Source organism: Blastomonas aquatica, assembly GCF_014639875.1.
GTDB lineage: Bacteria > Pseudomonadota > Alphaproteobacteria > Sphingomonadales > Sphingomonadaceae > Blastomonas > Blastomonas aquatica.
Genome location: NZ_BMGD01000006.1, coordinates 115344 through 170065 on the forward strand (window position 1 = coordinate 115344; position 54722 = coordinate 170065).

General features: G+C 62.3%; 65 protein-coding genes, 1 tRNA gene and 1 other RNA gene (2 of these 67 cut by a window edge). 17 read left to right on the forward strand and 50 right to left on the reverse strand.

Annotation, left to right across the window (positions count from 1 at the left end; all coding sequences use genetic code 11):
* From IEW00_RS15490 to IEW00_RS15505, 4 genes are all read left to right on the forward strand, one after another.
* Positions 1-431 carry the final stretch of a hydrolase gene (locus IEW00_RS15490; protein ID WP_229737082.1) on the forward strand. The gene continues 790 nt to the left of window position 1, outside the view, so the window shows 431 of its 1221 coding nt (coding positions 791-1221); its start codon lies off the left edge, out of view; its stop codon occupies positions 429-431.
* Complete coding sequence (gene astA / locus IEW00_RS15495; RefSeq protein WP_188515332.1) at positions 428-1438, forward strand: arginine N-succinyltransferase; 1011 nt, start codon at positions 428-430, stop codon at positions 1436-1438. The genes IEW00_RS15490 and astA overlap by 4 nt, the downstream gene beginning before the upstream one ends.
* Positions 1439-1650: 212 nt before the next feature.
* Positions 1651-2901 (forward strand): N-succinylarginine dihydrolase, encoded by a 1251-nt coding sequence (locus IEW00_RS15500; protein WP_188515333.1) that lies wholly within the window; start codon positions 1651-1653, stop codon positions 2899-2901.
* Between the two features lie 93 nt (positions 2902-2994).
* Positions 2995-3222 (forward strand): hypothetical protein, encoded by a 228-nt coding sequence (locus IEW00_RS15505; protein ID WP_188515334.1) that lies wholly within the window; start codon positions 2995-2997, stop codon positions 3220-3222.
* A gap of 58 nt (positions 3223-3280) precedes the next feature.
* Here IEW00_RS15505 and ssrA read toward each other — a convergent pair.
* Together ssrA and mscL are read right to left on the reverse strand one after the other, a co-directional pair.
* Positions 3281-3624: a transfer-messenger RNA gene (gene ssrA / locus IEW00_RS15510) on the reverse strand.
* A gap of 14 nt (positions 3625-3638) precedes the next feature.
* Positions 3639-4067 (reverse strand): large conductance mechanosensitive channel protein MscL, encoded by a 429-nt coding sequence (gene mscL / locus IEW00_RS15515; RefSeq protein ID WP_188515335.1) that lies wholly within the window; start codon positions 4065-4067, stop codon positions 3639-3641.
* A 163-nt stretch (positions 4068-4230) separates the two neighbouring features.
* On the opposite strand from mscL, the gene IEW00_RS15520 reads away from it, so the two are divergent.
* The 4 genes from IEW00_RS15520 to IEW00_RS15535 all read left to right on the forward strand — a co-directional run bounded on the left by IEW00_RS15520 (position 4231) and on the right by IEW00_RS15535 (position 7024).
* Positions 4231-4821: a LemA family protein gene (locus IEW00_RS15520; protein ID WP_188515336.1), complete on the forward strand. Its 591-nt coding sequence runs from the start codon at positions 4231-4233 to the stop codon at positions 4819-4821.
* Between the two features lie 56 nt (positions 4822-4877).
* Complete coding sequence (locus tag IEW00_RS15525; RefSeq protein WP_188515337.1) at positions 4878-5708, forward strand: TPM domain-containing protein; 831 nt, start codon at positions 4878-4880, stop codon at positions 5706-5708.
* Positions 5709-5714: 6 nt separating this feature from the next.
* Positions 5715-6398, forward strand: coding sequence for a TPM domain-containing protein (locus IEW00_RS15530; protein ID WP_188515338.1), 684 nt, complete (start codon positions 5715-5717; stop codon positions 6396-6398).
* Between the two features lie 110 nt (positions 6399-6508).
* Positions 6509-7024, forward strand: coding sequence for an NUDIX hydrolase (locus IEW00_RS15535; RefSeq protein ID WP_188515339.1), 516 nt, complete (start codon positions 6509-6511; stop codon positions 7022-7024).
* A 20-nt stretch (positions 7025-7044) separates the two neighbouring features.
* On the opposite strand, the gene rimK is transcribed toward IEW00_RS15535, so the two are convergent.
* From rimK to gatC, 35 genes are all read right to left on the reverse strand, one after another.
* Positions 7045-7950 (reverse strand): 30S ribosomal protein S6--L-glutamate ligase, encoded by a 906-nt coding sequence (gene rimK / locus IEW00_RS15540; protein ID WP_188515340.1) that lies wholly within the window; start codon positions 7948-7950, stop codon positions 7045-7047.
* A 25-nt stretch (positions 7951-7975) separates the two neighbouring features.
* Positions 7976-8446 carry an ATP-dependent zinc protease family protein gene (locus IEW00_RS15545; protein ID WP_188515341.1) on the reverse strand — a complete coding sequence of 157 codons (471 nt, stop codon included), beginning with the start codon at positions 8444-8446 and terminating at the stop codon, positions 7976-7978.
* A gap of 84 nt (positions 8447-8530) precedes the next feature.
* Positions 8531-9886, reverse strand: a complete 1356-nt coding sequence (gene gdhA / locus IEW00_RS15550) for an NADP-specific glutamate dehydrogenase (RefSeq protein ID WP_188515342.1) — start codon at positions 9884-9886, stop codon at positions 8531-8533.
* 193 nt (positions 9887-10079) lie between these two features.
* Positions 10080-10916 (reverse strand): SRPBCC family protein, encoded by an 837-nt coding sequence (locus tag IEW00_RS15555; protein WP_188515343.1) that lies wholly within the window; start codon positions 10914-10916, stop codon positions 10080-10082.
* A gap of 65 nt (positions 10917-10981) precedes the next feature.
* Positions 10982-11629 carry an adenylate kinase gene (locus tag IEW00_RS15560; RefSeq protein WP_188515344.1) on the reverse strand — a complete coding sequence of 216 codons (648 nt, stop codon included), beginning with the start codon at positions 11627-11629 and terminating at the stop codon, positions 10982-10984.
* Between the two features lie 59 nt (positions 11630-11688).
* Positions 11689-13056 (reverse strand): preprotein translocase subunit SecY, encoded by a 1368-nt coding sequence (gene secY, locus IEW00_RS15565; protein WP_188515345.1) that lies wholly within the window; start codon positions 13054-13056, stop codon positions 11689-11691.
* Between the two features lie 199 nt (positions 13057-13255).
* On the reverse strand, positions 13256-13756 hold the full coding sequence (rplO, locus tag IEW00_RS15570; protein ID WP_188515346.1) for a 50S ribosomal protein L15: 501 nt from the start codon (positions 13754-13756) through the stop codon (positions 13256-13258).
* Between the two features lie 174 nt (positions 13757-13930).
* On the reverse strand, positions 13931-14107 hold the full coding sequence (rpmD, locus tag IEW00_RS15575) for a 50S ribosomal protein L30 (protein ID WP_188515347.1): 177 nt from the start codon (positions 14105-14107) through the stop codon (positions 13931-13933).
* Positions 14108-14113: 6 nt separating this feature from the next.
* Complete coding sequence (gene rpsE, locus IEW00_RS15580; RefSeq protein ID WP_229737083.1) at positions 14114-14827, reverse strand: 30S ribosomal protein S5; 714 nt, start codon at positions 14825-14827, stop codon at positions 14114-14116.
* 3 nt (positions 14828-14830) lie between these two features.
* On the reverse strand, positions 14831-15181 hold the full coding sequence (gene rplR / locus IEW00_RS15585; RefSeq protein ID WP_017670460.1) for a 50S ribosomal protein L18: 351 nt from the start codon (positions 15179-15181) through the stop codon (positions 14831-14833).
* 3 nt (positions 15182-15184) lie between these two features.
* Complete coding sequence (gene rplF / locus IEW00_RS15590) at positions 15185-15718, reverse strand: 50S ribosomal protein L6 (protein WP_188515348.1); 534 nt, start codon at positions 15716-15718, stop codon at positions 15185-15187.
* Position 15719: 1 nt separating this feature from the next.
* Positions 15720-16115 (reverse strand): 30S ribosomal protein S8, encoded by a 396-nt coding sequence (gene rpsH, locus IEW00_RS15595; protein ID WP_023837775.1) that lies wholly within the window; start codon positions 16113-16115, stop codon positions 15720-15722.
* Positions 16116-16127: 12 nt separating this feature from the next.
* Entirely contained in the window at positions 16128-16433 is a 306-nt protein-coding gene (gene rpsN / locus IEW00_RS15600) for a 30S ribosomal protein S14 (protein WP_188515349.1), read from the reverse strand.
* 40 nt (positions 16434-16473) lie between these two features.
* A complete protein-coding gene (gene rplE / locus IEW00_RS15605; RefSeq protein WP_188515350.1) occupies positions 16474-17055 on the reverse strand; it encodes a 50S ribosomal protein L5 in 582 nt (193 codons plus the stop codon).
* On the reverse strand, positions 17048-17368 hold the full coding sequence (rplX, locus tag IEW00_RS15610; protein ID WP_188515351.1) for a 50S ribosomal protein L24: 321 nt from the start codon (positions 17366-17368) through the stop codon (positions 17048-17050). The genes rplE and rplX overlap by 8 nt, the downstream gene beginning before the upstream one ends.
* A 2-nt stretch (positions 17369-17370) precedes the next feature.
* Positions 17371-17739: a 50S ribosomal protein L14 gene (rplN, locus tag IEW00_RS15615; RefSeq protein ID WP_188515352.1), complete on the reverse strand. Its 369-nt coding sequence runs from the start codon at positions 17737-17739 to the stop codon at positions 17371-17373.
* A gap of 63 nt (positions 17740-17802) precedes the next feature.
* Entirely contained in the window at positions 17803-18081 is a 279-nt protein-coding gene (rpsQ, locus tag IEW00_RS15620; RefSeq protein WP_188515353.1) for a 30S ribosomal protein S17, read from the reverse strand.
* Between the two features lie 10 nt (positions 18082-18091).
* Positions 18092-18301: a 50S ribosomal protein L29 gene (rpmC, locus tag IEW00_RS15625; RefSeq protein WP_188515354.1), complete on the reverse strand. Its 210-nt coding sequence runs from the start codon at positions 18299-18301 to the stop codon at positions 18092-18094.
* Positions 18301-18735, reverse strand: a complete 435-nt coding sequence (rplP, locus tag IEW00_RS15630) for a 50S ribosomal protein L16 (RefSeq protein ID WP_188515355.1) — start codon at positions 18733-18735, stop codon at positions 18301-18303. The genes rpmC and rplP overlap by 1 nt, the downstream gene beginning before the upstream one ends.
* 29 nt (positions 18736-18764) lie before the next feature.
* A complete protein-coding gene (rpsC, locus tag IEW00_RS15635; RefSeq protein ID WP_188515356.1) occupies positions 18765-19463 on the reverse strand; it encodes a 30S ribosomal protein S3 in 699 nt (232 codons plus the stop codon).
* A gap of 3 nt (positions 19464-19466) precedes the next feature.
* Positions 19467-19844 (reverse strand): 50S ribosomal protein L22, encoded by a 378-nt coding sequence (rplV, locus tag IEW00_RS15640; RefSeq protein ID WP_188515357.1) that lies wholly within the window; start codon positions 19842-19844, stop codon positions 19467-19469.
* Positions 19844-20119, reverse strand: coding sequence for a 30S ribosomal protein S19 (rpsS, locus tag IEW00_RS15645; RefSeq protein ID WP_017670448.1), 276 nt, complete (start codon positions 20117-20119; stop codon positions 19844-19846). Before rpsS ends, rplV begins: the two co-directional genes overlap by 1 nt.
* 3 nt (positions 20120-20122) lie before the next feature.
* A complete protein-coding gene (gene rplB / locus IEW00_RS15650) occupies positions 20123-20959 on the reverse strand; it encodes a 50S ribosomal protein L2 (RefSeq protein ID WP_188515358.1) in 837 nt (278 codons plus the stop codon).
* Between the two features lie 29 nt (positions 20960-20988).
* Positions 20989-21300, reverse strand: a complete 312-nt coding sequence (locus IEW00_RS15655) for a 50S ribosomal protein L23 (RefSeq protein WP_188515359.1) — start codon at positions 21298-21300, stop codon at positions 20989-20991.
* Complete coding sequence (rplD, locus tag IEW00_RS15660; protein WP_188515360.1) at positions 21293-21919, reverse strand: 50S ribosomal protein L4; 627 nt, start codon at positions 21917-21919, stop codon at positions 21293-21295. The genes IEW00_RS15655 and rplD overlap by 8 nt, the downstream gene beginning before the upstream one ends.
* 3 nt (positions 21920-21922) lie before the next feature.
* On the reverse strand, positions 21923-22777 hold the full coding sequence (rplC, locus tag IEW00_RS15665) for a 50S ribosomal protein L3 (RefSeq protein ID WP_188515361.1): 855 nt from the start codon (positions 22775-22777) through the stop codon (positions 21923-21925).
* A 277-nt stretch (positions 22778-23054) separates the two neighbouring features.
* Positions 23055-23366, reverse strand: coding sequence for a 30S ribosomal protein S10 (rpsJ, locus tag IEW00_RS15670; RefSeq protein WP_017670443.1), 312 nt, complete (start codon positions 23364-23366; stop codon positions 23055-23057).
* Between the two features lie 143 nt (positions 23367-23509).
* Positions 23510-24700: an elongation factor Tu gene (gene tuf / locus IEW00_RS15675; protein ID WP_188515362.1), complete on the reverse strand. Its 1191-nt coding sequence runs from the start codon at positions 24698-24700 to the stop codon at positions 23510-23512.
* A gap of 154 nt (positions 24701-24854) precedes the next feature.
* Positions 24855-26951 (reverse strand): elongation factor G, encoded by a 2097-nt coding sequence (gene fusA, locus IEW00_RS15680; protein ID WP_188515484.1) that lies wholly within the window; start codon positions 26949-26951, stop codon positions 24855-24857.
* Positions 26952-27214: 263 nt separating this feature from the next.
* Positions 27215-27685 carry a 30S ribosomal protein S7 gene (gene rpsG, locus IEW00_RS15685; RefSeq protein WP_054134238.1) on the reverse strand — a complete coding sequence of 157 codons (471 nt, stop codon included), beginning with the start codon at positions 27683-27685 and terminating at the stop codon, positions 27215-27217.
* A gap of 60 nt (positions 27686-27745) precedes the next feature.
* Positions 27746-28117, reverse strand: coding sequence for a 30S ribosomal protein S12 (gene rpsL / locus IEW00_RS15690; RefSeq protein ID WP_017670439.1), 372 nt, complete (start codon positions 28115-28117; stop codon positions 27746-27748).
* Positions 28118-28322: 205 nt separating this feature from the next.
* Complete coding sequence (locus IEW00_RS15695) at positions 28323-29576, reverse strand: HD-GYP domain-containing protein (protein ID WP_188515363.1); 1254 nt, start codon at positions 29574-29576, stop codon at positions 28323-28325.
* A gap of 193 nt (positions 29577-29769) precedes the next feature.
* The gene (gene gatB, locus IEW00_RS15700; protein WP_188515364.1) at positions 29770-31272 is read right to left on the reverse strand and encodes an Asp-tRNA(Asn)/Glu-tRNA(Gln) amidotransferase subunit GatB; all 1503 of its coding nucleotides are present in this window, start codon (positions 31270-31272) and stop codon (positions 29770-29772) included.
* Between the two features lie 2 nt (positions 31273-31274).
* Positions 31275-32759 (reverse strand): Asp-tRNA(Asn)/Glu-tRNA(Gln) amidotransferase subunit GatA, encoded by a 1485-nt coding sequence (gene gatA, locus IEW00_RS15705; protein ID WP_188515365.1) that lies wholly within the window; start codon positions 32757-32759, stop codon positions 31275-31277.
* Between the two features lie 119 nt (positions 32760-32878).
* The gene (gene gatC / locus IEW00_RS15710; protein ID WP_188515366.1) at positions 32879-33166 is read right to left on the reverse strand and encodes an Asp-tRNA(Asn)/Glu-tRNA(Gln) amidotransferase subunit GatC; all 288 of its coding nucleotides are present in this window, start codon (positions 33164-33166) and stop codon (positions 32879-32881) included.
* 168 nt (positions 33167-33334) lie between these two features.
* On the opposite strand from gatC, the gene IEW00_RS15715 reads away from it, so the two are divergent.
* Positions 33335-34447: a DUF3089 domain-containing protein gene (locus IEW00_RS15715; RefSeq protein WP_188515367.1), complete on the forward strand. Its 1113-nt coding sequence runs from the start codon at positions 33335-33337 to the stop codon at positions 34445-34447.
* Positions 34444-34902 carry a Holliday junction resolvase RuvX gene (gene ruvX, locus IEW00_RS15720; RefSeq protein WP_188515485.1) on the forward strand — a complete coding sequence of 153 codons (459 nt, stop codon included), beginning with the start codon at positions 34444-34446 and terminating at the stop codon, positions 34900-34902. Before IEW00_RS15715 ends, ruvX begins: the two co-directional genes overlap by 4 nt.
* Positions 34903-34939: 37 nt before the next feature.
* Here the strand turns inward: ruvX and IEW00_RS15725 are convergent, their stop codons facing one another.
* The 4 genes from IEW00_RS15725 to IEW00_RS15740 form a co-directional block, all read right to left on the reverse strand.
* Positions 34940-35218: an NADH dehydrogenase ubiquinone Fe-S protein 4 gene (locus IEW00_RS15725; RefSeq protein WP_188515368.1), complete on the reverse strand. Its 279-nt coding sequence runs from the start codon at positions 35216-35218 to the stop codon at positions 34940-34942.
* 207 nt (positions 35219-35425) lie between these two features.
* Complete coding sequence (gene hrpB, locus IEW00_RS15730) at positions 35426-37867, reverse strand: ATP-dependent helicase HrpB (protein WP_188515369.1); 2442 nt, start codon at positions 37865-37867, stop codon at positions 35426-35428.
* Positions 37868-38027: 160 nt separating this feature from the next.
* Positions 38028-39434: an MATE family efflux transporter gene (locus IEW00_RS15735; protein WP_188515370.1), complete on the reverse strand. Its 1407-nt coding sequence runs from the start codon at positions 39432-39434 to the stop codon at positions 38028-38030.
* A gap of 52 nt (positions 39435-39486) precedes the next feature.
* Positions 39487-40515, reverse strand: coding sequence for a polyprenyl synthetase family protein (locus tag IEW00_RS15740; protein WP_188515371.1), 1029 nt, complete (start codon positions 40513-40515; stop codon positions 39487-39489).
* Positions 40516-40632: 117 nt separating this feature from the next.
* On the opposite strand from IEW00_RS15740, the gene IEW00_RS15745 reads away from it, so the two are divergent.
* Complete coding sequence (locus IEW00_RS15745) at positions 40633-40920, forward strand: chorismate mutase (RefSeq protein ID WP_188515372.1); 288 nt, start codon at positions 40633-40635, stop codon at positions 40918-40920.
* A gap of 160 nt (positions 40921-41080) precedes the next feature.
* Here IEW00_RS15745 and IEW00_RS15750 read toward each other — a convergent pair whose 3' ends face one another.
* From IEW00_RS15750 to IEW00_RS15770, 5 genes are all read right to left on the reverse strand, one after another.
* Positions 41081-42400 (reverse strand): sensor histidine kinase, encoded by a 1320-nt coding sequence (locus IEW00_RS15750; protein ID WP_188515486.1) that lies wholly within the window; start codon positions 42398-42400, stop codon positions 41081-41083.
* A 70-nt stretch (positions 42401-42470) separates the two neighbouring features.
* Complete coding sequence (locus IEW00_RS15755; RefSeq protein ID WP_188515373.1) at positions 42471-43148, reverse strand: response regulator transcription factor; 678 nt, start codon at positions 43146-43148, stop codon at positions 42471-42473.
* Positions 43149-43272: 124 nt separating this feature from the next.
* On the reverse strand, positions 43273-43539 hold the full coding sequence (locus tag IEW00_RS15760) for a PepSY domain-containing protein (RefSeq protein WP_373282661.1): 267 nt from the start codon (positions 43537-43539) through the stop codon (positions 43273-43275).
* Positions 43540-43790: 251 nt separating this feature from the next.
* Positions 43791-44522 carry an SIMPL domain-containing protein gene (locus IEW00_RS15765; protein WP_188515375.1) on the reverse strand — a complete coding sequence of 244 codons (732 nt, stop codon included), beginning with the start codon at positions 44520-44522 and terminating at the stop codon, positions 43791-43793.
* A 173-nt stretch (positions 44523-44695) separates the two neighbouring features.
* Entirely contained in the window at positions 44696-45547 is an 852-nt protein-coding gene (locus IEW00_RS15770; protein ID WP_188515376.1) for a D-amino-acid transaminase, read from the reverse strand.
* 136 nt (positions 45548-45683) lie between these two features.
* Here IEW00_RS15770 and IEW00_RS15775 point away from each other — a divergent pair, with 136 nt between their 5' ends.
* Complete coding sequence (locus IEW00_RS15775; RefSeq protein WP_188515377.1) at positions 45684-47504, forward strand: ABC-F family ATP-binding cassette domain-containing protein; 1821 nt, start codon at positions 45684-45686, stop codon at positions 47502-47504.
* Between the two features lie 292 nt (positions 47505-47796).
* Here the strand turns inward: IEW00_RS15775 and IEW00_RS15780 are convergent, their stop codons facing one another.
* Positions 47797-48321: a DUF6456 domain-containing protein gene (locus IEW00_RS15780; RefSeq protein WP_188515378.1), complete on the reverse strand. Its 525-nt coding sequence runs from the start codon at positions 48319-48321 to the stop codon at positions 47797-47799.
* A gap of 100 nt (positions 48322-48421) precedes the next feature.
* Between IEW00_RS15780 and IEW00_RS15785 the strand changes: the two genes are divergently transcribed.
* Together IEW00_RS15785 and IEW00_RS15790 are read left to right on the forward strand one after the other, a co-directional pair.
* Positions 48422-48985, forward strand: coding sequence for a helix-turn-helix domain-containing protein (locus IEW00_RS15785; RefSeq protein ID WP_188515379.1), 564 nt, complete (start codon positions 48422-48424; stop codon positions 48983-48985).
* Positions 48986-48998: 13 nt separating this feature from the next.
* Entirely contained in the window at positions 48999-50162 is a 1164-nt protein-coding gene (locus IEW00_RS15790; protein WP_188515380.1) for a glycosyltransferase, read from the forward strand.
* Here the strand turns inward: IEW00_RS15790 and IEW00_RS15795 are convergent.
* Positions 50159-50506: a PilZ domain-containing protein gene (locus IEW00_RS15795; RefSeq protein ID WP_229737084.1), complete on the reverse strand. Its 348-nt coding sequence runs from the start codon at positions 50504-50506 to the stop codon at positions 50159-50161. The two genes, IEW00_RS15790 and IEW00_RS15795, sit on opposite strands and share 4 nt — an antisense overlap.
* 280 nt (positions 50507-50786) lie before the next feature.
* Complete coding sequence (locus IEW00_RS17530) at positions 50787-51065, reverse strand: hypothetical protein (RefSeq protein ID WP_229737085.1); 279 nt, start codon at positions 51063-51065, stop codon at positions 50787-50789.
* Between the two features lie 574 nt (positions 51066-51639).
* On the opposite strand from IEW00_RS17530, the gene IEW00_RS15800 reads away from it, so the two are divergent.
* Positions 51640-52647, forward strand: a complete 1008-nt coding sequence (locus IEW00_RS15800; protein WP_188515382.1) for an aldo/keto reductase — start codon at positions 51640-51642, stop codon at positions 52645-52647.
* 38 nt (positions 52648-52685) lie between these two features.
* Here the strand turns inward: IEW00_RS15800 and IEW00_RS15805 are convergent.
* Positions 52686-52762 (reverse strand) — tRNA-Pro (locus tag IEW00_RS15805).
* Between the two features lie 216 nt (positions 52763-52978).
* Here IEW00_RS15805 and yajC point away from each other — a divergent pair.
* Both yajC and secD read left to right on the forward strand, forming a co-directional pair.
* The gene (yajC, locus tag IEW00_RS15810) at positions 52979-53305 is read left to right on the forward strand and encodes a preprotein translocase subunit YajC (RefSeq protein WP_188515383.1); all 327 of its coding nucleotides are present in this window, start codon (positions 52979-52981) and stop codon (positions 53303-53305) included.
* Between the two features lie 116 nt (positions 53306-53421).
* Positions 53422-54722, forward strand: partial view of a protein translocase subunit SecD gene (secD, locus tag IEW00_RS15815; protein ID WP_188515384.1) — the 5' portion only. 304 nt of this gene lie beyond the right edge of the window; only the first 1301 of its 1605 coding nucleotides appear in the window; its start codon is at positions 53422-53424; its stop codon lies beyond the right edge, outside the window.

Here is a 54722-nt window from a genome sequence, read left to right on the forward strand (position 1 = left end):
ACAACATCGTGCCCGATCACGCAATTCTACGCGTCAACTTCCGCCCGCAAAGCCTTGAGATGCAGGCGTTTGCCGATGCCGAGTTACAACGGCTGTGTGATGTCGTCGCCCGCGAGCACGATGTTTCGCTGCACCGTCACGGCAGCTTTGGTCGCCCACCCAAGCCGATCGACACCGGTGCGCACAAATTGTTCGGGCTGGTCAAGGCCTGCGGCGCAGCATTGGGGCTCGAGATCAGCTGGCGCGGCACCGGCGGGGTGTGCGATGGCAACAACATCGCGGCCTGCGGCATTCCGGTGGTCGATACCATGGGGGTACGCGGCGGCGCGATCCACAGCACAGACGAATTCCTGATCACCGACAGCTTGGCCGAACGTGCGCAGCTCTCGGCGCTCACCATATTGCGGCTGGCCGAAAAGAGGGGTTTATGAGCTTTGTCATCCGGGCGGCGAAACCCGACGATCTGCAGCCGATCTATGAGATGGCCAAGCTCACCGGGGGTGGATTCACCAATCTGCCAGCCGACCGCACGTCGCTCGAATCGAAGATTGTCCGTTCGACCGAGGCCTTTGCGCGTACCGAGGACAGCCTACAGGACGAACTGTTCGTGCTGGTGCTCGAGAATACCGAGACGCGAGAAATCCGCGGCACCTGCCAATTGCTCACCCGGGTCGGTCAGAAATGGCCGTTCTATTCCTATCGCCTCAGCACGCTGACCCAGCACAGCTCCGAGCTTGGCCAGACATTCCGCGCTGAAATCCTGAGCCTGGTGACCGATCTGGAAGGATCGTGTGAAGTTGGCGGGCTGTTCCTCCATCCCGGCGAGCGCGCCGGAGGGCTGGGCCTGCTGCTTGCACGCAGCCGCTATCTGTTCATCGCGATGCACCGTGCACGGTTCACCGACCGGATCATCGCCGAACTGCGCGGGGTGATCGACGAGGCAGGCGATTCGCCGTTCTGGGACAGCATCGCTGGGCGCTTCTTCGGGATGAGCTTCGATGAGGCCGACACCTTCAATGCGCTGCGCGGCAACCAGTTCATCGCCGATCTGATGCCCAAGCATCCGGTGTATGTCGCGATGCTTTCCGATGCCGCGCGGCATGTGCTGGGACGCCCCAATGTCAGCGGCAGAGCGGCGATGCGAATGCTGGAAAACGAAGGCTTCGGGTACGAGAACTACGTCGATATCTTCGATGGCGGCCCGACGATGACCGCGCGTACCAACCAGGTCCACACCATCCGCAACTCGCGCGATGCGGTGCTGGGCGGAACGACTGACGGCGGAACGCTCTCGCTGGTGGCGACAGGCCGGCTGGCGGACTTCCGCTGCGCGTACGGACATGTGGGGGATGAGGGCGACACAATAGCGCTCGACGCCAAGGCTGTGGGGCTGTTGGGTGTACAATCGGGCAATGCGGTTCGTTGGATTGCGCGGTGATTTCTCCCTCTCCCTCGATGGGAGAGGGTTGCGCAGACTTATGAGCGCAGCGAATTAGTCGGAGCTGGGTGAGGGTGATGCGCAAGCCAAGCGACAACTCGCCGCCATCACCCTCATCCAACTGCGCCTAGCCGGTCCTTCGACAAGCTCAGGACTGGCAAGGCTTCGTATCCTTCTCCCATCAAGGGAGAAGGCTTGTTTGGAAAGACGCCATGCTGACCGAAATCAACTTCGACGGGATCATCGGACCCAGCCACAATTATGCGGGGCTGAGTCTGGGCAACATTGCCTCTGCGAGCAATGCAGGCGCGGTGAGCGAGCCGCGCGCGGCGGCGCTGCAGGGGGTTGCCAAGATGCGCGCGAACATGGCGTTGGGCCTGGTGCAGGGGTTCCTGCTGCCTCTCGACCGGCCCAACACGGGCTGGCTGGAAAGCCTGGGCGGTGATCTGGCGAACGCCGAGCCGCATATGCGCGCTGCGGCGTATTCGGCATCAGCGATGTGGGCGGCGAACGCTGCGACCGTCTCCCCTGCCCCAGATACAGCCGATAGCCGCTGCCACCTGACGGTCGCCAACCTCGTCACCATGCCGCACCGCAGCCATGAGTGGACGGGTACGCTGGCCCAGTTGCAGCTCGCCTTCGCCGACACGCGGCATTTTGCGGTACACGGCCCGGTGCCTGCCCCGTTCGGCGACGAGGGCGCCGCGAACCACATGCGGCTGTGCGATGGCCATGGCAGCGCAGGCGTCGAGATTTTCGTTTACGGCAAGGCAGGCGGCCCCTTCCCTGCACGCCAGCATATCGAGGCGGGCAAAGCAATCGCACGGCGGCATGGCCTCGCGCCCGAGCGCACGCTTTTCATCCAGCAGAGCGAAACCGCTATCGCCGCTGGCGCGTTCCACAATGATGTCGTCGCTGTCGCCAACGAGACCGTGTTGTTCACCCATGAACAGGCATTCGCGGACCGTGACGGAACCTACGCTGCAATCCGCGCCGCTTTCCAGGCAGTGCAGATCGTCGAGGTGCACGCGAGCGCGGTATCTCTGGCCGATGCGATCAAGAGCTATCTGTTCAATGCGCAGCTGGTGAGCCTTCCGCAAGGCGGCCATGCGCTGGTGTTGCCCAGCGAATCGCAGGAGGTGCCAACGGTATGGCAATGGCTCGAGGCAATGGTCGCGGGCAACGGTCCGATCCGGCAATTGGTCCCGGTCAATGTCCGCCAGTCGATGGCCAATGGTGGCGGGCCGGCGTGCCTCAGGCTGCGTGTGGTGGCCGACCCCGCGACCGTCGATCCGCGCTTTATCGCGACGCTTGAGCGGCTGGATATCCTGGAACGGGTGATTGCGCGCCACTGGCCGGAGCGTATCGCACCATCGCATCTGGCTGACCCTGCTTTTGCCGATACCGTCCGCGTTGCGCGGAATGCCCTGCTAGAGGCGCTGGAATTGCAGGAACTTACCTGAAGCCCTGTCGGCAGGCTTTACAAGTTAACCCCATCTTCACCATGATACCCCGCAGGAAACCGCCCTTGGCACGGGGCTTGCGGAGGTCTGACCATGTTTGAAAAAATCCGGCGCCTGTTCGTGATCAAGACCAAGTTCGAGGTGTACCTGATCACCTATGCGCTGGCGCTGGGGGCATGCGAACGCGGCAAGCTCTATCTCGATCAATATCCCGGATTTGGCGGCTGGCTGCTGTTCGTCGCCTGCACAGGCGCGGTCTTCATGGCTGGCGCCAAGATGCTCGACGCGATCGACTACCAGAAGGCCTACGGCCCAGAGTGATCGCGCTATCTGACGGGAAAGGTGGAGAGCTTCTGTTGCCCGGTGCTCTCCAAACCGCTGAACTCCGCTTCTGTTGCCCGGTGGGTTCAACCGCGCTCAGGCTTTATAATTCTTGGCCGTTAGGCCGCTGAATTATGCAGCGAGGGCGAGTGCGTCATTGTCATTGGCACTTATCGTGTTTGAGCCTTTAACGGGTTACTCAGCCCGGACGAAAACAACGTCTTTCAACACACGTCGATCCTAGTTCGGCCCCGTCAAAAGCCCCGCTTTCACGGGGTTCATGGTGGAGCCGCCGGGTACCGCCCCCGGGTCCGCTGTGCCTATTGCACGCCGCAGTTTATCGTCATAGCCGGACGAACCGGCAAAGACCCATATAGCGATCAAATCCTGAATGGGAAGTGAGCGCCTGCAAAAGGTCACTTCTTCAACAGGTCACGAATTTCAATCAGCAGATCGACCTCGCTCGGTCCCTTGGGCGCTGCAGGAGCCTCTTCTTCCTTCTTGATCATCTTGTTGGCGCTGCGCACGATCAGGAAAATGATGAAGGCGAGGATGAGAAAGTTGATCACCACGGTGACGAACTGGCCATAGCCAAACAGCGCCACGCCGGCTTCCTTGAGTTCGGCATAGTTTTCGAGCGATCCTGTATAGCCTTCGGGCACCGGGCCCAGCATGACGAAGTAACTGGAGAAATCCGCGCCGCCGAAGACCGCGCCGGCCACCGGCATGATGATGTCCTGGGTGAGCGAGGTGGTGATGGTTGCGAACGCCGCGCCGATGATCACTGCCACCGCCAGATCGAGCACATTGCCGCGTGCGATGAACGCCTTGAACTCTGTTAGCACGTGTTTCCCCTTTTTGCCCTCGCGTTATGCCCCTATAATCGCCAAGGACATCACGATGTCGAGTGACTTTGCCGGCACGATTTGTAAAACCCGGGGCTTGCAGGCTTGCCGTATTAACACGATATTACGGTCACGCGTCATCATCTGGAGGGATCACAGTCTTATGCGTATCACCCGTTATGCCTTGCTGGCACTGGCCACGCTTTCGCTCGCCGCCTGCGGCATCAATTCGGTGCCAACTGCCGAGGAAAACGCCAAGGCGAAGTGGGGTGATGTGGAAAACCAGTATCAGCGCCGCGCCGATCTGGTGCCCAATCTCGTATCGACGGTGAAGGCCGGTGCAGCATCCGAAGAACGGATCCTGACTCAGGTGACGCAGGCACGTGCCAACGCCACCGCGATCAATATCACCACGGATGACCTGTCCGATCCTGAAACCTTCGAAAGGTTCAACCAGGCGCAAAATCAGTTGACCCAGGCGCTGGGCCAGTTGCGCACCGTGGTCGAAGCCTATCCGGACCTGAAGAGCCAGCAAAACTACACCGTGCTGATGAGCCAGCTAGAAGGCACCGAAAACCGCATCACGGTTGCCCGGCGCGACTACAACGAGGCGGTGCGCCAGTATAACACCACCATCCGCACCTTCCCCGATTCGATCGGCGCGAACCTGATCCACGGCGCCAAGCCGATGGTGCCGTTCAAGGCGACGAGCGAAGGCGCCAACGAGGCTCCCCAGGTCGATTTCGGCGCGTGAAATTACCAACAGTGACACTGGATACCGCATTACCGCACCTCTGGCGCAAATTCGTCATGGCCCTGGCGCTGCTGCTTGTTGCGGCAGCGATAGGGACAGCTGTGATGGGGACGGCTGCGCACGCGCAGACCTTCCCCAAGCTGACCGGGCGCGTGGTTGATAACGCCAATCTGCTCAACCCGGCGCAGGAGGCGGCGCTGTCTGCCAAGCTGGAAGCGCTCGAGAAGCAGTCAACCCGCCAGCTGGTGGTCGTCACGCTCCCCGATCTGCAGGGTTATGAGATCGAGGAATACGGCTATCAGCTTGGCCGCGAATGGGGCATTGGCCAAGCCGCCGATGGCGATGCCGAAAAGGACAACGGTACGCTGCTGATCGTCGCGCCCAACGAGCGCAAGGTGCGGATCGAGGTCGGCTATGGGCTCGAGGGCATCATGACCGACGCGCTGTCGGCAGTGATCATCCAGCAGGACATTTTGCCGCAGTTTCGCGACTCTGATTACGCTGGCGGTATCGCCGCCGGGGCCGATGCGATTATCACCCAGTTGACCCTGCCCGACGACGAGGCCCGCGCGTTTGCCTCCGATGTTGCCCAGGAGGCACGCACCAGCAAGCGCGGTGGCGGCATCGGCGTGTTTCTGTTCTGGGCCGCGATCATCCTGTTCTTCTTCATCATCCCCGCGCTGAGCAGTGCTGGCAAAGGCAAGCGCTATGGGCGATCGGGGGTTGGCGATGTCGTCACCTGGGGCTTGCTGATCGGGTCGGCATTGAACAACTCCGGACGTGGCGGCGGTGGCGGCTTTGGCGGTGGTGGCGGCTTTGGCGGTGGCGGCGGCTTTGGCGGTGGTGGCGGCGGCTTCGGCGGCGGCGGCTCGTCGGGAGGCTGGTGAGGTACCATGAGCAAGGTTGAAACCGTATCCGCAGACGATCATTGCATCGTCACCGATGCCGTCGCTGCGGCAGAAAAGCACACCGATGGCGAGATCGTCACGGTGATCGCCAGCCAGTCCGATGATTATCGCGAAACCCCGATCTATTGGGCGGTGGCGGCGATGTTTTTCGTGCTCGCCTGTATCGCCGTATTTCCTGCATGGTTCGAAGGCTGGCTCAGCGTGTTCACCGGGGGCTGGGTGCATAATTATACCCCGGGCGAATATCTGACGATCATCATGCTGCTGCTGGCGGTGACCTTTGCCGCCGCACATCTGCTCGTCGCGTGGAAGCCAGTGCGGCTCGCGCTGACCCCGCCTGCGATCAAGCGCATCCGGTCGCGTGCGCGCGCGATCAGCCTGTTCCGGGTGAGCGCCGAAAAGCGCACGATGGGGCTGACCGGGGTTCTGATCTATCTTTCGATGGCCGAGCACCGCGCCGAGATCGTCGCCGACAGCGCGATCGCCGCCAAGGTCTCGCCAGATGTGTGGGGCGAAGCGATGGCCGACATGATCGTCGAACTCAAGGCGGGCCGCGCGGGCGCAGGCATGGCAGCAGCGGTCCGGGATGTCGGCAAGGTGCTTGCCGAGCACTTCCCCAAGACCACCGACAACCCCAACGAACTGCCCGACCGGCTGATCGAGCTTTAATGTCTATCTGTTTTCCGGCGAAAGGCGGAATCCAGGGCGTTCGCAGGACGTTATCGCCCATGGGCTCCGGCTTTTGCCGGAGAACGGCTTAACCTTCGCAGGACAGACCCATGACCGAACCCGAAGAAATCGTCTGGCAGGGTAAGTTCATCACCGCCAAGACCCGCGGCAAGTGGGAGTATGTCTCGCGCGCCCGCGGCATCAGCGCTGCGGTGATCCTGGCGGTGCACGATAGCGCAGTGATCCTGGTCGAACAGTACCGGGTTCCCTTGGGGCGCCCATGCATCGAGCTGCCCGCAGGCCTGATCGGCGACCACGACAGCGGCGAGCCGCCCGAGCTTGCCGCCATGCGCGAGCTTGAAGAGGAAACTGGCTTTCGCGCAGGCCGCATGGAGAACCTCGGGGAGTTCTATTCATCCCCCGGCATGGTCAGCGAAGCCTTCCACCTGATGCGCGCGCACGATCTCGAGCGCGTCGACGCAGGCGGCGGAGTGGAGGGTGAAAACATCACCGTCCATGTTGTGCCGCTGGCGGACCTTGAAAGCTTCATCGCAGACAAGCGCGCGCAAGGCTGCGGCATGGACGTCAAATTGCTGTTGCTGCTCGGCGCGCGGATGCTCGGCTAATCTGGGTGAAAGGACAGGGCTCAGCCCTGCCCCTTGGTTTTGGTCGCGCCGGCCTTGAAGTTGCCCTCGATGAAATCGATCACCATCCCGGCGATGTCCTTGCCGGTGGCGTTCTCGATCCCCTCCAGCCCCGGTGAGCTGTTGACTTCCATGATCACCGGACCGTGATTCGAGCGCAGGATATCGACACCTGCGACGTTCAATCCCATCACCTTGGCAGCGCGAACCGCGGTCGAGCGTTCCTCGGGGGTGATCTTGATTGCCTTGGCGCTGCCGCCCCGGTGCAGGTTTGAGCGGAAATCCCCCTTCGCCCCGGTGCGCATCATCGATGCGACCACCTTGCCCCCGATCACGAAGATGCGGATGTCGCTGCCATCGGCCTCCTTGATGAACTCCTGCACCAGGATGTTGACGTTGGCGCCGCGAAACGCCTCGATCACCGACTTAGCCGACTTTTCGGTCTCGCCCAGCACCACGCCGATGCCTTGCGTACCCTCGAGCAGCTTGATGACGACAGGCGCGCCGCCGACGATCTTGAGCACCTCGTCGGTCTGCCTGGGGTCATGCGCGAACGCAGTAACCGGAAGGCCCAGACCGTGCTTGGCGAAGATCTGCATCGAACGCAATTTGTCGCGCGAACGACCGATCGCGACGCTCTCGTTGAGCGACCAAACCCCCATCATCTCGAACTGCCGGACGACCGCAAGACCGTATTGCGTGATCGATGCACCGATCCGCGGGATCACCGCATCATAGCCCATAACCGGCTCACCATGGTATTGCGCGCCGGGGCGGTGCGAGGTGATGTTCATCGTCACCCGCAACGTGTTGAGGATGTCGATCTCGTGTCCACGATCCCGCGCCGCTTCGCACAGACGGCGATGCGAATACAGATTGGGGTTGCGCGCCAGCATGGCGATTTTCATGGGGTAATCCTTTGGGGAAAAGGGGTCATCGGTCGGTCATTTCGGGCTGGCCCAGCACCCATTTGCGCGCACAATCGACGCGGAAACCACGGCGCAGCGCGCGTCGGCCGATCAGTATGGGGAACGTCATGGTGGTACGGTTGGCCAAGGTCATATGCCCCTTCCAGCGCACGCTACCAAGGATCATCGTCGTTTCTATGACATAGCGTAGTTCGATCGCACCATTCGAACTTTTGATGCTGCGCTGTTCGACTCCCGGCGCTCGGTATTTGCGCGCGGGTTCGCCGCGGTGCGCCCGGAACCAGAATTCGACGACCAGCTGGCCATCGATCATCAGCGGCTTGACCCGGGTTGCATGGATCGAGGAGGTGGCAGCGCCGGTATCGATCTTGGCCTTGATCCGGTGCAATCCCAGATCAGGCAGGTCAATGCACTCGGACCAGCCGATATCGACCAGTTCCCGGCCAACTTTTGTTCTAAGGGGAGACCGGGGCATCGCTGCGCCCGTTAGCAGGCCGCGCGGGCAGCGCAACGGGGTTGCGGCGAGCAGTTCGTCCCGCTCGCCGCGACCGTCATCGGTTTACACGACGCCAAAGGCGAGCATCGCATCGGCAACCTTCTTGAAGCCCGCGATGTTGGCGCCCTTCACATAATCGACGTAGCCGCCGCTTTGCGCGCCATAGGTCAGGCAACTGTTGTGGATGCCCTGCATGATGTCCTTGAGCATCTGCTGCAGCTCGTCTTCCTTCCAGGCGCGCCGCTCGGAATTCTGGCTCATCTCGAGGCCGGAGACCGCAACCCCGCCTGCATTAGAGGCCTTGCCCGGTGCGTAGAGAATCTTGGCATCCTTGAAGACATGCACGCCATCAAGATCGGTGGGCATGTTGGCCCCCTCGGACACCGCGATGCAACCGTTCTTGACCAGCAACCGTGCGTCATCGCCGAGCAGCTCGTTCTGCGTCGCGCACGGCAGCGCGACATCGCAAGGCACACCCCAGGGGGTCTTGCCCTCATGGAAGGTCGCGCTCTTGAATTCAGCAACATATTCCTCGATGCGGCCGCGGCGATGAGTCTTGTGTTCCTTGACCCAGTCGATCTTGGCCTGGGTGATGCCATCGGGGTCATGGATAAAACCGCCCGAATCGGACAGGGTCAGCACTTTGCCGCCCATCTGGACGATCTTTTCAGCCGCGTGCGTCGCGACATTGCCCGAGCCCGAAATCACCGCAGTCTTGCCGACAAGGTCATCGCCCTTGTGCGCCAGCATGTTGGCGAGAAAATAGACCGCGCCATAGCCGGTCGCCTCGGTGCGGATCAGCGAGCCGCCCCATTCGAGACCCTTGCCGGTGAGCACCCCGGTGAACTGGTTGGTGATGCGCTTGTACTGGCCGAACATATAGCCGATCTCGCGTCCGCCCACGCCGATGTCGCCCGCAGGCACATCGACGTCCGCGCCGATATGCCGGTACAACTCGGTCATGAAGCTCTGGCAGAAGCGCATGATCTCGCGCACGCTCTTGCCCTTGGGATTGAAGTTCGATCCGCCCTTGCCGCCGCCCATCGGCAGCCCGGTCAGCGCATTCTTGAAGGTCTGCTCGAACGCAAGGAACTTGAGCACCGATTCGTTGACCGAAGGGTGGAAGCGGATGCCGCCTTTATAGGGGCCGATGGCGTTGTTGTTCTGGACGCGCCAGCCACGCTGGACACGGATGCTGCCGTTATCGTCCTCCCAGCAAACACGGAACGACACCACCCGATCCGGCTCGGCGATACGGCGCAGGATCTGCTGCTCGTGGTACTGGACCTTGTCGGCCATGAAGTCGAAAATGTCTTCCGCAACCTCCTGCACCGCCTGGACGAATTCGGGCTGGTGCGGGTTGCGCTTCTTCACGCCTTCCATAAAGGTCGGCAAGTCTACGTGATCGGTAACGGCCATGAGTCCCCCCCTTTGAGGTAATGCTGCAAACTGCGCGACCCGGCCCGAATGGCAACGAACTCTGCTGATTCGCCTGCAATTCCGCGCAAACTCTAACGGAAATTTGCCGGGACGATAGTGCTAATTGGCACAGGCAGATGGTGGCTGGAAAAGGCGGGGGATCGACCCAAGAGGTGGTGCCAACGCGATGGCGTTAGCGCCCGGAATCCTCGTCCGAACGCCTGCGCGCAGGCCGGGCGGGATCTGTCATTCCTGTGGCTGCCTCCGGTTCCACAGGCTCATCCTCGATCACTTCGGCGTCTGTGCCGGGCGAGACGGTGTCATCAGGCTCAAGATCCGCCACAAGCCCGCTGACGCTGCTGCCGCTGCCTTTGCTGCTATCGTACCTTGCCTCACCATCACCGCCGCTTGTGTCTTCTTCGGCTTCTGGCTTGGGCTCAGGCCCGGTCTCATCAGCGCTGCCACCCCCGACCAGCGGGCCCAGCGCCATGGCAAAGCGTGAGGCCTGCGCGCCGATCACGCGATCGACCGCCGGTGCCATCACAGCCACATCTATCCGCATGAAGCCACCGGCGACATATTCGAACGCCAGCATGGTGCCGCCTTTGATGGGGGCGAGCGTAACCGTGAGCGTCCCCGTCACCGCCTCGCCCTGAAGCGGGCCAAGCGCGCCTGACATGCGCAGCAGCTTGCCGGGATCGACATGGACGATCTGCATGTGCTGGACGCTGCCACGCAAAGTGCGCTGCGGCGCGCCGCTCTCGGTGCTCGCATCGTTCGGGATCAGCTCGCAAAAGCAACCGCCTGCCTGCGCGTCCATGTAAAGATTTTCAGGGTTGCCGGTCCAGCTATGGTCCTTGTCCCACCATTTGGCGGGCGTACGCAGCATGGCGAACGCGGCATCAGGATCAACCGAAACACTGACCGTGTGCCCGACGGCGAAGCCGTTTTCGGATTGTGCGGAGACCTCGGCCTGCGCGGGAGAGACGCTAATGATGGCGAGGGCTAAGGCTGCTGAAAAGGTGCGCATGGAGTGTCCCCGGTGGTGTCGCCGGTTCATGCCCCCAAAAATCGTCCCCCGCAAGCGCGCGCGTGTCAGGCGCCCAGTATGCCCGAAATGTCACTGGCCACCGCACCCATGCTCGCCATGCCATCGACGCGGGCAACGATGCCACGCGCCTCGTAGATCGGCAGGATCGGCGCGGTCTTGGCGCGATACTCGGCCATCCGCGTCCGAACGGTCGCTTCATTGTCATCAGGGCGGCGCTTGAACTCGGTCGATCCGCACTTGTCGCAGACGCCTTCCTTGGCGGGCAGCTTGAAGCGGTCGTGATAACCCTCGCCGCAATTGCCGCACGTGAACCGCCCGGTGATGCGATCGACCAATGCATCCTCATCGACGCCGAGTTCAATCACATGATGCAGGCTGCGGCCGCGCGACTCAAGGATCTCGTCGAGCGAATGCGCCTGTGCCGCTGTACGCGGATAACCATCGAAAATGATACCGGTTTCGGGCGCCAGTTCATCGAGCGCATCGCCGATGATCCCAGAGACAATCTCGTCGGAGACCAGTTCGCCCGCTTCCATGACGGCCTTGGCCTTGAGCCCGATCGGCGTACCCGCCTTGACCGCGGCGCGCAGCATGTCGCCGGTCGACAGCTGCTTCATGCCGCGTTCGTCAACCAGACGCTGCGCCTGAGTGCCTTTGCCGGCACCTGGCGGACCCAACAGGATAATGTTCATGGGTAGTTACATCCCCTCGGGACCGGTTGCCCCGGCCCTTCATATTCAGACTGGAGCGCTTAGCGCAAGCGGCCCTTCAGTTTCGCCTTCTTGATCAGGTCGGCATATTGGTGTGCGAGCAGATGGCTCTGGATCTGGGTGATCGTGTCGACAGTGACGTTGACCACGATCAGCAGGCTCGTGCCGCCAAGGAAGAACAGCGGAATGCCGGTCTGCGCAATCACGTATTCGGGCAGTACGCAGACGAACGTCAGGTACGCTGCACCAACCACGGTGATCCGGGTGAGGACATAATCCAAATAGGTCGCGGTGTTCTTGCCCGGACGGATGCCGGGGATGAAACCACCATTCTTCTTCAGGTTTTCCGAAGTCTCTTCCGGGTTGAACACCACGGCGGTGTAGAAGAAGCAGAAGAAGATGATGCCGAGCGCATACAGCGTCATGTAGAGCGGCTGGCCGTGCTGCAGATACTGGTTGAGCGTCACCAGCGTCGTTCCCAATGTCGAATCAGGATCGGCTGAATTGCCCGCAAACTGCGAGATCGTCAGCGGCATCAGCAGCAGTGACGAAGCAAAGATCGGCGGAATGACGCCGGCGGTGTTGATCTTGAGCGGCAGATGGCTGCGATCGGCCTGCATCACGCCGCGCTGCGTGGCGCGCTTGGGATACTGGATCAACACCCGGCGCTGCGCACGCTCCATGAAGCAGATGAAGATCACCAGCCCTACGATCATCACCAGCAGGCCGACGATCAGGAACGGCGAGATCGAACCGGTACGGCCGCCTTCGAACATCTGCGCGATGAACACCGGCATCTGGGCAACGATCCCCGCCATGATGATCAACGAAATACCGTTGCCGATACCGCGCGCAGTAATCTGTTCGCCCAGCCACATCAGGAACATGGTGCCGCCGACGAGGCTGATCACCGCGCCGACGCGGAACATGATGCCGGGATCGACCACCGCCTGGATGCCACTGGCGCCCGCATAGGACTCAAGTCCGACAGCGATGAAATAGCCCTGCAGCGCAGTGAGGAACACCGTGCCATAGCGGGTATACTGGTTGAGCTTCTTGCGACCCGACTCGCCTTCCTTCTTGATCGCGGCAAGCTGCGGCGACAGCGAGGCGGCGAGCTGAACGACAATCGAGGCGGTGATGTAAGGCATCACGCCCAAAGCGATCAGGCTCATGCGCTCGAGCGAACCACCCGAGAAGGTGTTGAAGATATCGAGGACGCCGCCCTTGGTCTGCTCGTACAGAGCCGCCAGAGCGGTGGGATCAACGCCGGGCAACGGCACATAGCTGAGCAGACGGAAGATGATCAGCGCGCCGATCGTGAACCAGATACGGTTCTTCAGTTCGGTCGCCTGGCCGAATTTAGCCATGCTGAAATTGCTTGCCAGATTATCGGCCCGTGATGCCATGAACCTAAGTATCCCATAATGCGGCCAGTTAGCGCGTTCTAAACGACGCGTGGCCGAGAATCGTCTCAATGCGCCCTGCCCTGCGCGCGGTTGCCGTATCGGCAGTCACCAGCGATACCGGCTTGCGGCGCTTCAAGCAAGACGCCCCGCGCTCACCATATCGGGAGGCGGGGCGTTGTTGACAAGCCGGGTGGCCGTGTCAGGCTTTCTTTTCGAACGGCGGCTTTACGTACTTGGGACGCGGCAGAACGATGTCCACCTTGCCACCAAGCTTCTCGATCGCCTCGATCGCACCCTTGGATGCACCGGCGACGGCAAAGCTGACCTTGGAGGTCAGTTCACCCTTGGCGAGAACCCGCACGCCATCCTTGCCACCGCGCGAAAGACCGGCAGCGCGCAGAGCAGCCTGATCAACAGTGCCATCGGTCGGCAGCTTGCCGGCATCGATGAACTTCTGGATCATGCCCAGGTTAACGATGTCATAATCCTTGCCAAACGGATTGTTGAAGCCGCGCTTTGGAATACGCATGTGGAGCGGCATCTGGCCGCCTTCAAATCCGTTGATCGAGACACCCGAACGGCTGGTCTGGCCCTTCTGGCCGCGTCCACCGGTCTTGCCCTTGCCCGAGCCGATGCCGCGTCCAACGCGCATACGGCCCTTGCGGGCGCCATCATTGTCCTTGATCTCATTGAGTTTCATAAGTTGCACTCGCTTTCGCTTTGTTCGCGCTAGAACCGTTCTCCCCCCGTAGTGGAAGAGGTACGGCAGGCTAAGAGCGTGGCCCCTAGCCGAAACAGAGAGGGGAACGCCAGCACAATTGTGCGCATTCCCCTCTCCTAACTCTCTTCCCCGTCGGCAAGAGAATATTCAGTGTCAGTCGATCACCGTCACCATGTGGCGGACCTTCTGGAGCATGCCGCGAATTTCGGGCGTGTCCGTATGTTCCACTTCACGGTTCATCTTGTTCAGACCAAGACCGATCAGGATCTTGCGCTGCGATTCAGGACGACGGATCGGCGATCCGGTCTGCTTCAGCTTGATGGTTGCCATGTCGCTTTACTCCGTAATCGCAGCGGCTTCAGCCTCGGCGACAACAGCGGTAGCACCACCACGGCCCAGCAGGTCGGCAATCTTCTTGCCACGACGTGCTGCCACCGACTTGGGGCTGGTCTGTTCGCCGAGCGCCTCGAAGGTCGCGCGGATCATGTTATAGGGGTTGGAGGTGCCGTTGGACTTGGTCACAACGTCGGCCACGCCCAGGCTTTCGAACACGGCACGCATCGGACCACCGGCGATGATGCCGGTACCCTGCGGCGCGCTGCGAAGCGTCACCTTGCCCGCACCGAAATGGCCGGTGCCGTCATGGTGAAGCGTGCGGCCTTCCTTCAAAGGAACGCGGATCATCTTCTTCTTGGCAGCAGCGGTTGCCTTGCTGATCGCTTCGGGCACTTCGCGCGCCTTGCCGTGACCGAAACCGGCACGACCCTGACCATCACCAACAACGACCAATGCAGCAAAACCGAAGCGCTTACCGCCCTTGACGGTCTTGGACACGCGGTTGATGTGGACGAGCTTTTCGATCAGCTCGTCGCCCTGGTCTTCGTCACGCTTGTTGCGGTCATCCCGGCGCCCACGGCCACCACGATCATTGCCGCCACGTTCGTTGCCACCACGGCCACGGCCACGGCCGCCACGACCCTGGCGTTCCTGCTGGGGGGCACCTTCAGCGCCGGTGCCCGATGCTTCTGCGTTGTTCACTTCATCAGCCATCGCTTAAAACTCCAGTCCGCCTTCGCGTGCGGCATCGGCCAGGGCCTTGACCCGGCCATGAAAAATGAAACCGCCACGGTCGAACACAACGGTGGTCACACCCGCCTGCTTGCCAGCCTCGGCGATCTGCTTGCCAACGGCAATAGCGTCGGCAACGGTTGCGCCCGATGCCTTGCTGCCCTTGACCAGGGTCGAAGCCGAAGCCAGCGTCTTGCCAGCTGCGTCGTCGATGATCTGTGCATAGATGTGCTTGCCGGTGCGGTGCACCGAAAGACGGGGACGTCCGCCTGCACGAGCACGCAGCGAGCTGCGTACGCGTTGACGGCGACGATCGAATAAAGAGAGCTTCGCCATGGCTTACTTCTTCTTCCCTTCCTTGCGGAAGATAAACTCGCCCGCATATTTGATACCCTTGCCCTTGTAGGGCTCCGGCTTACGCCAGCGACGGATTTCGGCGGCTACCTGGCCAACCTTCTGGCGATCACTGCCCGAAATGTGGATCGTCGTCTGATCCGGAGTCTTGATCTCGATGCCATCAGGAATGGCGAAATCGACATCATGGCTGTAGCCGAGCTGCAACTTGAGGTTGCTGCCCTGCACGTTGGCACGATAGCCGACGCCGGTGATGTTCAGCGTCTTGGTGAACCCTTCGGTCACACCAACCACCAGGTTCTGGACCAGCGTACGCTGCATGCCCCAGAACGCGCGAGCGCGACGGGTGTTGTTCGCCGGCTTCACCGCGACTTCACCATCGGTGAGTTCGTAGGTGATGTCGGGAACGGTGGGCATGGTCAGTTCGCCCTTGGGACCCTTCATCGTGATGACGCCGTTAGCCATCGATGCAGTGACTCCTGCAGGAATGGCCACCGGCTTTTTACCAATGCGGCTCATATCAAAATACCTCCGCCAGCACTTCGCCGCCGACATTCTGTTCGCGCGCTTCGGCGTCGGACAGAACACCACGGGGAGTGGATACGATGGTGATGCCCAGGCCGTTGCGCACGATCGGCAGTTCCTTGGAACCCGAATAGACACGGCGGCCAGGCTTCGACACGCGCGCGACATGCTTGATCGCGGGCTGGCCTTCGAAATACTTCAGCTCGATGCGCAGGCCCTTGTGACGGCCCAGCAGCTCTTCGCTATATCCACGGATATAGCCTTCACGCTGGAGAACGTCGAGCACGCGGGCACGCAGGTTGGAGGCCGGCGACATCACGCTGTCCTTCTTGGCCTGCTGGCCGTTACGGATGCGGGTGAGCATATCGCCCAGAGGATCGGTCATTGCCATATCTTCAAATCCTTACCAGCTGGACTTCGTAACGCCGGGGATCAGGCCCTTATTGGCGAGATCCCGCAGCTCGATACGGCTCAGTCCGAACTTGCGGTAATAAGCACGGGGACGGCCGGTGGTGTTGCACCGGTTGCGCACGCGCGTGGGGTTTGCGTTGCGGGGCAGTTCCGCCATCTTGAGCCGGGCGATCAAACGCTCGGTTTCGTCAAGATTGGTGTCTTCAGCCTTCGCACGGAGACGCGCATAACGGTCAGCATACTGCTTGACCATCTTCTTGCGACGCTCATTCTTGTTGATGGAACTCAGTTTCGCCATGACTTAAGTTCTCGCCTTTCTATTGCGAGACGGTGGGCTTTTACGCCGCCGCCTGTTCCTGGGTTTCCTCGATCGGGAACGGGAAGCCGAAGAGGCGCAGCAGTTCGCGCGCTTCATCGTCCGTCTTGGCCGTCGTGGTCACAATGATATCCATGCCGCGAACAGCATCGATCTGGTCGTAGCTGATCTCGGGGAAGATGATCTGCTCTTTCAGACCCATGGCATAGTTGCCACGGCCGTCGAAGCTCTTGGGGTTCAGTCCGCGGAAATCCCGGATGCGCGGCATCGCGATCGTCACCAGACGATCGAGAAACTCGAACATACGCTCCTTGCGCAGAGTCACCTTGCAGCCGATGGGCATGCCTTCGCGCAGCTTGAACTGTGCGATCGACTTGCGTGCCTTGGTGATTACGGGCTTCTGGCCAGCGATCAGCTCCATTTCTGCAGCGGCGGTGGTCACCTTCTTCTTGTCCTGGCTGCCTTCGCCGACACCCATGTTGATGGTGATCTTCTCGAGCTTGGGGACCTGCATCGGGTTCGTGTAACCGAACTTTTCCTGCATCGCCTGAACCACGACATCGTCATAACGCTGACGCATGCGGGCCACGTACTTATCAGCCATCGATTTTCTCCCCGGACTTGACCGCCACGCGGACCTTCTTGCCGTCGACCGTTTCAAAACGGACGCGCGTGGGCGCCCCGGTCTTGGGGTCGGCAACGGCAACCTTTGAAATGTGCATCGGAGCTTCGACACGGTCGAGGCCACCCTGCGGGTTTGCCTGGCTGGGCTTGCGATGACGGGTCATCACATTAATCCCGGAAACCACGACCTTCTCGTCCTTAGGCATAACCTTTGCGACGGTGCCGGTGCGGCCCTTGTCCTTGCCGGACAGAACGACAACGTTGTCGCCCTTTTTGATCTTTGCGCTTGCCATGGTTACAGCACCTCCGGAGCCAGCGAGATGATCTTCATGTGCTTGCGCGCACGAAGCTCACGAACCACCGGGCCAAAAATACGCGTGCCGATCGGCTCGTCATTCTTGTTGACCAGGACCGCTGCGTTGCCGTCGAAACGGATCACGGTGCCATCGGGACGACGAACGTCCTTGGCGGTGCGAACGATGACGGCACGGTGCACGTCGCCCTTCTTGACGCGGCCACGCGGGGCCGCTTCCTTGACGGAGACGACGATGATGTCGCCCACGCCGGCGAAGCGACGCTTCGATCCGCCGAGAACCTTGATGCACTGGACGCGCTTCGCGCCGCTGTTGTCTGCAACATCAAGATTGGATTGCATCTGGATCATGGATCCGTTTCCTTCTTGTCTGGCTTGCCGGAACCAGTCCGGCAGTTCCTAATTGAATTGCGCTTAGGCGGAAGCTTCCGGGCTGGATGCCTCGGGCGCCTTGTGGGTGTTAACCCGATCCAGCACCTTCCAGGTCTTCAGCTTCGAAATCGGCGCAGTCTCTTCAATGCGGACGGTTTCGCCTTCCTTGAAGCTGTTGGTTTCGTCATGCGCATGATACTTCTTCGAGCGGCGGATGATCTTCCCGTACAACGGGTGCTTCACCTTGCGCTCGACATTCACCACCACGGTCTTGTCGCCCTTGTCGGAGACCACCGTTCCGGTCAGAACACGTTTCGGCATACAGGCCTCCTTAATTCTTCGCAACGGCGCGGGCGCGCTCGCTCTGCAGGGTCTTGATGCGGGCAATGTTGCGACGCACTTCACGGACCCGTGCAGGACGTTCCAGCTGGTTGGTCGCAGCCTGGAACCGCAGGTTGAACGCTTCCTTCTTCAGCGCGCCCAGTTCGGTGGACAGCTGATCGTCGGACTTGGTGCGCAGATCTTCAGTAGTATTGCTCATCACTCACCTCCCAGGTGCGACGTATCGCCGAGGCGAGCCACAACCTTGGTCTTGATCGGCAGCTTCATGGCTGCACGCTCGAACGCAACCGCGGCGATCGGACCGGGAACGCCATCCAGTTCAAACAGGATGCGGCCGGGCTTGACGCGTGCTGCCCAATATTCGACCGAACCCTTGCCCTTACCCTGACGAACTTCGGCAGGCTTCTTGGTCACGGGCACGTCGGGGAACACGCGAATCCACAAACGTCCCTGACGCTTGATGTGACGCGTGATCGCACGGCGGGCCGCTTCGATCTGACGGGCGGTAATCCGCTCGGGCTCCATCGCCTTCAGGCCATACGACCCGAAATTGAGGCTGGTACCGCCAGGCGCATTGCCGCTGATGCGGCCCTTGAATGCCTTGCGGAACTTCATTTTCTTCGGTTGCAGCATGATGCTCTACCTTCGTTTTCTGTTCTGGCTCAGCGCGCCGGACGGACGCCGGAAGTCTGCGCTTCCATCATCAGCCGGTCCTGCGCCATCGGATCGTGACCAAGGATTTCACCCTTGAAGATCCAGCACTTGATGCCGATGATGCCGTACGCGGTCAGCGCTTCGGCATGGGCATAATCGACGTTACCGCGCAGCGTGTGCAGCGGAACGCGGCCTTCCCGGTACCATTCGGTCCGTGCGATTTCCGCGCCGCCCAGACGGCCACCGCAGGTGATCTTGATGCCTTCGGCACCCAGACGCAGAGCCGACTGAACCGCACGCTTCATGGCGCGACGGAAGGCAACACGGCGGATCAGCTGATCGGCGATACCTTGTGCAACCAGCTGGGCATCGATTTCAGGCTTGCGGATTTCAACGATGTTGAGCTTGACCTCACCACCCTTGATCATCGATTCCAGCTTCTTGCGCAGCTTTTCGATGTCAGCACCCTTCTTGCCGATGATCACGCCGGGGCGTGCGGCATAGATGGAAATGCGGCAAAGACGTGCAGGACGCTCGATCACCACCTTCGAGATCGCAGCCTGGGGCAGCGACTTCATGATGTACTTGCGAAGCTCGATGTCTTCCTTAAGCATGCGTGCATAGTCGCGCCCTTCGGCGTACCAGCGGCTGTCCCAAGTGCGGTTGATCTGCAGACGCAGGCCGATCGGATTGCTCTTCTGACCCATGACTTACGCTTCCTCTTGTTCGCGCACAACGATGCGCAGGCGGCTGAACGGCTTCAGGATGCGGCTCGAACGGCCACGAGCACGCGTCATGAAACGCTTCATCGTAATCGCCTTGCCAACACTCGCTTCGGCCACGACCAGCGCGTCGACATCAAGGTTGTGGTTGTTTTCCGCATTGGCGATCGCAGATGCGAGAACCTTGCGTGCGTCGACCGCCATGCCCTTCTTGGAGAAGGCCAGGATGTTCATAGCATCTTCAGCCTTCTTGCCGCGGATCAGCGCTGCAACGAGGTTGAGCTTCTGCGCCGAACCACGGATGGTGGTGCCGACAGCCAAAGCCTCGTTCTCGCCTACCCGGCGCGGAGATTTTGCCTTGCCCATTAGCGCTTGCCCTTCTTGTCAGCAGCGTGGCCAGGGAAGGTGCGGGTCGGAGCGAATTCGCCCAGCTTGTGACCCACCATGTCTTCGTTGACCGAAACCGGGATGAACTTGTGGCCGTTGTACACGTTGAACGTCAGGCCAACGAACTGCGGCAGGATCGTCGAACGACGCGACCAGGTCTTGATCGGAGCACGGCCGCCAGCGTCCTGCGCCGTTTCTGCCTTCTTCAGCAGATACAGGTCGAAGAACGGCCCTTTTTTGATGGAGCGAGCCATGACTTACCTCTTCTTCTTCGCGTGACGTGACCGGATGATCATCTTGTCCGTCGACTTGTTCTTGCGGGTGCGCATGCCCTTGGTCGGCTTGCCCCACGGCGTTACCGGATGACGGCCACCAGAGGTGCGGCCTTCACCACCACCATGCGGGTGATCGACCGGGTTCTTTGCGACACCGCGCGTCAGAGGCCTGCGGCCCATCCAGCGCTTGCGGCCAGCCTTGGCAAAGTTCTGGTTGCTGTTGTCAGGGTTCGACACTGCACCCACGGTACCCATGCAGGTGCCCGGAATGTAGCGCTGTTCGCCCGAGTTCAGACGCACCATGACCATGCCGCGGTCGCGCCCTACGACCTGCGCATAGGTACCAGCAGAGCGAGCGATCTGACCGCCCTTGCCCGGCTTCATCTCCACGTTGTGGATGATCGTGCCAACCGGCATCTGCGCCAGCTTCATTGCATTGCCCGGCTTCACGTCGGTCTTTTCGCTGGCGATCACGGAATCACCAACGGCCAGACGCTGCGGCGCCAGGATGTATGCAACTTCACCGTCTTCGTACTTGATCAGCGCGATGAAAGCGGTGCGGTTGGGATCGTATTCGATCCGCTCCACGGTGCCGGCAACGTCCATCTTGCGACGCTTGAAATCGACGATGCGATAACGCTGCTTGTGACCACCGGCGATGCCGCGCGAGGTCACGTGACCCTTGTTGTTGCGTCCACCGGTCTTGCGCTTGCCTTCGGTCAGCGCCTTGACGGGGCCGCCCTTGTACAGGTCGCTGCGATCGACAAGAATCAGACCACGACGGCCCGGGCTTGTCGGATTATATGATTTGAGTGCCATATCTCTATCCTGTCAGCTACGAACCGCGCTCAAACGCCGGTGGTGACGTCGATCGACTGGCCTTCGGCCAACCGGACAACGGCTTTCTTGATGTCATTACGCGTGTAGGGACGACCCTTCCAGCGCTTGGTCTTGCCCTTCTGGACCAGGGTGTTGACCCCGATCACCTTGACATCGAACAGCGCTTCGACCGCAGCTTTGATCTGCGGCTTGGTCGCATCCTGGCTGACCTTGAAGACCACCGAATTGAATTCGCTCAGCAGAGTCGACTTCTCGGTGATGTGCGGGGCAACGATCACGTCGTAATGACGCATATCGATGGTGTCGGATTTTTTAGCCATTGAACCGTGCCTCCAGCTTCTCAACAGCGGCGCGGGTCAGCACCAGCGTATCGTGTTTCAGGATGTCATAGACGTTGGCACCGACCGCGGGCAGCACGTTCAGACCGATCAGGTTGGCCGAAGCCTTCCGGAAATTGTCGTTCACGGCATCGCCATCGATGAACAGTGCCTTCTTGCCGAGACCCAGCTTGCCGAGCTGTGCCAGCAAGGTCTTGGTCTTGGCTTCGGTCATGTCGAACGAGTCGAGGACGATCAGGCTTTCGCTGGCGACCTTGGACGACAGAGCCATCTTCAGACCGAGCGCGCGAACCTTCTTGTTCAGCGAGGGGTTGAAGTCACGGACGCGAGGACCGTGAGCCTTACCACCACCGATGAAGATCGGAGCGCGACGATCGCCGTGACGAGCGGTACCGCCGCCCTTCTGGCGACCGAACTTCTTGCCGGTGCGGGCAACGTCCGAGCGTTCACGAGCGCCACGGGCGGTGCCGCGACGGTTTTCGAGCTGCCAGGTGACGACGCGGTGCAGAATGTCTGCGCGCGGAGCGACACCAAAGACGTCATCGTTCAGTTCGATGTCGCCATTGGTGGTGGCGTCGAGGGTTTGGACCTTGAGCTTCATGGTTTAACCCTCCTTCTCAACGGTGCTGATCGGCGTATCAAGATCACCACCTGCAGCGGGCACTTCTGCCGCGGCCGCTGCGATTTCCGCATCGGTCGGGGTCATCGGCGCTTCGTGCTCAGCAGCGGGCTCAACCATGCCGGCGGGCGCTTCTTCGTGCTCGCTCTGGTCATTTGCGGTATCGAGCGAACGGATGGCACCGGGATACGGCGCATCGGCGTGACGATCGACCTTGACGGCATCGCGAACCATCAGCCAGCCACCCTTGGAACCGGGGACCGAACCCTTGACGAAGATCAGACCGCGCGCTTCATCGGTGCGGACGACTTCGAGGTTCTGCTGGGTACGCTGACGGTCGCCCATGTGGCCGGCCATCTTCTTGTTCTTGAAAACCTTGCCCGGATCCTGGCGCTGGCCAGTCGAACCATGGGCACGGTGCGAGATCGACACACCATGGGTGGCGCGCATGCCTCCGAAGCCCCAACGCTTCATGGCACCGGCAAAACCCTTACCCTGGGTGTGACCGGTGATGTCGACCAGCTGGCCGGCAACGAAATGGTTGGCGGAAATGGTGGCGCCAACATCGAGAATCGCATCATCAGAGACGCGGAACTCGGCCATCAGCATCTTGGGAGCGACTTCTGCCTTGGCAAAATGCTCGCGCTGCGGCTTGTTGACGTTCTTTGGCTTGGCGGCTCCGGCACCCAACTGAACTGCGACGTAACCGTCACGGTCCTCGTTCTTAACCGATACCACCTGGCAATCTTCCAGCGACAGAACGGTTACCGGCACATGCCGACCATCGTCCTGAAACAGGCGGGTCATCCCGACTTTCTTTGCGATCACGCCAGTGCGCATGATCTTTCTCCCAATAGAGGCCCACATGCGTGATTGCGTGGGGGCGTATCCAAACGAAAACCCCCAAGGTTCAAAACCTTGAGGGCCAACCCGAAATTTGATGATCACCCCGTCCGGGTTGGCTTTTTCTGCATTCCCCAAAAGGGCTGTCAGAAAAGACGGGGGACCAGAGCCGCAGCAAAAGCTGCGCGGTATCCCTAAAAACTTCCACCAACAAGGTGGAGCAGTTCCCATCGCGTGGATGGAAGCGCCGGGACGGGCCCGGCGCCGGCTGGCATTAAGCCAGCTTGATCTCGACGTTCACGCCAGCTGCCAGTTCAAGCTTCATCAAAGCATCGACGGTGGCAGGGGTCGGCTGAACGATGTCCAGCAGACGCTTGTAAGTGCGCACCTCGAACTGCTCGCGCGACTTCTTGTCGACATGCGGGCCGCGGTTCACGGTGAACTTCTCGATGCGCGTCGGCAGCGGAATGGGACCACGAATGAGAGCTCCGGTGCGACGGGCAGTGTCGGCGATGTCGCCGGTTGCCTGATCGAGCACGCGATGATCAAATGCCTTGAGGCGAATACGGATATTCTGCGTTTCCATTACCACTTTACCGATGCGAAAGAGCGAAAAACAAACCGCCCCTGAAACCCGTTGGTCCTTGCGAACCCAACGTTGGGGCGGCCTATTAGAAAATTGCCATCCCCCGCACGAATCATCCGAACCGTGCGGGAGATGGCCCTATATTACTTGGAGATCGTGCTGACAACCCCAGAACCGACGGTCCGACCACCTTCGCGAATTGCGAAGCGCAGACCCGGATCCATAGCGATCGGTGCAATCAGCTTGACGCCGATCGTCACGTTGTCGCCCGGCATCACCATTTCCGTGCCCTCAGGCAGAACAACTTCACCGGTCACGTCGGTGGTGCGGAAGTAGAACTGCGGACGGTAGTTGGCGAAGAACGGCGTGTGACGGCCGCCTTCGTCCTTCGACAGAACGTAGACTTCTGCGTTGAACTCGGTGTGCGGCGTAACCGAACCGGGCTTGCAGAGAACCTGACCACGCTCAACGTCTTCACGAGCAACGCCGCGAACCAGTGCACCGATGTTGTCGCCAGCCATGCCCTGGTCGAGCAGCTTGCGGAACATTTCAACGCCGGTCACGACGGTCTTGCGGGTGTCCTTGAGGCCGACGATTTCGACTTCTTCACCAACCTTGACGATACCCGATTCAACGCGGCCGGTCACAACCGTACCACGACCCGAGATCGAGAACACGTCTTCGACGGGCATCAGGAACGGACGGTCGATCGGACGTGCGGGCTGCGGGATGAACTCGTCCACGGCCTTCATAAGGGCGTAGATCGATTCCTTGCCGATTGCATCATCACGGCCTTCGAGTGCGGCCAGAGCCGAACCCTTGACGATGGGGATGTCGTCGCCCGGGAAATCGTAAGAGCTCAGCAGCTCGCGCACTTCCAGTTCAACCAGTTCGAGGATTTCTTCGTCGTCGACCTGATCAACCTTGTTCATGTAAACGACCAGGGCAGGCACGCCGACCTGACGAGCAAGCAGGATGTGCTCGCGGGTCTGGGGCATCGGGCCGTCAGCAGCGTTCACAACCAGGATGGCGCCGTCCATCTGCGCAGCACCGGTGATCATGTTCTTCACATAGTCAGCGTGGCCGGGGCAATCGACGTGCGCATAGTGGCGTGCTTCGGTTTCATATTCGACGTGTGCGGTCGAAATGGTGATGCCGCGCTCGCGCTCTTCAGGAGCCTTGTCGATGTTCGCATAATCGGTGAATGTTGCGCCACCGGTTTCAGCCAGCACCTTGGTGATAGCTGCGGTCAGCGTGGTCTTGCCATGGTCGACGTGACCAATGGTACCGATATTGCAGTGCGGCTTGTTCCGCTCAAATTTAGCCTTAGCCATTTTTTCCTACCTTCGTTCTTTTACTATCTATGGATAGTCCGCGCCGCGCTCTGGCGAGACTGCCCGAAACTGTCAACACCCAATTGAGAGCCCGTGGCGCCAGAGGCGCGATTCGACGGGCTAAGGTCGAGCGCCTATAGCGACAATGCTCGGCTTATGCCAGCTTCTCCTTGACCTCGGCTGCGACATTCGCCGGAACCTCGTCATAGTGAGAGAACTGCATGGTGTACTGCGCACGTCCCTGAGTGAAGGAACGCAGCTGGTTCACGTAACCGAACATGTTTGCAAGCGGCACAACCGCTTCCACTGCCTGGGCATTGCCGCGCGTGTCGGTGCCCTGGATCTGGCCGCGGCGGCTGTTGAGATCGCCGATCACGTCGCCCAGATAATCTTCCGGGGTTACGACTTCGACCTTCATGATCGGCTCGAGCAGCTTGATGCCCGACTTCTGCGCCGCTTCACGCATAGCCGCACGACCTGCGATTTCGAACGCCAGCGCCGACGAGTCGACGTCATGGTACGCACCGTCGTACAGTTCGATTTCGAAGTCGATGATCGGGAAGCCGACCAGCGAACCCGAAGCTGCGGTTTCGCGCATGCCCTTCTCGACCGAAGGAATGTATTCCTTCGGAATGTTGCCGCCCTTGACGTTGTCGTTGAAGATGATGCCCGAACCGCGCTCGCCCGGCGTGACCTTGAACTTCACACGGCCGAACTGACCCGAACCACCCGACTGCTTCTTATGGGTATAATCGATATCCACGGCCTTGCCGAGATATTCACGATACGCCACCTGCGGTGCACCGACGTTGGCCTCAACCTTGAACTCGCGACGCATACGGTCGACGAGAATTTCAAGGTGAAGCTCGCCCATGCCCTTGATGATCGTCTGGCCGCTTTCGGCATCCGACGACACGCGGAACGAGGGATCTTCGCGTGCAAGACGATTGAGCGCGACGCCCATCTTTTCCTGGTCCGCCTTGGTCTTGGGTTCCACCGAAAGCTCGATCACGGGCTCGGGGAATTCCATCCGCTCCAGGATGATCGGTGCGTTCGTTGCACACAGCGTGTCACCGGTGGTGGTATCCTTGAGGCCTGCCAGAGCGACGATGTCGCCTGCGAACGCTTCCTGGATGTCTTCACGGCTGTTGGCATGCATCAGCAGCATGCGGCCAACCTTTTCCTTCTTGTCCTTCACCGAGTTGGTCACCGACGAAGCGGCTTCCAGCTTGCCCGAATAGATGCGGGCAAAGGTCAGCGTGCCGACGAACGGATCGTTCATGATCTTGAACGCCAGCGCCGAGAACGGGACCTCATCGGAGGACGGACGCTCATCCGGCGTCACGCCATCGAGCTTCAGACCCTGAATCGCGGGAACGTCGAGCGGCGAAGGCAGATAGTCGACGACGGCGTCGAGCAGGGGCTGGACGCCCTTGTTCTTGAACGCCGAACCGCAAACCACCGGAACGAATGCCATCTCGAGCGTGCCCTTGCGGATCAGCTTCTTGAGGTCGGCGGTGCTGGGCTCGTTGCCCTCGAGATAGGCTTCCATCAGCGCATCGTCGAGTTCCACAGCCATTTCGATCAGGTCGCTGCGATACTTGGCAGCCTTTTCCTTCAGGTCATCAGGGATTTCCTGATATTCGAACTTCGCACCCAGGCTTTCTTCGAGCCAGATGATCGCGCGGTTCTCGACCAGATCGACCAGGCCCTTGAAGCCGCCTTCGATGCCGATCGGCAGATACAGCACGGCCGGGCGAGCGCCCAGACGGTCGATGATCGACTGCACGCAGAAATAGAAATCCGCGCCGGTGCGATCCAGCTTGTTGATGAAGCACATGCGCGGCACGCCATACTTGTCCGCCTGGCGCCACACGGTTTCGGACTGCGGCTCAACGCCGGCAACGCCGTCGAAGCATGCGACCGCACCGTCGAGCACGCGCAGCGAACGTTCGACTTCAATCGTGAAGTCAACGTGGCCGGGGGTATCGATGATGTTGATCAGGTGCTCTTCGCCCTTGCCCTCTTCAGCGCGCCACTTGCAGGTGGTCGCAGCGGACGTGATCGTGATCCCGCGCTCCTGCTCTTGCTCCATCCAGTCCATCGTCGCGGTGCCTTCATGCACTTCGCCGATCTTGTAGGACTTGCCGGTGTAATAGAGGATACGCTCGGTCGTGGTGGTCTTGCCCGCATCGATATGAGCCATAATGCCGATATTGCGGTACTTTTCCAGGGGATGGCTGCGTGCCATGGTCATAAACTCCAAGTGTGGGGCGTAATTTGCCGCGCGCTATAATGAAGCCCCGGCGCTTTGGCCAGCGTGAATTGGGGCGATGCCACAGCGAGCATCAAATGCCTCTCCCGGAACGGGAGGAGGAAACTGAGCCCTGCCAGCAAGCCAGCGGGGGCGAAAATGCGAGAGAGGCAGGTCAGCACGCAATGTGCTCCCTGCCCTCGCCCACGCAGCGCCTGCGCGCTGCAATCCCCCTGCCCTAAGGCAGAGAGATCGTCTGATTACCAGCGATAGTGCGAGAAGGCACGGTTCGCTTCGGCCATGCGGTGCGTGTCTTCACGCTTCTTGACCGCATTGCCGCGATTGTTTGCAGCATCGAGCAGCTCGCCCGACAGACGCGCGGCCATGGTGGTTTCCGAGCGATTGCGCGCTGCGGAGATCAGCCAGCGGATGGCGAGAGCCTGGGCACGCTCGGGGCGCACTTCGACGGGAACCTGATAGGTCGCACCACCGACGCGGCGGCTGCGGACTTCGATGCCGGGCTTCACGTTGTTCAGCGCATCGTGGAACATCGGCAGCGGGTCGGCCTTGGCCTTGGCCTGCATGGTTTCCATGGCGCCATAAACGATCCGCTCTGCGACGGACTTCTTGCCGTCAAGCATCAGGTTGTTCATGAATTTCGAAAGCGTCAGATCACCGAACTTGGGATCGGGAAGAATGACGCGCTTTTCTGGACGACGACGACGTGACATATTGGATGACTCCTGAAAAAGGCGTGACCTTCAAACGGGGTGACCAGCACCCCGCGAGGATCACTTGGGCCGCTTGGCACCGTACTTGGAACGGCTCTGCTTGCGGTCCTTGACACCCTGGGTATCGAGAACGCCGCGCAGCACGTGGTAACGCACACCGGGAAGGTCGCGTACGCGGCCGCCGCGGATCAGCACAACCGAGTGCTCCTGCAGGTTGTGGCCTTCACCCGGAATGTAGGTGATGACTTCACGGCTGTTGGTCAGACGGACCTTAGCCACCTTGCGAAGCGCCGAGTTCGGCTTTTTCGGAGTCGTCGTATAGACACGGGTGCAAACGCCACGCTTCTGCGGGTTTGCATCCATTGCGGGTACCTTGGACTTCGCCTTCTGGGGTACCCGGCCCTTGCGGACCAGCTGGTTGATCGTTGGCATGTTTCTCTTCACCTGATTGGTATAAGGTAAGGTTACTCTGCCGCCCGATACGTGCCCGGTCCGTATTGCAACGGATCGATATGGTGGAGGCTCCGCCTTTTTCCCACCCGCACCTGACGCCAGTGTCTGCTTGGTTCTCCGGATGCCGGGCGCAATGCGTCCAGACATTCGGAAGCGCGGCCCTTAACTGCGAATCCTCGCGCGGTCAAGCCGCAGCGGACAATGGAGCCGCCTTTGACAGGATCGTGTTGCGCATACGGGACCATTCTTCAAAGTGCCAGAACTCGGGCCGTTCGGTGCCCAGGATCTGCACACCGCGATCAGGCACAACCGTGATTTCCTCCGGCGTCAGTTCCTGAAGCCTTGATGTGCAATAGAACGGCAGGACCCGGACCCCAGCGGGATCCTGGGCACAATTATCGACCACCAGCGCCAGCCGGTGATCGTTCAATCGCACCAGCCCGCCTGCCGGATACAGCCCCAGGCTGTTGATGAAGACCTGCATCAGCCGCTCGTCGAAGTGCCCCTCCCATTGCATCATGCGTCCCAGCGCGGTGCATGGGGTCCAGGGGTCCTTGTAAGGGCGATTCGATGTTACGGCGTCATAGACATCGCAGATCGCGCCCATGCGCGCGGCCATGCTGATTTCGCTGCCCTTGAGACCGAACGGATAACCCGACCCATCCATCTTCTCATGATGATGCAGGCACACATCGCGGGCGATATCGGGAATATCGCGATTGTTGCCGATCAGCGCATGTCCGCGCTCCGGGTGGCTGCGGATCGTCGTCATTTCATCGGCGGTCAGGCGCTCGGTCTTGTCGAGAATCATCTGCGGCACCGCCATCTTGCCGAGGTCGTGCAGCAGCCCTGCCACTCCCATCGACCGGATAGTTTCGTCGTCCAGATCGAGCTTGCGCGCAAAGTTGATCATCAACGTGCACACCGCAAGCGAGTGCATATAGGTGTATTCGTCCTTGGTCTTCAACTGGACCAGGCTGATCAGCGCCTTGCTGTTGCGCTCGACCGATTCGCGGATTTCATCGATCAGCGGCAGCACCTCGGGCAACTTCACCGCCTGCCCCAGCCGCGCCGATTCAAACATCGCGCCGACCTGCTGCTTCGATTTCTCGACGATCCGGACGGCCCGGCGGGTTTCCTGACGAAAACTGGTTTTGCGCGGCAGCGGCCTGGACGAAGCGTAGCGACTGGTGACCAAAACAGCCTTGCGCTGATAATCAGGTGTAGTGGCGACCGTCGGAGGCTCCGGTTCTGCCGGCGCGGCCCCGCGCTCGCTGTCGATGATCACCGCCGAGACATTGCTCGCGCGGATCTTGAGCACGTCGCCCTGATCGACCAGCAGGAATTTTTTGCGCCAGAACGGATGATCGAACCACGAGCCGACAAAGCCGTGGATGAACATGCCCGCCTTCACCTCGGCCGGTTTGATATGCTTCAACAACAGCCCGCCACCCGTCCATCGTCTGGCGCCGGGCCATCTTTGTTTGCAGTGTCGTTCACTGATGCCCCCCGGCTTACATACAATCGTTTTCGACACCGGTATCAGACATAAACATTAATGGCTGGTAAGCTCGCGACCGCCGCCAGAAAATGTTACAAAATGGCACTATTGCGCCAAATGTTGGCAACGATCAGCCAAGCGCCTTCTTCAGCAGCTCGTTAACCATCTGCGGATTGGCCTTGCCCTGCATTGCCTTCATCGTCTGACCGACAAAGAACCCGAACAAGGCCTCCTTGCCGCCACGATACTGCTCGACCTTGTCAGCGTTGTCAGCGAGAACCTTGGCGATCGCGGCATCGATGGCGCCGGTATCGGACGTCTGCTTGAGGCCGCGCGCCTCGACGATTGCGCCTGCCCCCTCGCCGGTTTCGAGCATGATCTCGAACACCTGCTTGGCGATGGTCCCCGAAATCGTACCGCCTGCAACCAGAGCCAGGAGCTCGGCGCCTGCGGCCGGGCTGACCGGGCTATCGTCGATCGTCTTGGCCATGCGGTTCAACGCGCCGTAGAGCTCGGACAGCAGCCAGTTCGCCGCAGCCTTGGCGACTTCGGCTTCGGGCTTGCCCTGCGCCTTGGCGCTTTCGGTGAGCAGCGCCTCGAACCAGCGCGCAGTTTCCGCCTCGGCGGTCAGTACCGCAGCGTTGTACGCAGACAGGCCCAGCTCGCTCTCGTACCGCTTGCGCTTGGCATCGGGCAGTTCGGGCAGCGATGCCTTGCAGGCGTCAAGGAACGTGTCATCGAGCTCGAGCGGCAGGAGATCGGGATCGGGGAAGTAGCGATAATCATGCGCATCTTCCTTCGACCGCATCGAGCGGGTCTCGTTCTTGTCGGGATCGTACAGCCGCGTTTCCTGCACAATGGTGCCGCCGCTTTCGATCACGTCGACCTGACGGCTGGCTTCATGCTCGATCGTCGCCATCACATAGCGTACCGAGTTGACGTTCTTGGTCTCGGTGCGGGTGCCGAATTCGTCGCCGGGCTTGCGCACAGAAACGTTGACATCGGCGCGCATCGAGCCTTCTTCCATGTTGCCGTCGCACGAGCCGACATAGCGCAGGATCGAGCGCAATTTCTTGAGATACGCCCCGGCCTCTGCGGGCGAGCGCATGTCGGGCCGCGATACGATCTCCATCAGCGCGACTCCGCAGCGGTTGAGATCGACATACGACATCGTCGGGTGCTGATCATGCATCAGCTTGCCCGCGTCCTGCTCGAGATGCAGCCGTTCGATGCCGATCGTCTTGGTGTGCGCGTCAGGGTTCTTTTCGTCGAGGCTGATCTCGATCGCGCCTTCGCCGACGATCGGATGGTAGAGCTGGCTGATCTGATACCCCTGCGGCAGATCGGCGTAGAAATAATTCTTCCGATCGAACCGCGAGTAACGGTTGATCTGCGCGTTCAAGGCCATGCCGGTGCGTACCGCCTGGCGGACGCATTCGCCATTGGGCACCGGAAGCATGCCGGGCATCGCAGCATCGACGAGGCTCACCTGCGCATTGGGCTCTGCCCCAAAGGTGGTCGCCGCGCCCGAAAACAATTTGGCGTTGCTGGTCACCTGCGCATGCACCTCAAGGCCGATCACGACCTCCCACTCACCGGTGGCGCCCTGGATACGATAGGTTGATTCGGTCATTGTCACCACCACTGTGCCGGGCGCGCGGTAAAGCCCGCGCGTTCTTCGATTGCCAGACCTGCGTTCAGCACGCCCTGCTCGTCGAGCGGCTTGCCGATGATCTGCAGGCCAAGCGGCAGGCCCTGGCTGTCGAGACCGCCGGGGACAGACATGGCCGGCAATCCGGCAAGCGAGGCGGGAACTGCGAACACATCGTTGAGATACATCGCGATCGGATCGTCCGATTCCTGGCCGAGCGCGAACGCAGCGCTGGGAGCGGTCGGCGCGAGCAGCAGGTCGCAACTGTCCCAAACCCGCTCGAAATCGCGCGCGATCAACGTCCGCACTTTCTGCGCCTGGGTATAATAGGCGTCGTAGAAACCCGCCGACAGCACATAGGTGCCGATCATGATCCGGCGTTTGACCTCATGGCCAAAGCCCGCAGCGCGGGTCGCGGCGTACATGTCCTGCAATCCTGCGCCATCGGGCAGGTTGCGCTGGCCATAGCGCACGCCATCATAGCGCGCGAGGTTCGACGAGGCTTCGGCAGGTGCGATTATATAATAGGCCGGTAACGCATGCCGGGTGTGCGGGAGCGACACATCGACGATCTCGGCGCCCGCATCGCGCAGCCATTCGATACCCTTGTCCCAGACGGCAGCCACTTCGGCATCCATGCCATCGAGACGATATTCCTTCGGGATACCAACGCGCTTGCCCGTCAGATTGCTCGAGAGGCCCGCTTCCCAATGCGGCACGGGCAGGTCGAGCGAGGTCGAATCCTTGGGATCGAAGCCGCTCATCGCCTCGAGCATGATCGCGCAATCGCGCACGTCGCGCGCCATCGGCCCTGCCTGATCGAGCGACGAGGCAAAGGCGATGACGCCCCAGCGCGAACAGCGGCCATAAGTCGGCTTGATACCCGAGATACCGGTGAAGGCCGCAGGCTGGCGGATTGATCCACCGGTATCGGTGCCGGTCGCGCCGGGGCACAGCCGCGCCGAAACCGCCGCCGCGCTACCGCCCGAAGAGCCGCCGGGAGCCAGCGCTGCATTGCCGCCATCGTTGCGCCGCCAGGGCGAGATCACGTTGCCGAACGCGCTGGTCTCGTTCGATGACCCCATCGCGAACTGGTCCATGTTGAGCTTGCCCAGCATGCCAGCGCCTGCATCCCACAATTTCTGGCTGACGGTCGATTCGTAGGTCGGCTTGAAGCCATTGAGAATCTTGCTCGCCGAGCGCGCCTCGACGCCGACCGTACAGAACAAATCCTTCATGCCGATCGGCACGCCCGCCATGATCGGCAGGTCCTCGCCCGCGGCGCGCTTGGCGTCGATCGCATCGGCCGCGGCGAGCGCATGCTCGGGCGTATCGATCAGGAACGCGTTGAGCGCCTTGGCCGCAGCGACGTTGGCGTTGAAGGCGGTCGCCACTTCGCGCGCGCTGAAGGTGCCAGCGCGCACGCCGTTGCGGATGTCGGCGATGCCGAGGTCGGTCAGGTCGGTCATTCAATATGCTCCGGGGCGTACGACGCCTGAAACGTCAACGCTTGCTGCTTTTGTTCTGGATCCCGGATCGTACGCGGCTGCGCCGCTGTCCGGGATGATCGAGTGAAATCCTGCGGATTTCATTCGATCACTTTCGGCACGCCGAAAAACCCGTGCTCGGCAGCGGGCGCATTGGCCAGCACCTTGTCGCGGATGTCGCCGTCGGTGACGACATCGTCGCGCAAACGCAGCACGTTGGGTATCACCGCGGTCATCGGTTCGACGCCGGTGACATCGACCTCGCCCAATTGCTCCACCCAGCCCAGAATGCCGTTGAATTCGGGGACCATAGCCTCGATCTCGTCATCGCTCATCGCGATGCGGGCCAGGCTGGCGATTTTTTTGACGGTTTTGCTATCTACTGACATAGCCTGATCGGCTAGCACCCACCTGCCCGGCCTTCAAGCGGGCAAATGCTGCGGCTGCGTTATCGATGCTGTGATCAAACACCGCTGGCAGTGGCCGGGGCTCGCCCCTATATGCGCGGTTCGACTGGCCGCGCGATGGCCCGTCCCCGCCTGCCCCGGAGACAGTTTTTGGCCCGTAAGTTTCTGTATCTGATCGCGACGATCGTCTTCATTCTGGTTGCCGTCTTCGCTGCTTACCGCCTGTTTCCGCAGCAGATTTTCGCCGCTGCATTCGTTCCTTCGACCGAATTCGTCGCACCCGAGACGGTGAAAATGAGCGCCTATGCCGATCAGGAGATGTGGTTCTCCCGCCCCGAAATCACCGGTGCCGCCAACCCGTCGCTGTGGACGCCAGAGGGTTTCGCGCCCACCGCAGCGCCCAAGGTCGCTGTGTTCTACATCCACCCGACATCGTATATGAAACGCGAATTCTGGAACGCGCCGCTGGGTGACAAGGAATCGCAGGACCGGGCGCGGATCTTCTTGCGCAGCCAGGCCAGCGTGTTCAACGGCATCGGCGAGGTCTGGGCGCCGCGCTATCGCCAGGCCGCAATCGGCGCCTTCCTGACCGACAAGCCCGAAGCGCAGATGGCCTTCGACGCGGCGTATTCGGATGTGCTGGCGGCCTTTGACGAATTTCTTGAAGAAATCCCCGCGGACATGCCGATCATCATCGCCGGGCACAGCCAGGGCGCGCTGCATCTGACCACGCTGATGCGCCAGCGCGTCGTGACCCGCCCGCTCGCCGACCGGATCGTCGCAGCCTATGTCGTCGGCTGGCCGGTTTCGCTGACCACCGATCTGCTGGCACTGGGCCTGCCCGCGTGCAGCGATCCTGAGCAGACGGGCTGCATGCTATCGTGGCAGAGCTTCGGCGAACCGGCCGAGCCCAACCTGATCCTCTCGGTCTATGACATCAGCATCGGGTTCAACGGCGAGCTTCGCGGCACATCGCCGATGCTGTGCGTCAACCCGCTCACCGGGGTGATGGGCGACGAGGCGGCTGCCGACGCGAATATCGGCACGCTGGTTCCCAATGACGCGCTCACCGATGGCGTCATCACCCCCGCGATCGTGCCCGCGCGCTGCGATGAGCGCGGTTTGCTGCTGCTGGGTGGAGAGCCGCAGATGGGCAATTACGTGCTGCCCGGCAACAATTATCACGTGTATGATTATCCGCTGTTCTGGGCGAATATCCGCGCGGATGCCGAGCGGAGGGTCGCGGCATTTCTGGCGCGCTGATCACGACGAAACCTGCGGAATTCCGCGAGGCGCTGCCCGATGGCGGACGGCTGATCGGGCTCGATGTCGGCAGCAAGACCATCGGCACCGCGTTCTGCGATGCCGGGTGGATCTTTGCGACCGCCGCCAAGACGATCAAGCGTGCCAAGTTCAGCAAGGACAAGGAACAGATCGAGCAATTGGTGCGCGATCAGTTCATCGTCGGGCTGGTGATCGGGCTGCCGCTCAACATGGACAGCACCGACAGCCCGCAGACGCAAAGCGTGCGTGCCTTTGCGCGCAACATCTCGGTGCTGGGCCTGCCGATCCTGCTGCAGGACGAACGCTGGTCGACCCAGGCAGTGGAGCGCGCGCTGATCGACGCCGACGTCAGCCGCGCCAAGCGCGCCGAGCGAGTCGATTCGGCGGCCGCAGCCTTCATCCTGCAGGGCGCGATCGATTCGCTGGTAGGTTGATAGGCGTGCGCTTCAGATCAAGCCTCAGCGCAGAAAATCACCGGAAGTTATCAGCATAGGCCTGGATTTTCAGGCGGCGCGGAGGTGTCGTTTCGATCCGCGCTTCAATGCCGTATTTGTCGGCATAGGCTTTGGCCGCATCCGCATCCGGGAAACGCAGGCTGATCTGCTGGCGCGTATCGCCAGACCCCGCCCAACCGGTCAGCGGATCAGGCTTCTTCGCCTCGGCTGGCTCGAACTCGAGCACCCACAGATCGGTGAGCGCGCGGCCCGACTGCATGGGGTTCTTGGTGCGCTGAAAAATGCGTGCGGCCATTGGTTGTCGTCCCGGGAAATCTGTTTCGCTGCCCATGCTACAAGGCGCAGGGGCGGGTCAAGCACGGTGTGGGTGGATGGGGTGCTCTCTCCCCTCCCCGTTTTCCGGCGAAAGCCGGAATCCAGAGCGGCTGCAGCGCAACATCGCCCCTGGGCTCCGGCTTTCGCTGGAGAACGGAATCAGCTTTGAGCCTCTCCCACGCGCCGTTCAAATCCCCTGGCGCTTCTTCGTCGCCAGGCTCGCCGCCGCCTCCCAAGGCGCATCGGGCCAGTGATGGCGCGGGTACCGGCCGCGCATGTCCTTGGCGACGTCGCGCCAGCTGCCGCGCCAGAAGCCGGGCAGATCGCGGGTGGTCTGGATCGGGCGACCTGCAGGCGAGGTCAGCGAGAGCACAAGCGGGATGCGGTCCCGCCCCACCACCGGGTGATCGTCGAGCCCATAAAGCGCCTGCACGCGCAACTCGACGGTCGGCCCTGCGGTGGCGGAATAGTCGATGGCGTGGCGGGTGCCTGCGGGACTGGCGAACTCCGGCGGCGCTACCCGGTCGATCGTCTGCGCCATATCCCAGCCGAGCAGGCCCTGCAGCGCGTTGTGCAGATTCCCCGGTGTCGCCGCTGCCAGCGAGCGGTGCCCGGCAAGCACAGGCGCGAGCCAGTCCTCAAGGCTCGCGAGCAGCGTGGTGTCGTCGAGCACTGCGATCCCGGCGAACCTTGCCCGCTGCCGCAAGGCGTGCGCCTTGTCGCCCCAGTGAAGCAGGTCCAGCCCATGTTCGCGCACCCCGCCGATCAGCGCAGCGCACAACGCCTCGGGCGAAGGCGCAGGGTCAGGCCCGCTCGCCAGCCGGATGGCGCCGAGCCTGCGTTCGAGCCGGGCCTCGGCGCGGCGTTCTGCGAGCGCAAAGTTGCAGCGGCTCACCCGTTCGATTCGCGCCAGGAGATGCGTTTCGACATCGGCCGGATCGAGCGCCATCGCGCCCAATATGCGGGCATCGGCGGCTTTGCCCTGCACCTCGCCAATCGCCAGCCAATCAGCGGTGATCAGCGATGACGCAGAATCGAGCCGAAAGCTGCGCCCGCCCGCGCTGGCCCAGGCCTCGCCCGTTGCATCGCGGCGCTTGGCCACCCGATCAGGAAACGCCAGCGTCAACAGGATCGCAGGCGGAAGGTCGGCAGCTTGCACTTCGCGTACCTGTCGCTCTCCAAGTTGCGCCCAACGCTGCGCGAGCTTGCGTGACTTGGACGCCCGCTCTCCCCGGTCGGAACGCCAGCGCATCAGCCGCGCATCGAGATCCTCGCCCTGCCCGCCCAGCCCACGCTCCTGGCACAGCAAGGCAATCTCCGCCGCCAGCAAGGCGACGCCTGCACGCGCGCCGCACAGCACCATATGCGCCAGATGCGGCGGCAGCGGCAACGCGGCGATCGCGCGGCCATTCAGGGTGATCGCGCCGCTACCATCCACCGCATCGAGCGCCTGCAGCCGCTTGCGCGCTTCGGCGAGCAGCGGCGCAGGCGGCGGATCGAGCCAGTTGAGCCGGAGCGGGTCGCTCTCTCCCCAGGCGGCGCATTGCAGCACCAGAGGTGCCAGATCACTGTCGAGGATCTCGGGCGGATCGAAGCGCGGCAGCCCCCCGGTCGCAGCCTCCTCCCAAAGCCGATAGGCGACGCCCGGCCCTTGGCGTGCGGCGCGGCCAGCACGCTGGGTCGCCGCCGCCTGGCTGGCGCGTTCGGTCACCAGACGGGTGGTGGCCGCGAGCGGATCGTAGCGCGCGCGCCGCGCCATGCCGCTGTCGACGACGATCCGCACGCCATCGATGGTCAGGCTGGTCTCGGCGATGCTGGTGGCGAGGATGACCTTGCGGCGACCATCGGGATCGCGCCGGATGGCCGCGCGCTGCTCGGGCGGGGTCAGCGTGCCGTGCAATGGCAGCACCGCGATGGCATCGCCCAATCCGGCGAGCCGTTCCTGCGTCCGCGCGATCTCGGCGACCCCGGGGAAAAAGGCGAGCACATCCCCCTGCTCCTCACGCAGCGCGGTACGGATCGCCTGCGCCATTGCATCTTCCAGCCGCTGTTCGCCGCGCCGCCCCAGATAGTGCAGGTCGAGCGGGTGCGAGCGGCCCTCGCTCTCGATCACCGGCGCATCGCCCATCAGCCCGGAAAAGCGCGCGCCATCGAGCGTCGCCGACATCGCGAGCAGTTTCAGGTCGGGCCGGAACGCTCCCTGCGCCTCAAGCGCCAGCGCAAGGCCGAAATCGCTGTCGAGGCTGCGCTCGTGCACTTCGTCGAACAGCACCGCCGAGACCCCCACCAGCTCGGGATCGGCCTGGATGCGGTTGACGAAGATCCCTTCGGTGAGCACCAGCACGCGGGTTGCCGCACTGCTCTTGCTGTCCATCCGGGTGGCATAGCCGATCGTCTGGCCGACGGCCTCGCCCGCCAGTTCCGCCATCCGTTCGGCAGCGGCACGCGCGGCGAGGCGGCGTGGCGACAGCAGCAGGATCTGCCCGGTGCACCACGACTGGCCCAGCAAGGCCGGCGCGACCGATGTGGTCTTGCCCGCGCCCGGTGGGGCGACGAGGACGGCGTTGGGGTCGGTCGCCAGCGCGGCGATCAAGTCCGGGAGGACGGCATGGATCGGGAGGTTAGCCACGCTCGCCTCCGCTGTCCGTTTGTCCCGAGCCCTTCGGCTGGCTGGCAAGCCAGCCGCCCGGGATAAACTTCCCGGCCATGCCGGGAAGTCGAGGGACGTACACGCTGCCGATTGCGGACACGTCCCTCGACTTCGCTCGGGAACTCGGGGAAGGTTGCATTTACTGGTAAACCCCCAGCCCGAGCCTGCCGCGCATCATCCAGCGCCCGACCATCAGCACCGAGACCACCGCAAGCCCCGCTGCGAGCCCGATCCACACCCCGATACCGTCCCAGCCCAGGTTGAACGCAAAGAACCAGGCGGTTCCCATGCCGACCACCCAGTATCCGAAGGCGGCGAAGATCATCGGCCAGCGGGTGTCCTGCAATCCGCGCAGCACGCCTGCGCCCACCGCCTGCACCGCATCGACCAGCTGGAAGATCGCCGCAACCACGATGAAGCCGAGCGCCAGCTGAAACGCCACCGCAGCGGTCGCATCGGCAGGATCGATGAACAACCCGACCAGAAATTCCGGAAACGCGGTCATGAGCGCCGACATCACGCATGCCGCAATCACCCCGACACCCAAAGCCGCCCAGCCCGCGCGCGATGCTGCCACCGCGTCACGCCGTCCATGATGGAGCCCGACGCGCACCGTCGCGGCCTGCGACAGGCTGAACGGCACCATGAAGGCGAAGGAGGCGATCTGGATCGCCACCGCGTGTGCGGCGAGCGAGTCGCGGCTGATCAGCCCCATCAGGAACGCTGCCGCGCTGAAGATCGCGACCTCGAAGGCAAAGGTGATCGCGATCGGCAGGCCCAGCCGGAACAGTCCGGCAAAGCGCGGCCAGTCAGCGACCCAGAACCGCCCGAAGAGGCGATAGCGGCGGAACGGCTTTACCGTGCTGACGACCAGCGCCATGACGATGAACAGCGTGCAGTTGGCGATCAGGTTGGCATAGGCTGCGCCCATCAGCCCCATCTCGGGAAAACCCAGGTTGCCGAACACCAGCGCCCAGCAGGCGATCAGATTGACCCCGACGCCGCACAACGTGACGATCACCCCCCAAATCGGCCGCTCGAGCGCCGAGACGTATAGCCTCAGCACGAACTGCAGCAGCCAGGGCAGCAGCCCCCACATCGCCACCCGCATGAACTGCCCCGCATCGCGCGACAGATCAGGCTGTTGCCCCATCGCGAGGAACAGGCTCTCGGCCTGCCACAACACAGCCCAGATCGGAATGCTCGCCGCCAGGGCGACCCAGAAGCCCTGCCGCACCGTCCGCCGGATATCGCGCACCGAATGCCCGCGCCGCCCGCGCTCGGAGGCGATCATCGGTGAGGCTGCGGTCATCAGCCCCATGCCGAATGTGCCGCACGCAAAATACAGGTTCACCGCCAGCGCTGCTGCTGCGAGCGCCTGCACGCTGTAGCGGCCCAGAATGATCACCTCGGTGGTGTGGATCGCCATCTGCGCAAGATTGCCCAGCACCAAAGGCCCGGCGAGCAGCAGCAGCGCGCGGATTTCGATCCGCAACGAAGCGGGCCGGGCATCGGCAGGAATGGAGGTGGCTGAAAGCGCCGTCATTTGACTGAAACTCGATAAACCGGGACTGCCCGGTGATTCGGGTCAGCCGGGTTCAATAACCTCTTGCGATGGCAAACTCGACCGTTTCGATCAGCGCCGCCTTGGCCTTGCCACTGGGGAAGCCAGCGATCGCATCGATAGCGCGCTGGCCGAAGTGGCGGGCGCGGTCGAGTGTCAGATCGATGGCGTTGTGACGGCGGAGAAGATCGGTCGCATGCGCAAGATCAGTGTCCGATGTCAGATGCCCGATGATCGCGGCTTCCCAGAACTTGCGTTCCTCAGGGGTGCCGTGCGCATACGCCAGGATGACCGGCAGCGTGACCTTGCCATCGCGAAAATCATCGCCGACGTCCTTGCCCATCTTTGCGGCGTCCGAGACATAATCGATCGCATCATCGACCAGCTGGAAGGCAATCCCCAGATTGCGGCCATAAGCATCGAGCGCGAGTTCGTCGGCTTCGTTGCGCTCTGCCACCACCGCTGAGATCCGACAGGCGGCGGCGAACAACGCTGCGGTCTTGGCGCCGATGATCGCGAGATAGCGTTCTTCGCTGGTCTCGATCTGGCGCTGCGCGGTGAGCTGATCGACCTCGCCCTCGGCGATGATCGCCGATGCACCCGACAGGATCTTGAGCACCTTGAGCGAGCCATCCTCGACCATCAATTCGAACGAGCGGCTGAACAGGAAATCGCCGACCAGCACCGTGGCCGGGTTACCGAAAATCAGGTTCGCGGCCTTCTTGCCGCGGCGCATGTCCGATCCATCGACGACGTCATCGTGCAGCAGCGTCGCGGTGTGGATGAACTCCACCGCCGCTGCCAATTTGTAATGCCGGGTTCCGGGATAATCGAGCAGCCGCGCGCACGCCAGCGTCAGCATCGGCCGCATACGCTTGCCGCCGCCTGCGATCAGATGCCCTGCGAGCTCGGGAATCAGCGGAATTTTCGACTGCATCCGGTCCAGAATCACGCTGTTTACGGCGTTCATATCCTGGGCAACAAGCGCCATGATCGGATCAAGGCTGGGAACGGGGGCAGGCGCGCTGCCAGGGCGGCCGATCGGGTGGATAGTCGCTGTCATGGGTTGCGATGTGGCAATCCGCATGGCTTAAGGCAAGCGCAAAGCGCAGCGGTGATGTGATCCGTAGCGTGATTCCGGTCCCGTTGCGGACACCTTAGCTGATAGGGCTTTACCGTTATGGCGCACGATCCCGTCCTGGCCGCTTTCCGGCAAAGCATCGACAATATCGATGCTGCGCTCATCTTCATGCTCGCCGAGCGCTTCAAGATCACCAAGGCGGTGGGCGAATACAAAGCCAAGACCGCCCTGCCCCCTGCCGATCCCGGCCGCGAGGACCAGCAGATCGCGCGGATGAAGCGGCTGGCGGTCGATGCCGATCTCGACCCGGATTTTTCGGAGAAGTTTCTGCGCTTCGTGATCGACGAGGTGATCCGGCATCATGAAAAGATCAGGGACGCTGGGTAAATTAAGCTTTCAAAATCCTCGCCCGGAACGGGGAGGTGGCAGCCCGCAGGGCTGACGGAGGGGAAGCGGGGTTGCACACGGGCCGCACTGCTGTGCAATCCCGCTTCCCCTCCACCACTTCGTGGTTCCCCTCCCCTTGCAGGGGAGGATTTGGGCCACCCTACCCCGCCCTCGGCAGCCTCAACCGCACCAATAGCCCGCCGAGGTCCTCGCTCTCGTCGAGCTCGACCAGCCCGCCATAAATCTCCGCAACATCGCGCACGATAGCGAGACCCAGCCCGGTCCCCGGCTTGCCCGTATCCAGCCGCGCACCGCGATCGAAGATCCGCACGCGTTCGATTTCGGGGATGCCGGTGCCGTCGTCCTCGATCCAGATGTCGACTAGCTTGGGGTCGGCCGATCCTTTGGGATCAATCGTCACGAAAACGCTACCACCGCCGTATTTGCCGGCATTCTCAACCAGATTGCCGAGCATTTCCTCAAGATCCTGCCGTTCGATCGCGACCATCGCGGTCTTGCTGCCATCCAGATCACAGCGGATATGCGGATATAACCGCGACACCGCGCGTTCCACCGCCTGCGCGCTTTCCCACACATTGGCCCGGGCAAGCGCCTGGCCCCGCCGGCCGACCGCGCGCGCACGCGCCAGATGGTGATCGACCTGGCGGCGCATCACCGCGGCTTCGCGGATCACGGTATCGGCAAGGTCATCGGCGCGCGCGGTGGCGCTGTTCATCACGACTGTCAGCGGGGTCTTGAGCGCGTGCGCCAGATTCCCCGCATGACGCCGCGCCTCTTCGGCCTGCTTTTCATTATGCTCTAGCAGCGCGTTCAATTCCTCGACCATCGGCATCACCTCGATTGGCATCGGATCGCGCACCCGGTCCATCTTGCCGGTGCGCATGCCCTGGATCGCCTCGCGCACCTTGCGCAGCGGCCATAGCCCGTACAGCGTCTGCAACGCGGCAAGGATGATCAGCCCCAGCGCCAGCAAGGCAAAGCTATAGGTCAGCGTCTGGCGCAGCTGACGGATCTGCATGTCCATTGCATCGCGCGATTGCGCCACCACGAAGCGCCAGCGCACCTTGGATCCGGGCAGATAGATCGACTGTTCGATGATCCGAAGTTCGGCATCGGCAAATTGCTCGGAATTGTAGATATGCGGCTCGCGGTCAGCGTGCGCGGTCTCTATCCGCAGCGCGCGATCCCACAATGAGCGCGAGGTGAAATCGGCATGGCCCGCGCCGCTGATCTGCCAGTAGAGCCCGCTGTTGGGTTCCAGGAAGCGCTGATCGCCGAGCGGTCGGTTGAAGAACACCTCGCCATCGGGGCCGATTTCCGCCGAAGAGATCATCGCGGTGAGCACATATTCGAGCTGGTCGTCGAAGCTCGTGGTGACGGTGTTGGTCAGGATGCGGTCGAGCGCGAGCCCGCCGCCGAGCAGCAGCACGAAGATCCATGCCGCAGCAATGCCGATCATCCGGCGGCTGAGCGATCCGGTGTTGGGCAGAGGCGCCACAGCGGGCGATGCCGCCTCTGCCACAGGAAGATCAGCCGACGGCACGCTCTGCCGGGTCTTCGAGGCTATAGCCGAGCCCGCGGATCGTGGTGATCACGTCCGAACCCAGCTTCTTGCGGATACGCGTCACGAACACCTCGATGGTGTTCGAATCGCGGTCGAAATCCTGGTCGTAGATATGCTCGATCAGCTCGGTCCGGCTGATCACCTTGCCCTTGTGGTGGAGCAGGTACGACAGCAATTTGTACTCCTGCGCGGTCAGCTTCACCGGCTCGCCGTTCAGCGAAACCTTGCCCGAACGGGTATCCAGCCGCACATCGCCCGCCGTCAGCTCGCTCGACGCATTGCCAGAGGCACGGCGGATCAGCGCGCGCAGACGTGCGATCAGCTCTTCGGTCTGGAACGGCTTGGCAAGATAATCATCCGCGCCCGCATCGAGCCCTGCGACCTTGTCGGACCAGCTGTCGCGCGCGGTCAGCACCAGCACGGGGAAGGTGCGGCCTTCCTTGCGCCACATGCCCAGCACGGTCAGCCCGTCGATTTCGGGCAGGCCGAGGTCGAGGATAACCGCGTCGTAATCCTCGGTAGCCCCCATGAAATGACCGTCTTCGCCGTCGACCGACAGATCGACAGCATAGCCCGTGGCTTCGAGCGTGGACTTGAGCTGTTTGCCGAGAGTGGGTTCATCCTCGACGATCAGAACGCGCATGGGCAACTCCTGCAAAATGGGCTGGGAAGCGGCGATGAGGCTGCCTGACCTTCCGTACAGCGCCCCATATCGGGCAAAACGGCTGGAGTGACAAGCTTGGCCGGTAAAGCGGGGTCAGGCAGGATCAGCCCGTCTGGCGCAGGATGGCTCCGGTCCGCGCATCGACATCGACGAAGATGACACGGCCGCTGTCGAGGAACTTGAGCCGGTAGACCTGCGATCCGGCATCGTATTCGGGGCCCAGATACTGCATGCCGCGCATCCGGGGCAGAATGCGGCCCTCGATATCGCGCAGCGACTTGACCTGGCCGGCCATGAACTGCTCACGCGCCTCGCTCTGCTCGCCCCGCCGCTTGCCGTCGATGGCGTCTGCATGGGGGGCACCGGCCACCAGCGCCACAGCGCCGAGGGCAAGGCCCGACAAAGACGAGAAGAACAGTTTCATGGCGAACGTCTAGTCCCCGATCATTGAATACCCGCTGAATAGAGCGCTAACCGCTTCTTCATGCTTTGGCCAGCGATCCGTGCCGATCCACAAAACTCGTTCCCGTCATTCCCGCGAAGGCGGGAATCCCGCTTCAGCAACCGTAGCGCAGAAGCCGGACCCCCGCGTTCGCGGGGGTGACGGAATTGGAATCCGGTTTACCGGGTCATCTGATAGGTGACGTTGACCGTGACGCTGGTGCCCACCTGACCGCCTTCAATCGGCGGGGCAGCGGCGACCATCTCCATCGAGCTGCGCTTCATGTCGCGCATGCCCATCGGTGAAGCGTTGGAGATCGCTTCAGAAACCGCAAGCAACTGCACGCCGGTAAAGCCGGTGCGCTTGGCATAGTCCATCGCCTGCGCCTGCGCACGCTGCATCGCCTTGTCGCGCGCTTCGGTCTGCGCGGTGGCGTCATCGTCGAGGCTGAAGCTGGGGCCCGAGATGTTGTTCGCGCCCTTCGATACCACCGCATCGAGGATCGCGCCCAGTCGCGCCATCTGGCGGACCTTGACGGTGACCTGGTTGGTAACCTGATAGCCGATGAAGCGCGGCTGACGGCCATCGTTGAAATACTCGTAATCGGCGGAAAGGTTGATGCCCGATGTCTGGATGTCCTGCCGCTTGATGCCCAGGGCGACGATCTGCGCGATCACCTTTTCCATGTCGGCCGAGTTCGCACGGAGCGCTTCCTGCGCGGTCGGCGCCTTGCTGGTGACCCCGGTGCTGAAGGTCGCGGTATCGGGCGCACCCAGCACGGTTTCGGTGACGCTCAGTTCGACCACCGGATTGGCAGCGCTCGGCGTTACGTCGACGGCGGCAAGCGCGGGGCTGGCTGCGAGGGTGGCGAGAAAGGCCAGCGGCAGGGCACGGGCGAAGGTTTTGGTCATCAACGGGGTCTCCAAAATTTTTACCGTTTTCCGGCGAACGCCGGAATCCACGAGCGATGTATTGCTGCAGACGCCCCTGGGCTCCGGCTTTCGCCGGAGAACACAATGGCTATGTGTTCAATCAGGTGTCGCAGCGCTGAACGGAGACGTCAGCCGATTGACAATCCCGCACATCATCGCGGTTCGCGCGCATGATCGATATACGCCGCGCGCAGCGCCATCGTTTCGATGCCGGGCAGACCGTCGCCCACCTTAAGTCCGTCGATCTCGACCACCGGCATCACGAAAAGCGAGGCCGAGGTCACGAACGCTTCGGCCGCGCCCTGCGCCTCGGCGATGGTGAACGGCCGCTCCTCGATCGTGATACCGCTGGCCCGAGCGATCTTGATCAGGCTGAGCCGGGTCACCCCGGGCAGGATGTGATGCCCCAGATCGCGGGTGACCAGATGGCCCTGCGGCGTGATGATGCAGACATTCTGGGAGGTTCCCTCGGTGATGACATCGCCCTCGGCCAGCCACACATCGTCGACACCTGCGGCCTTGGCCTCCATCTTCATCATGCTCGCATAGAGCAGTTGCACCGTCTTGATGTCGCGCCGCCCCCAGCGCCGATCGGGACGGGTGATGATCCGCATACCCCGCTCCGCCATCGGGTTGGCAACTAGCGCGCGCGGCTGAGTGAAGGCGAACACCGTGGCCGGTGTGCCAGGCGCGGGGAAAAGAAAGTCGCGATCGGCGGCGCCGCGGCTGACCTGCATGTAGATCGTCCCCTCGCTCAAGCCGTTGCGTTCGATCAGGGTAGCCAACACGCTGGCCCAGTCGGTCGCCGCGACATCGTGCGCGATTGCCATCTCGGCGAGCGACCGCTCGAGCCGCGCCAGATGCGCCTGCTGGTCGATGATCCGCCCGTCGAGCACCGAGCAAACCTCATATACCGCATCGGCAAACAGCAGCCCGCGGTCGAAGATCGACACCGTGGCGTCGCCTTCTGGGACGAAGCTTCCGTTGAGATAGACCGTGCGCACCTGCGACCCCTTTTATGGCGTGCGCCTGTATTGCGACGGGGCGCGGCTTTGGGTCAAGCGGCATGTCATGGGCCAAGCCGGTGATAGGCCAAGCGGGGATTGCGCCGCGCGCCCTGCCCGCCTAAGTGCCCAAAGCATGTCCACACCTCCCGTTCTGTCGTATGAAGACCTTGGCCTGAACCAGGGCACCGGTTGGCTGTTCCGCGATATCAGCATGCACATCGGCCCGCGCGACCGGCTTGCGCTGATCGGGCGCAATGGCGCGGGCAAGACCACGATGCTGCGGCTGATCGCGGGCGAAATCGAGGCCGATCGCGGCACGCGCACGATCCAACCGGGCGTCCGCTGCATCATGCTGGCGCAGGATCCCGACTTCAAGGGCTTCGAGACGCTGAACGACTGGGCCCTGGCTGGCGATGATGCCCCGCCCGCGCACGAGGTCGCGGCAATCGCCGACCAGCTGGGCATCGATCTGTCGCGCGAGGCGGCGACCGCCAGCGGCGGCGAGCGCAGGCGCGCGGCGATCTGCCGCGCTCTGGCCAGCGATCCCGATGTGCTGCTGCTCGACGAGCCGACCAACCATCTCGACCTTGCCGCGATCGACTGGCTCGAAAGTTGGCTTGGCCGCTACACCGGCGCCTTCGTCGTGATCAGCCATGACCGGACCTTTCTCGAGCGTCTGACCAAGCAGACATTGTGGCTCGACCGCGGCAATCTGCGGCGGCTCGAGATCGGCTTTGGCGGTTATGAAGCATGGATGGAGCAGGTCTATGCCGAAGAAGCGCGCGCCGCCGACAAGATGGACGCCAAGCTCAAGATCGAAGCGCACTGGCTCGAGCGCGGGGTCACCGCACGGCGCAAGCGCAACCAGGGCAGGCTCGCCAAGCTTTGGGAAATGCGCGCAGCCCGCGCCGCGATGCTGGGGCCGCAGGGCACCGCCAAGCTGAAAGCGGTGAGCGATGACAGCAAGACCAAGTCGGTGATTGTCGCCGACCGGGTGTTCAAGACCTTCGGCGAGGGCGAGGACGCGCGAACGATCATCAAGGACTTTTCGCTCAGGGTGCAACGCGGCGACCGCATCGGTATCGTCGGCGCGAACGGCGCGGGCAAGACAACCTTGATCCGGCTGCTTACCGGCGAGCTCGAGCCCGACAGCGGCACAATCACGCTCGCCAAGACATTGGACGGCGTGATCATCGACCAGCAGCGCAAACTGATGTCGCCCGAAAAGCGGGTGCGCGACGTGCTCGCGGAGGGCGGCGACTGGATCGACGTGCGCGGGGTACGCAAGCATATCCATGGCTATCTGAAAGAGTTCCTGTTCGATCCCGGGCTGGTCGAAGCGCGAGTCGGCACCTTGTCAGGCGGCGAACGCTCGCGGCTGTTGCTGGCGCGCGAATTTGCCCGCGCGTCGAACCTGCTGGTGCTCGATGAGCCGACCAACGATCTCGATCTCGAAACGCTCGACCTGCTCCAGGAGGTGATCTCCGATTACGACGGCACCGTGCTGATCGTCAGCCATGACCGCGACTTCCTCGATCGCACCGTCACCGTGACGCTTGGGCTCGATGGTTCGGGCGTGGTTGATGTCGTTGCGGGCGGCTATGCCGACTGGGAGGCCAAGCGCAAGCAGCGCACCGCCGACTGGGTCAAATCCAACCGCAGCAAGGCAGATGCCGCCGCAGCCGCCGCAGCCTCGGTTCCCAAGCCGGTCTCGCAGAAGGTAAAGCTGAGCTACAAGGACCAGCGCGATTACGACACGCTGCCCGAGCGGATCGAGGCGATCGAAGCGGCCATCGCACGCGATGAGGCAGCTCTGTCGGATCCTGCGCTCTACACCCGCGATCCCGCCAAGTTCGCGGCGCTCACCCAGGCAATCGAGAAGGCGCGCGAGGAAAAGGACGCCGCCGAAATGCGCTGGCTGGACCTGGCCGAGCAGGTCGAGGCGATGGGGTAAGGCACCGTCCCTCGCCATTCCCCTGACTGCTCCCCTGCGAAGGCAGGGGACCGCCATGGGTTGCGCCATAAAATCCTTACGAGCTTGACGGGAATGTTGCCCCAGCTCCCCTCTCCCTTGATGGGAGAGGCAGCGAGACTTGGCAGCTTGCTGCCTCAGTCGCAGCGGTGAGGGTGATGGTGCGGCCGGATGCCGAAGGCGCGGTTTCGCACCCGTCGCACCATCCCGAGAGATCACCCCCACCCAACCCTCCCCCATCTAGGGGGAGGGCTTTCCGGAATGACGCTTAATCTCACCGCAATCGATAGAAATCCGCCAGCCGGTCGAGCGCCATGCGCAGCACCAGCCTTCCCGACCGCACCGGCCAGCCCAGCGCCTTTTCCGCCACCGGCATCGCCTCGCCCGAGCAGATCACCCGCCAGGCGATGTCGTTGAGATCGCGGCCCAGCGCGGTGATCGCCGCGTCGAACCGTTGCCGTGCCGCCGCCTGCCGCTCGGTCGGTTCAAGATGATCGCCACTCCCGCGAAAGCCGCCCGATCGCGGCCCCGCATCCCAGCGCATCGTAATCGAGGGCGCCAGATTGGCGCGCTCCCAGTCGGCGCGCAGTTTCTCGCCGGCATCGAACTGACGCTGGTCGATCAGCCCGCGTGCCAGCAGCCAGCCCAATGGCGATTCCGCGAGGTTGACCGTCACCGATCGTGCCGGTCTCGCGCCGCGCGATCCATGCGCGGCAACGGTGTCTCCGTCGATAGCACGCTCCACCAGAAGACGGCCTGCAGCCGATCTCACATCCCCCGAAGACTTGTCGTTCGCCATCCCGCACCATCCAGATCGGTTAGATATCACCAGCAACGACTTGCCATAATGGTTGGACTGTAGGAAAGAGGTTTCCCGATCCGGTTCAAGGATACCTACTATGATCAACCGAATTCGCGATGTCCGCCGTGCACGCCGTCTGACGCTGGACGATGTGGCTCGCCGTTGTGATCCGCCGACCACCGCACAGACCATCGGGCGGCTTGAAACCGGCACCAGGACGCTATCGCTGGACTGGCTCAACCGTATCGCCGCCGCGCTTGAAGTGGAAAGCAGCGCGCTGGTCAGCACCAGCGAAGCATCCGAACTTCCCGTCGTCGCGCTGCTCGATCCAACCGGAGCCCATGCGCTCACCCGCACCGAGAGCGCGGTGCTGCCCTCCCCCAGCGAACAGATGCTGGCGATGCGCGTGACCGGAAGTCTGGGCGAATACCGCAGCGGCGACATGCTCTGGCTGCGGCGGATCGATGCGGAGGGTTTCGCCTCAGCGCTCAACCGCGACGTGCTGGTCCCGCGCCCGGCAGGCCGATTCGTGTTCGGGCGGCTGATCGCGCGCGATGGCGAACGGATCCAGATCCTGCCGCCAGGCGCGGGCACCCGTCAGCAGGTGGTCAGCAATCCGCCGTGGCTGGCGGTGGCAGAAACGTTAATCCGCGCGCTGTAGAAGCAGCGCCGATATGCACATCCTGACCCTCGCCACATTGTTCCCCAATTCCGCGCGCCCCAATTTCGGGATTTTCGTCGAGCGCCAGACCGCAGCGCTGGCCGCGCGCGATGGCGTCGAGGTTACGGTGATCAGCCCGCAGACAGTACCGCCGTGGCCGCTGTCCCGGCATCACCGCTATCGCACTATCGCCACGCTGCCCGAGCATCAATCCTGGCATGGGCTTGATGTCTATCGTCCGCGTTTCCTGCACATACCGGGAATCGGGGTGCACTGGCAGCCCCGGTTGCTGGCGCGCGCGGTGCTGCCGCTGGTGCGCAGGCTGCACCGGGAAAGACCGTTCGACCTGATCGATGCAGAGTTCTTCTATCCCGATGGCCCGGCGGCACGGATCATCGCGCACGCGTTGGGCCTTCCCTATTCGGTCAAGGCGCGCGGCGCGGACGTTCATCATTGGGGCCAAGCGCCCCATACACGCGAGATGGTGGTCCAGGCGGGGCGCGATGCCAACGGATTGCTTGCGGTGTCATCCGCGCTGAAGGCTCACATGGTCGCGCTGGGGTTGCCCGCAGACAACATTACCGTGCACTATACCGGGTGCGACCAGCAGCGGTTCGCTCCGCAGGACGGCACCGCGTTGCGCGCCGAGCTGGGCATCACCGGGACGATGCTGATCTGCGTGGGCGCACTGATCGCACGCAAGCGCCAGAACCTGATCATCGAGACGCTGGCGATTCTGCCCGATGCCACCCTGGTGCTGGCAGGTGCAGGCGATGCAGAGGCAAGCTATCGCGCGCTGGCAATGCGGCTCGGCGTCAGCGATCGTGTGATCTTTGCCGGATCCCTGCCGCATGACGATCTGCCGCGCTGGCTCTCCGCTGCCGATGTCATGGTTTTGCCGTCGCAGTCCGAAGGGCTGGCCAATGCCTGGGTCGAATCGCTTGCCTGCGGAACCCCGATCGTCATCAGCGATGCCGGCGGCGCGTTAGAATTGCTCACCATTCCGGTTGCCGGGCGCATTGCCGATGCCAATCCGCAGGCGATAGCCGATGCAGTCAACGCCGTTCTCGCGCTGCAACCCGATCCGTTGGCCGTGCGCGCCTGCGTCGCGCAGTTCAACTGGGACCGCAATGCGGACGAACTCCACCGGCATTTTCAGAGGATTCTGGGATGTTAGCGTCTCTCGGCGCGATCGCGTAGCGTGCGGATGATCCGGTTGCAGATCGTCGGGCTCAACGGCTCGGCGAAATGGCAGCCGACCAGCGTACCGTCTGACCATACGACATCGCCCGCGATCGGATCGATCCCGTCGATCAGCAACGTGATCGGCGCGGGTAACCGCAGCGGCAGGTTGGACTCGAACCGGCATCCGGTAATCGACAGATTGGTGAGAGTTACCGCGCACCGCCTGCGACCCTGATCAAGCAGCTCTGCGTCGATGTGGACATTAATGCGGATGGCATAACGGCGATCGCTCGCCGGTTGGCTCGCTCCCGCCTGCTTTCGTGCCGTAGCCATCATCGTTTGTCCCCGCCGGCGCAAAACCGTTTGTGCTCACAACCGGAACTCGCATCCTCGATAGCTGCACGCCCCATTTACATAAATAGAAGACCCTAACCGATCGTAAACAAACGGCGATCCAGAGCACCACCGGGTGCTTACCAACCGATCGGGGCAACACTTTCTGGCGTAGGTGCAACGGCCTCAAAAAGCCGAGCACAAAAAAACGCCCGGCAACCCCAATCAGGGTGCCGGGCGTCTTTTTGAGCCTTTGCCTTTTCAGGCGAAGCTTTGCGTCAGCTTACTGAGCAGGAGCGGCCGGAGCAGCTTCTGCACCAGCAGCGGCGCCGGCGTCGGCACCAGCTTCTGCACCGGCTTCGGCACCGGCTTCAGCGCCAGCATCCATACCGGCTTCCATGCCAGCTTCAGCGCCTTCAGCAGCCGGAGCTTCCATGGTTTCAGCAGGAACTTCAGTGGTTTCTTCAGCAGGAGCTTCAGCAGCTTCTTCAGGAGTGCAGGCTGCGAGAGCCAGAAGGCTAGCGGCGGCGAAAACCGGGCTCAGCTTGAAAATGGACTTCATGGTACTTTTCCCCTTCGTTGCGGAAACAAGAGCCCGCGTTGTATCGACACCCTAGGGACTCTGGCAAGACATATTTCTTGCACTCGCGCTGGCAAGGACACGCACGCGGCCTGACCCTACCCCCGCACCCTTGGGAACCGTGCCTATAGCCGAGTTACGAAACGCGGAAAAGCGAATAAAACAACACCGCCGGATGCGTCTTCTTCTGGCACCAGCCAGTCTCAATATCGCTTCAGCCAAGCAGCGACAGAAAATCCATACGGATATGAGGCGGCCAGATGGTAGCCATTTTTCCGATCTTTTACAGACGCTTAAGACAGTAGCGAAATCGCGATGGGATTCGGTTCGCCGCGATGGCCTGACCGTGGCACCCTCTTTTCCCGATGCTCGGCCGCTCGGCAGCTGCTCGCGATACGAAAGCGCACAAACCGACCCGAATCGATTTGCGTTGGATCGTTCTGGCAGCGAGGGCCCGGTACCCTGCTTAATCGCAGCGCTGCTGCCGGTTGACCTCCAAATGCCATCCGTGCGACCGCGTCACGCAATCGCAACCGAACGACAGAAAGCCCCCCGCATGCCCCATCGCGCCATCAATGGAAAACCGGTCAACCCCATCGGCCTGGGATGCATGTCGCTCAGCTGGGGTTATGGCGCGCTGCCAGAACGCAAGACCGCGATCGCGCTGCTCAACCGTGCACTAGACCTGGGCTATAACCACCTCGACACCGCCAACATCTATGGTCTGGGCCATAACGAGACCCTGATGGGCGAAGCTCTCAAGGGCAGGCGGAACGAGTTCTTCCTGGCGACCAAGATGGGCATCGTCATCGAGGGCGAGAAGCGCGGGATCGATTGCAGCCCGGCAAGCATCCGCCGCTGCATCGATGAATCGCTGACCCGGTTGCAGACCGACCATGTCGACCTTTATTATATGCACCGGCGTGATCGCACCGTGCCGATCGAGGAATCGGTCGGTGCGATGGCCGAGCTGGTCAAGGAGGGCAAGATCGGCAGTATAGGCCTGTCAGAGATGTCGGCAGACACGCTGCGCCGCGCGGCTGCAGTCCATCCCATCGCCGCGATGCAGACCGAATATTCGCCCTGGACCCGCGAACCCGAGATCGCGGTGCTCGATGCCTGCCGCGAACTGGGCACGACCTTCGTCGCCTTCTCGCCGGTTGCGCGCGGGGTTCTGGCCAATGGCGTTCGCGATGTGGCAGCGCTGGCCGACAACGACCTGCGCCGCACGATGCCGCGCTTCAATGGAGACAACTGGCCCGCCAACCGCGCGCTGGTCGATGCGTTCTGCACGATCGCTGCAGACTGCGGCGTCACACCCGCACAGCTCTCGCTCGCCTGGGTGCTGTCGCGCGGCGATCACATCGTTGCGATTCCCGGAACCGCTTCGATCGGTCATATGGAAGAGAATTTCGCACAGGCCGACTGGACCATCCCGGCGGATGTCGCGGCACGCATCGACGCGCTGATCAACCAGCACACCGTCGCCGGCCCACGCTATGGCGAGGCTATGCAGCGGACGATCGACACCGAGGTGTTTGGCGATGGATGGATTGATGGCTGACATCGCGCGCGAAACACAGTCGCAGCGATGGAAAGAATTGGTCGGGACGAGAGGATTCGAACCTCCGACCCCCACACCCCCAGTGTGATGCGCTACCAGGCTGCGCTACGTCCCGACCGGCAATCGCCGCGAGGCGGCTGATTGGAGGTGCGCCTATATGGTGGTCGGTCGCGCTTGGCAAGCCCGTCGTGCATCGCTGTGCCGCATGGCGGGGTACAGGTCATCGCCAATTGCCATCGCCAGCCGATGGTGATAGGCGCGCCCATCGCTGCGACCGGGTTTTTGTGCCGGTTCGCTCTTGTGCTTTTTCAGACATTCGGAATTTATCGTCATGGATTCGACACTTCTGCTCGCATTGGCTGCAGCTGCTCCCGGCGGGGCTCCGGCCTGGACTCAGCTTTTGATGTTCGTGCCGCTGCTGCTGATCTTCTATTTTCTGATCATCCGGCCGCAACAGCGCCAGATGAAGGCGCACAAGGCCAAGATCGACGCGGTCAAGCGCGGCGATCAGGTGATCACCGGTGGCGGTCTGGTCGGCAAGGTGACCAAGGTCGATGATGTTTATGTCGAGCTCGATCTGGGCGGTGCCAAGGTGCGCGCGGTCAAGACAACGCTGAGCGATGTCGTCCAGCCCGGCGGCGCACCCGCCAACGATTGACCTATCGCCTTGCCGCGTGCGAGCCCGTTGAATATACGGCGCTCACATCCGGTCCGCGTTTCCCTTGCCCGCACCAATGCGTCGCATGAGCCAGCACTGCCAAGGAAGCCTTGAGAATGCTTGATTTTCCGCGCTGGAAAACGATCTCGATCAGTCTGATACTCGCCTTGGGCGTGCTGCTGGCGATCCCCAGCCTGCTGCCTGCCGGTGCGGCGCAATATTATCCCTCGTTCCTTCCACAGGCCCAGGTCAATCTGGGACTGGACCTTCAGGGCGGCAGCCATATCCTGTTGGAGGGCGATCCTGTCGATGTAGCGGCGCAGCGGCTGCAGAACATGGAAGAGACCGTGCGCGGTGCCATGCGTGCCGCCACTCCGCGGATCGGCATTGGCGACATATCACGCGAGGGCGGCAGGTTGTCGTTCCTGGTGCGCGATGTCTCGCAAGTCGATGCCGCCCGCGAGGCCATTCTGCCATTGACCACCGGCGCAGGGCTGACCGGCCAGCGCGACTGGGATATCGAGGTTCGCGACACCAGCCGGATCGTGCTGACCCCCACCGAGGCGGGCCTCACCGAAGCGCTCGACCAGGCCATGGAAACCGCAACCGAAGTGGTGCGCAAGCGCATCGATGAACTCGGAACGCGCGAGCCCACGATCATCCGCCAGGGCGACAACCGCATCGTGGTGCAGGTGCCCGGTCTTGACGACCCCGAAGCCCTGAAGGAACTGCTCGGCCAGACAGCAGAGCTCGAGTTCAAGCTGGTCGATCTGAACGCCAGCCCCGAGGATATCGCCGCTGGACGTGCGCCGGTGGGCAGCGAAATCGTGCCTTATCCCACCAACCCCGCTGGCGGCACGGCGATCGCCGTACGTCGTCTGGGTGGTATCCGCGGCGACAAGCTGACCAATGCGCAGCAAAGCTTCGATCAGCAGACCAACGAGCCTGTCGTCTCGATCACCTTCGACCGCGAAGGCGGCGCGCGTTTTGCCCGGCTGACGCAGGAGAATGTCAACAAGCCGTTCGCGATGATCCTGGATGGCGAAGTGCTCTCGGCCCCCAATATCAACGAGCCGATTCTGGGCGGAACCGCCCAGATCTCCGGCAGCTTTACAACGGAAACCGCAAACCAGCTCGCGATCGCGCTGCGCTCGGGCGCGCTGCCGATCGAGCTCAAGGTGGTCGAGGAACGCTCGGTCGGGCCCGACCTTGGTGCCGAATCGATTCAGCTGGGTCTGCTTGCGGGCGCGGTTGGCACGATCGCCGTGCTGGCCTTCATGATCCTGACCTATGGCCGGTTTGGGGTTTACGCCAATATCGCTCTGGTGCTCAACATCCTGCTGATCCTGGGCGTCATGGCGCTGATGAATGCAACGCTGACATTGCCAGGTATTGCAGGGTTCGTCCTCACCATCGG

Coding starts and splice junctions, on each gene's coding strand:
- astA (WP_188515332.1), top strand. CDS start 428: ATGAGCTTTGTCATCCGGGCGGCGAAACCCGACGATCTGCAGCCGATC.
- IEW00_RS15500 (WP_188515333.1), top strand. CDS start 1,651: ATGCTGACCGAAATCAACTTCGACGGGATCATCGGACCCAGCCACAAT.
- IEW00_RS15505 (WP_188515334.1), top strand. CDS start 2,995: ATGTTTGAAAAAATCCGGCGCCTGTTCGTGATCAAGACCAAGTTCGAG.
- IEW00_RS15520 (WP_188515336.1), top strand. CDS start 4,231: ATGCGTATCACCCGTTATGCCTTGCTGGCACTGGCCACGCTTTCGCTC.
- IEW00_RS15525 (WP_188515337.1), top strand. CDS start 4,878: ATGGCCCTGGCGCTGCTGCTTGTTGCGGCAGCGATAGGGACAGCTGTG.
- IEW00_RS15530 (WP_188515338.1), top strand. CDS start 5,715: ATGAGCAAGGTTGAAACCGTATCCGCAGACGATCATTGCATCGTCACC.
- IEW00_RS15535 (WP_188515339.1), top strand. CDS start 6,509: ATGACCGAACCCGAAGAAATCGTCTGGCAGGGTAAGTTCATCACCGCC.
- rimK (WP_188515340.1), bottom strand. CDS start 7,950: ATGAAAATCGCCATGCTGGCGCGCAACCCCAATCTGTATTCGCATCGC.
- IEW00_RS15545 (WP_188515341.1), bottom strand. CDS start 8,446: ATGCCCCGGTCTCCCCTTAGAACAAAAGTTGGCCGGGAACTGGTCGAT.
- gdhA (WP_188515342.1), bottom strand. CDS start 9,886: ATGGCCGTTACCGATCACGTAGACTTGCCGACCTTTATGGAAGGCGTG.
- IEW00_RS15555 (WP_188515343.1), bottom strand. CDS start 10,916: ATGCGCACCTTTTCAGCAGCCTTAGCCCTCGCCATCATTAGCGTCTCT.
- IEW00_RS15560 (WP_188515344.1), bottom strand. CDS start 11,629: ATGAACATTATCCTGTTGGGTCCGCCAGGTGCCGGCAAAGGCACTCAG.
- secY (WP_188515345.1), bottom strand. CDS start 13,056: ATGGCATCACGGGCCGATAATCTGGCAAGCAATTTCAGCATGGCTAAA.
- rplO (WP_188515346.1), bottom strand. CDS start 13,756: ATGAAACTCAATGAGATCAAGGACAATGATGGCGCCCGCAAGGGCCGT.
- rpmD (WP_188515347.1), bottom strand. CDS start 14,107: ATGGCAACCATCAAGCTGAAGCAGACCGGATCGCCGATCCGTCGTCCT.
- rpsE (WP_229737083.1), bottom strand. CDS start 14,827: ATGGCTGATGAAGTGAACAACGCAGAAGCATCGGGCACCGGCGCTGAA.
- rplR (WP_017670460.1), bottom strand. CDS start 15,181: ATGGCGAAGCTCTCTTTATTCGATCGTCGCCGTCAACGCGTACGCAGC.
- rplF (WP_188515348.1), bottom strand. CDS start 15,718: ATGAGCCGCATTGGTAAAAAGCCGGTGGCCATTCCTGCAGGAGTCACT.
- rpsH (WP_023837775.1), bottom strand. CDS start 16,115: ATGGCAATGACCGATCCTCTGGGCGATATGCTCACCCGCATCCGTAAC.
- rpsN (WP_188515349.1), bottom strand. CDS start 16,433: ATGGCGAAACTGAGTTCCATCAACAAGAATGAGCGTCGCAAGAAGATG.
- rplE (WP_188515350.1), bottom strand. CDS start 17,055: ATGGCTGATAAGTACGTGGCCCGCATGCGTCAGCGTTATGACGATGTC.
- rplX (WP_188515351.1), bottom strand. CDS start 17,368: ATGGCAAGCGCAAAGATCAAAAAGGGCGACAACGTTGTCGTTCTGTCC.
- rplN (WP_188515352.1), bottom strand. CDS start 17,739: ATGATCCAGATGCAATCCAATCTTGATGTTGCAGACAACAGCGGCGCG.
- rpsQ (WP_188515353.1), bottom strand. CDS start 18,081: ATGCCGAAACGTGTTCTGACCGGAACGGTGGTCTCCGACAAGGGCGAC.
- rpmC (WP_188515354.1), bottom strand. CDS start 18,301: ATGAGCAATACTACTGAAGATCTGCGCACCAAGTCCGACGATCAGCTG.
- rplP (WP_188515355.1), bottom strand. CDS start 18,735: ATGCTGCAACCGAAGAAAATGAAGTTCCGCAAGGCATTCAAGGGCCGC.
- rpsC (WP_188515356.1), bottom strand. CDS start 19,463: ATGGGTCAGAAGAGCAATCCGATCGGCCTGCGTCTGCAGATCAACCGC.
- rplV (WP_188515357.1), bottom strand. CDS start 19,844: ATGGGCAAGGCAAAATCTCCGCGCCGGGTAGGCGAGAACGAGGCTTTG.
- rpsS (WP_017670448.1), bottom strand. CDS start 20,119: ATGGCTCGCTCCATCAAAAAAGGGCCGTTCTTCGACCTGTATCTGCTG.
- rplB (WP_188515358.1), bottom strand. CDS start 20,959: ATGGCACTCAAATCATATAATCCGACAAGCCCGGGCCGTCGTGGTCTG.
- IEW00_RS15655 (WP_188515359.1), bottom strand. CDS start 21,300: ATGGCTAAAAAATCCGACACCATCGATATGCGTCATTACGACGTGATC.
- rplD (WP_188515360.1), bottom strand. CDS start 21,919: ATGAAGCTCAAGGTCCAAACCCTCGACGCCACCACCAATGGCGACATC.
- rplC (WP_188515361.1), bottom strand. CDS start 22,777: ATGCGCACTGGCGTGATCGCAAAGAAAGTCGGGATGACCCGCCTGTTT.
- rpsJ (WP_017670443.1), bottom strand. CDS start 23,366: ATGGAAACGCAGAATATCCGTATTCGCCTCAAGGCATTTGATCATCGC.
- tuf (WP_188515362.1), bottom strand. CDS start 24,700: ATGGCTAAGGCTAAATTTGAGCGGAACAAGCCGCACTGCAATATCGGT.
- fusA (WP_188515484.1), bottom strand. CDS start 26,951: ATGGCACGCAGCCATCCCCTGGAAAAGTACCGCAATATCGGCATTATG.
- rpsG (WP_054134238.1), bottom strand. CDS start 27,685: ATGTCACGTCGTCGTCGTCCAGAAAAGCGCGTCATTCTTCCCGATCCC.
- rpsL (WP_017670439.1), bottom strand. CDS start 28,117: ATGCCAACGATCAACCAGCTGGTCCGCAAGGGCCGGGTACCCCAGAAG.
- gatB (WP_188515364.1), bottom strand. CDS start 31,272: ATGACCGAATCAACCTATCGTATCCAGGGCGCCACCGGTGAGTGGGAG.
- gatA (WP_188515365.1), bottom strand. CDS start 32,759: ATGACCGACCTGACCGACCTCGGCATCGCCGACATCCGCAACGGCGTG.
- gatC (WP_188515366.1), bottom strand. CDS start 33,166: ATGTCAGTAGATAGCAAAACCGTCAAAAAAATCGCCAGCCTGGCCCGC.
- IEW00_RS15725 (WP_188515368.1), bottom strand. CDS start 35,218: ATGGCCGCACGCATTTTTCAGCGCACCAAGAACCCCATGCAGTCGGGC.
- IEW00_RS15735 (WP_188515370.1), bottom strand. CDS start 39,434: ATGACGGCGCTTTCAGCCACCTCCATTCCTGCCGATGCCCGGCCCGCT.
- IEW00_RS15740 (WP_188515371.1), bottom strand. CDS start 40,515: ATGACAGCGACTATCCACCCGATCGGCCGCCCTGGCAGCGCGCCTGCC.
- IEW00_RS15745 (WP_188515372.1), top strand. CDS start 40,633: ATGGCGCACGATCCCGTCCTGGCCGCTTTCCGGCAAAGCATCGACAAT.
- IEW00_RS15750 (WP_188515486.1), bottom strand. CDS start 42,400: ATGATCGGCATTGCTGCGGCATGGATCTTCGTGCTGCTGCTCGGCGGC.
- IEW00_RS15755 (WP_188515373.1), bottom strand. CDS start 43,148: ATGCGCGTTCTGATCGTCGAGGATGAACCCACTCTCGGCAAACAGCTC.
- IEW00_RS15765 (WP_188515375.1), bottom strand. CDS start 44,522: ATGACCAAAACCTTCGCCCGTGCCCTGCCGCTGGCCTTTCTCGCCACC.
- IEW00_RS15775 (WP_188515377.1), top strand. CDS start 45,684: ATGTCCACACCTCCCGTTCTGTCGTATGAAGACCTTGGCCTGAACCAG.
- IEW00_RS15780 (WP_188515378.1), bottom strand. CDS start 48,321: ATGGCGAACGACAAGTCTTCGGGGGATGTGAGATCGGCTGCAGGCCGT.
- IEW00_RS15785 (WP_188515379.1), top strand. CDS start 48,422: ATGATCAACCGAATTCGCGATGTCCGCCGTGCACGCCGTCTGACGCTG.
- IEW00_RS15790 (WP_188515380.1), top strand. CDS start 48,999: ATGCACATCCTGACCCTCGCCACATTGTTCCCCAATTCCGCGCGCCCC.
- IEW00_RS15795 (WP_229737084.1), bottom strand. CDS start 50,506: ATGATGGCTACGGCACGAAAGCAGGCGGGAGCGAGCCAACCGGCGAGC.
- IEW00_RS17530 (WP_229737085.1), bottom strand. CDS start 51,065: ATGAAGTCCATTTTCAAGCTGAGCCCGGTTTTCGCCGCCGCTAGCCTT.
- IEW00_RS15800 (WP_188515382.1), top strand. CDS start 51,640: ATGCCCCATCGCGCCATCAATGGAAAACCGGTCAACCCCATCGGCCTG.
- yajC (WP_188515383.1), top strand. CDS start 52,979: ATGGATTCGACACTTCTGCTCGCATTGGCTGCAGCTGCTCCCGGCGGG.